At 64.2% G+C, this 55,150-nt stretch carries 57 protein-coding genes, 1 tRNA gene, 1 pseudogene and 1 riboswitch (1 of these 60 cut by a window edge); of the genes and pseudogenes, 23 read left to right on the top strand and 36 right to left on the bottom strand.

All coding sequences use genetic code 11. The features are described from left to right. A protein-coding gene (locus RY1_RS27185) for an MFS transporter (protein WP_072807155.1) crosses the window boundary here: on the top strand, window positions 1–737 show its 3' portion. Its footprint begins 595 nt before the window's first position; only the last 737 of its 1,332 coding nucleotides appear in the window; its start codon lies beyond the left edge, outside the window; it ends in the stop codon at window positions 735–737. Between the two features lie 51 nt (window positions 738–788). After that, window positions 789–1,637 carry a DUF72 domain-containing protein gene (locus RY1_RS27180; protein ID WP_072807154.1) on the top strand — a complete coding sequence of 283 codons (849 nt, stop codon included), beginning with the start codon at window positions 789–791 and terminating at the stop codon, window positions 1,635–1,637. An 18-nt stretch (window positions 1,638–1,655) separates the two neighbouring features. Here the strand turns inward: RY1_RS27180 and RY1_RS27175 are convergent, their stop codons facing one another. Beyond that, entirely contained in the window at window positions 1,656–2,432 is a 777-nt protein-coding gene (locus RY1_RS27175) for a GTP pyrophosphokinase (RefSeq protein WP_072807153.1), read from the bottom strand. A gap of 565 nt (window positions 2,433–2,997) precedes the next feature. Here RY1_RS27175 and RY1_RS27160 point away from each other — a divergent pair. From RY1_RS27160 to RY1_RS27150, 3 genes are all read left to right on the top strand, one after another. Beyond that, window positions 2,998–4,080, top strand: coding sequence for a serine hydrolase (locus RY1_RS27160; RefSeq protein ID WP_072807150.1), 1,083 nt, complete (start codon window positions 2,998–3,000; stop codon window positions 4,078–4,080). After that, window positions 4,077–4,544 carry an ArsR/SmtB family transcription factor gene (locus RY1_RS27155; protein WP_072807149.1) on the top strand — a complete coding sequence of 156 codons (468 nt, stop codon included), beginning with the start codon at window positions 4,077–4,079 and terminating at the stop codon, window positions 4,542–4,544. Before RY1_RS27160 ends, RY1_RS27155 begins: the two co-directional genes overlap by 4 nt. Window positions 4,545–4,632: 88 nt before the next feature. Then, entirely contained in the window at window positions 4,633–5,040 is a 408-nt protein-coding gene (locus tag RY1_RS27150; protein ID WP_072807148.1) for a DoxX family protein, read from the top strand. 16 nt (window positions 5,041–5,056) lie between these two features. On the opposite strand, the gene RY1_RS27145 is transcribed toward RY1_RS27150, so the two are convergent. From RY1_RS27145 to RY1_RS27130, 4 genes are all read right to left on the bottom strand, one after another. Further along, a complete protein-coding gene (locus RY1_RS27145; protein WP_072807147.1) occupies window positions 5,057–5,812 on the bottom strand; it encodes an SDR family NAD(P)-dependent oxidoreductase in 756 nt (251 codons plus the stop codon). Between the two features lie 648 nt (window positions 5,813–6,460). Then, window positions 6,461–8,464, bottom strand: a complete 2,004-nt coding sequence (locus tag RY1_RS27140) for a helicase-related protein (protein ID WP_084727922.1) — start codon at window positions 8,462–8,464, stop codon at window positions 6,461–6,463. Window positions 8,465–8,499: 35 nt separating this feature from the next. Continuing rightward, the gene (locus RY1_RS27135; RefSeq protein ID WP_072807174.1) at window positions 8,500–8,898 is read right to left on the bottom strand and encodes a VOC family protein; all 399 of its coding nucleotides are present in this window, start codon (window positions 8,896–8,898) and stop codon (window positions 8,500–8,502) included. 91 nt (window positions 8,899–8,989) lie between these two features. Then, window positions 8,990–9,598 carry a TetR/AcrR family transcriptional regulator gene (locus tag RY1_RS27130; protein WP_072807146.1) on the bottom strand — a complete coding sequence of 203 codons (609 nt, stop codon included), beginning with the start codon at window positions 9,596–9,598 and terminating at the stop codon, window positions 8,990–8,992. A 102-nt stretch (window positions 9,599–9,700) separates the two neighbouring features. Between RY1_RS27130 and RY1_RS27125 the strand changes: the two genes are divergently transcribed. The 4 genes from RY1_RS27125 (at window position 9,701) to RY1_RS27110 (ending at window position 13,690) form a co-directional block, all read left to right on the top strand. Beyond that, entirely contained in the window at window positions 9,701–10,441 is a 741-nt protein-coding gene (locus RY1_RS27125; RefSeq protein WP_072807145.1) for an SDR family oxidoreductase, read from the top strand. A gap of 76 nt (window positions 10,442–10,517) precedes the next feature. After that, on the top strand, window positions 10,518–11,207 hold the full coding sequence (locus RY1_RS27120; RefSeq protein ID WP_072807144.1) for a type 1 glutamine amidotransferase: 690 nt from the start codon (window positions 10,518–10,520) through the stop codon (window positions 11,205–11,207). Window positions 11,208–11,231: 24 nt separating this feature from the next. Continuing rightward, window positions 11,232–12,392, top strand: coding sequence for an alpha-hydroxy-acid oxidizing protein (locus RY1_RS27115; RefSeq protein ID WP_072807173.1), 1,161 nt, complete (start codon window positions 11,232–11,234; stop codon window positions 12,390–12,392). Then, complete coding sequence (locus RY1_RS27110) at window positions 12,389–13,690, top strand: alpha-amylase family glycosyl hydrolase (RefSeq protein WP_072807143.1); 1,302 nt, start codon at window positions 12,389–12,391, stop codon at window positions 13,688–13,690. The genes RY1_RS27115 and RY1_RS27110 overlap by 4 nt, the downstream gene beginning before the upstream one ends. 30 nt (window positions 13,691–13,720) lie before the next feature. Here the strand turns inward: RY1_RS27110 and RY1_RS27105 are convergent, their stop codons facing one another. Next, window positions 13,721–14,032, bottom strand: a complete 312-nt coding sequence (locus RY1_RS27105) for a hypothetical protein (protein WP_072807142.1) — start codon at window positions 14,030–14,032, stop codon at window positions 13,721–13,723. 68 nt (window positions 14,033–14,100) lie between these two features. Further along, window positions 14,101–14,194, top strand: a riboswitch (TPP riboswitch). Between the two features lie 58 nt (window positions 14,195–14,252). Between RY1_RS27105 and RY1_RS27100 the strand changes: the two genes are divergently transcribed. Further along, window positions 14,253–15,008: a 3-oxoacyl-ACP reductase gene (locus tag RY1_RS27100; protein ID WP_072807172.1), complete on the top strand. Its 756-nt coding sequence runs from the start codon at window positions 14,253–14,255 to the stop codon at window positions 15,006–15,008. A gap of 17 nt (window positions 15,009–15,025) precedes the next feature. Next, complete coding sequence (locus tag RY1_RS27095; protein ID WP_072807171.1) at window positions 15,026–16,297, top strand: LLM class flavin-dependent oxidoreductase; 1,272 nt, start codon at window positions 15,026–15,028, stop codon at window positions 16,295–16,297. 50 nt (window positions 16,298–16,347) lie between these two features. Here RY1_RS27095 and RY1_RS27090 read toward each other — a convergent pair whose 3' ends face one another. Beyond that, complete coding sequence (locus RY1_RS27090) at window positions 16,348–17,244, bottom strand: alpha/beta fold hydrolase (protein ID WP_072807170.1); 897 nt, start codon at window positions 17,242–17,244, stop codon at window positions 16,348–16,350. Window positions 17,245–17,329: 85 nt separating this feature from the next. On the opposite strand from RY1_RS27090, the gene RY1_RS27085 reads away from it, so the two are divergent. Beyond that, window positions 17,330–17,791, top strand: coding sequence for a hypothetical protein (locus RY1_RS27085; protein ID WP_072807169.1), 462 nt, complete (start codon window positions 17,330–17,332; stop codon window positions 17,789–17,791). A 77-nt stretch (window positions 17,792–17,868) separates the two neighbouring features. Here RY1_RS27085 and RY1_RS27080 read toward each other — a convergent pair whose 3' ends face one another. After that, on the bottom strand, window positions 17,869–18,357 hold the full coding sequence (locus tag RY1_RS27080; protein WP_072807141.1) for a 2-isopropylmalate synthase: 489 nt from the start codon (window positions 18,355–18,357) through the stop codon (window positions 17,869–17,871). A 294-nt stretch (window positions 18,358–18,651) separates the two neighbouring features. Between RY1_RS27080 and RY1_RS27075 the strand changes: the two genes are divergently transcribed. After that, a complete protein-coding gene (locus RY1_RS27075) occupies window positions 18,652–19,842 on the top strand; it encodes an ATP-binding protein (RefSeq protein WP_072807140.1) in 1,191 nt (396 codons plus the stop codon). Between the two features lie 6 nt (window positions 19,843–19,848). Here RY1_RS27075 and RY1_RS27070 read toward each other — a convergent pair whose 3' ends face one another. Next, complete coding sequence (locus RY1_RS27070; RefSeq protein ID WP_072807139.1) at window positions 19,849–20,964, bottom strand: alkane 1-monooxygenase; 1,116 nt, start codon at window positions 20,962–20,964, stop codon at window positions 19,849–19,851. A gap of 160 nt (window positions 20,965–21,124) precedes the next feature. Between RY1_RS27070 and RY1_RS27065 the strand changes: the two genes are divergently transcribed. Further along, on the top strand, window positions 21,125–21,961 hold the full coding sequence (locus RY1_RS27065; RefSeq protein ID WP_072807138.1) for an alpha/beta hydrolase: 837 nt from the start codon (window positions 21,125–21,127) through the stop codon (window positions 21,959–21,961). An 11-nt stretch (window positions 21,962–21,972) separates the two neighbouring features. On the opposite strand, the gene RY1_RS27060 is transcribed toward RY1_RS27065, so the two are convergent. Continuing rightward, window positions 21,973–22,923 carry an amidohydrolase family protein gene (locus tag RY1_RS27060; protein WP_084727917.1) on the bottom strand — a complete coding sequence of 317 codons (951 nt, stop codon included), beginning with the start codon at window positions 22,921–22,923 and terminating at the stop codon, window positions 21,973–21,975. Then, on the bottom strand, window positions 22,910–23,590 hold the full coding sequence (locus RY1_RS27055) for a dienelactone hydrolase family protein (protein WP_072807137.1): 681 nt from the start codon (window positions 23,588–23,590) through the stop codon (window positions 22,910–22,912). Before RY1_RS27055 ends, RY1_RS27060 begins: the two co-directional genes overlap by 14 nt. An 88-nt stretch (window positions 23,591–23,678) precedes the next feature. Between RY1_RS27055 and RY1_RS27050 the strand changes: the two genes are divergently transcribed. After that, window positions 23,679–24,671 carry an NADPH:quinone oxidoreductase family protein gene (locus RY1_RS27050; RefSeq protein WP_072807136.1) on the top strand — a complete coding sequence of 331 codons (993 nt, stop codon included), beginning with the start codon at window positions 23,679–23,681 and terminating at the stop codon, window positions 24,669–24,671. On the opposite strand, the gene RY1_RS27045 is transcribed toward RY1_RS27050, so the two are convergent. Then, window positions 24,660–25,997, bottom strand: coding sequence for an ABC1 kinase family protein (locus tag RY1_RS27045; protein ID WP_072807135.1), 1,338 nt, complete (start codon window positions 25,995–25,997; stop codon window positions 24,660–24,662). The genes RY1_RS27050 and RY1_RS27045 overlap by 12 nt on opposite strands. 242 nt (window positions 25,998–26,239) lie before the next feature. On the opposite strand from RY1_RS27045, the gene RY1_RS27040 reads away from it, so the two are divergent. Beyond that, window positions 26,240–26,809, top strand: coding sequence for a DUF998 domain-containing protein (locus RY1_RS27040; protein ID WP_072807134.1), 570 nt, complete (start codon window positions 26,240–26,242; stop codon window positions 26,807–26,809). Here RY1_RS27040 and RY1_RS27035 read toward each other — a convergent pair. Beyond that, window positions 26,757–27,557 carry an enoyl-CoA hydratase/isomerase family protein gene (locus RY1_RS27035; RefSeq protein WP_072807133.1) on the bottom strand — a complete coding sequence of 267 codons (801 nt, stop codon included), beginning with the start codon at window positions 27,555–27,557 and terminating at the stop codon, window positions 26,757–26,759. The two genes, RY1_RS27040 and RY1_RS27035, sit on opposite strands and share 53 nt — an antisense overlap. Before the next feature lie 117 nt (window positions 27,558–27,674). On the opposite strand from RY1_RS27035, the gene RY1_RS27030 reads away from it, so the two are divergent. Beyond that, window positions 27,675–28,037 (top strand): helix-turn-helix domain-containing protein, encoded by a 363-nt coding sequence (locus RY1_RS27030; RefSeq protein WP_072807132.1) that lies wholly within the window; start codon window positions 27,675–27,677, stop codon window positions 28,035–28,037. A gap of 9 nt (window positions 28,038–28,046) precedes the next feature. Here the strand turns inward: RY1_RS27030 and RY1_RS27025 are convergent, their stop codons facing one another. Further along, the gene (locus tag RY1_RS27025) at window positions 28,047–28,637 is read right to left on the bottom strand and encodes a ClpP family protease (RefSeq protein WP_072807131.1); all 591 of its coding nucleotides are present in this window, start codon (window positions 28,635–28,637) and stop codon (window positions 28,047–28,049) included. Continuing rightward, a complete protein-coding gene (locus RY1_RS27020; protein WP_072807130.1) occupies window positions 28,634–29,293 on the bottom strand; it encodes a ClpP family protease in 660 nt (219 codons plus the stop codon). The genes RY1_RS27025 and RY1_RS27020 overlap by 4 nt, the downstream gene beginning before the upstream one ends. Window positions 29,294–29,448: 155 nt before the next feature. Here RY1_RS27020 and RY1_RS27015 point away from each other — a divergent pair. After that, window positions 29,449–29,522: transfer RNA gene (locus tag RY1_RS27015), tRNA-Met, on the top strand. A gap of 110 nt (window positions 29,523–29,632) precedes the next feature. On the opposite strand, the gene RY1_RS27010 is transcribed toward RY1_RS27015, so the two are convergent. The 5 genes from RY1_RS27010 to RY1_RS26990 all read right to left on the bottom strand — a co-directional run bounded on the left by RY1_RS27010 (window position 29,633) and on the right by RY1_RS26990 (window position 36,566). Then, a complete protein-coding gene (locus RY1_RS27010) occupies window positions 29,633–30,265 on the bottom strand; it encodes an LON peptidase substrate-binding domain-containing protein (protein WP_072807129.1) in 633 nt (210 codons plus the stop codon). 2 nt (window positions 30,266–30,267) lie between these two features. After that, window positions 30,268–31,164 (bottom strand): alpha/beta fold hydrolase, encoded by an 897-nt coding sequence (locus RY1_RS27005; protein ID WP_072807167.1) that lies wholly within the window; start codon window positions 31,162–31,164, stop codon window positions 30,268–30,270. A gap of 143 nt (window positions 31,165–31,307) precedes the next feature. Next, on the bottom strand, window positions 31,308–33,116 hold the full coding sequence (locus RY1_RS27000) for an AMP-binding protein (protein ID WP_072807128.1): 1,809 nt from the start codon (window positions 33,114–33,116) through the stop codon (window positions 31,308–31,310). Window positions 33,117–33,280: 164 nt separating this feature from the next. Continuing rightward, entirely contained in the window at window positions 33,281–35,833 is a 2,553-nt protein-coding gene (locus tag RY1_RS26995; RefSeq protein WP_072807127.1) for an ABC transporter permease, read from the bottom strand. A gap of 1 nt (window position 35,834) precedes the next feature. Then, entirely contained in the window at window positions 35,835–36,566 is a 732-nt protein-coding gene (locus tag RY1_RS26990; RefSeq protein ID WP_072807126.1) for an ABC transporter ATP-binding protein, read from the bottom strand. 108 nt (window positions 36,567–36,674) lie between these two features. Here RY1_RS26990 and RY1_RS26985 point away from each other — a divergent pair, with 108 nt between their 5' ends. Beyond that, a complete protein-coding gene (locus tag RY1_RS26985; RefSeq protein WP_072807125.1) occupies window positions 36,675–37,439 on the top strand; it encodes a deoxyribonuclease IV in 765 nt (254 codons plus the stop codon). On the opposite strand, the gene RY1_RS26980 is transcribed toward RY1_RS26985, so the two are convergent. The 3 genes from RY1_RS26980 to RY1_RS26970 form a co-directional block, all read right to left on the bottom strand. Next, window positions 37,436–38,185: a hypothetical protein gene (locus RY1_RS26980; RefSeq protein ID WP_245819979.1), complete on the bottom strand. Its 750-nt coding sequence runs from the start codon at window positions 38,183–38,185 to the stop codon at window positions 37,436–37,438. The genes RY1_RS26985 and RY1_RS26980 overlap by 4 nt on opposite strands. A gap of 111 nt (window positions 38,186–38,296) precedes the next feature. Next, window positions 38,297–38,782: a DUF309 domain-containing protein gene (locus RY1_RS26975; protein WP_072807124.1), complete on the bottom strand. Its 486-nt coding sequence runs from the start codon at window positions 38,780–38,782 to the stop codon at window positions 38,297–38,299. 5 nt (window positions 38,783–38,787) lie between these two features. After that, window positions 38,788–40,074 (bottom strand): multidrug effflux MFS transporter, encoded by a 1,287-nt coding sequence (locus tag RY1_RS26970; RefSeq protein ID WP_072807165.1) that lies wholly within the window; start codon window positions 40,072–40,074, stop codon window positions 38,788–38,790. A gap of 106 nt (window positions 40,075–40,180) precedes the next feature. On the opposite strand from RY1_RS26970, the gene RY1_RS26965 reads away from it, so the two are divergent. Continuing rightward, window positions 40,181–40,588 carry a DUF8021 domain-containing protein gene (locus tag RY1_RS26965; RefSeq protein WP_072807123.1) on the top strand — a complete coding sequence of 136 codons (408 nt, stop codon included), beginning with the start codon at window positions 40,181–40,183 and terminating at the stop codon, window positions 40,586–40,588. On the opposite strand, the gene RY1_RS26960 is transcribed toward RY1_RS26965, so the two are convergent. The 6 genes from RY1_RS26960 to RY1_RS26935 form a co-directional block, all read right to left on the bottom strand. Then, a complete protein-coding gene (locus RY1_RS26960; protein ID WP_072807122.1) occupies window positions 40,569–41,513 on the bottom strand; it encodes an aldo/keto reductase in 945 nt (314 codons plus the stop codon). The genes RY1_RS26965 and RY1_RS26960 overlap by 20 nt on opposite strands. Before the next feature lie 74 nt (window positions 41,514–41,587). Next, the gene (locus RY1_RS26955; RefSeq protein ID WP_072807121.1) at window positions 41,588–42,106 is read right to left on the bottom strand and encodes a VOC family protein; all 519 of its coding nucleotides are present in this window, start codon (window positions 42,104–42,106) and stop codon (window positions 41,588–41,590) included. Window positions 42,107–42,151: 45 nt separating this feature from the next. Continuing rightward, window positions 42,152–44,431 carry a molybdopterin-dependent oxidoreductase gene (locus RY1_RS26950; protein ID WP_072807120.1) on the bottom strand — a complete coding sequence of 760 codons (2,280 nt, stop codon included), beginning with the start codon at window positions 44,429–44,431 and terminating at the stop codon, window positions 42,152–42,154. Further along, window positions 44,428–46,050, bottom strand: a complete 1,623-nt coding sequence (locus RY1_RS26945; protein WP_072807119.1) for an ABC transporter substrate-binding protein — start codon at window positions 46,048–46,050, stop codon at window positions 44,428–44,430. The genes RY1_RS26950 and RY1_RS26945 overlap by 4 nt, the downstream gene beginning before the upstream one ends. Window positions 46,051–46,200: 150 nt before the next feature. Next, window positions 46,201–47,172 (bottom strand): DNA-3-methyladenine glycosylase family protein, encoded by a 972-nt coding sequence (locus RY1_RS26940; protein WP_072807118.1) that lies wholly within the window; start codon window positions 47,170–47,172, stop codon window positions 46,201–46,203. 31 nt (window positions 47,173–47,203) lie between these two features. After that, complete coding sequence (locus RY1_RS26935) at window positions 47,204–48,241, bottom strand: acrylyl-CoA reductase family protein (protein ID WP_072807117.1); 1,038 nt, start codon at window positions 48,239–48,241, stop codon at window positions 47,204–47,206. A gap of 97 nt (window positions 48,242–48,338) precedes the next feature. Here RY1_RS26935 and RY1_RS26930 point away from each other — a divergent pair, with 97 nt between their 5' ends. Further along, window positions 48,339–48,944: a ribonuclease H family protein gene (locus RY1_RS26930; protein WP_072807116.1), complete on the top strand. Its 606-nt coding sequence runs from the start codon at window positions 48,339–48,341 to the stop codon at window positions 48,942–48,944. Window positions 48,945–49,111: 167 nt separating this feature from the next. On the opposite strand, the gene RY1_RS26925 is transcribed toward RY1_RS26930, so the two are convergent. The 5 genes from RY1_RS26925 to zapE all read right to left on the bottom strand — a co-directional run bounded on the left by RY1_RS26925 (window position 49,112) and on the right by zapE (window position 53,052). Then, window positions 49,112–49,972: a pirin family protein gene (locus RY1_RS26925; RefSeq protein ID WP_169914846.1), complete on the bottom strand. Its 861-nt coding sequence runs from the start codon at window positions 49,970–49,972 to the stop codon at window positions 49,112–49,114. 50 nt (window positions 49,973–50,022) lie between these two features. Then, window positions 50,023–50,406, bottom strand: a complete 384-nt coding sequence (locus RY1_RS26920; protein WP_174565484.1) for a MarR family winged helix-turn-helix transcriptional regulator — start codon at window positions 50,404–50,406, stop codon at window positions 50,023–50,025. Window positions 50,407–50,461: 55 nt separating this feature from the next. Beyond that, on the bottom strand, window positions 50,462–51,553 hold the full coding sequence (locus RY1_RS26915) for an LLM class flavin-dependent oxidoreductase (protein ID WP_072807113.1): 1,092 nt from the start codon (window positions 51,551–51,553) through the stop codon (window positions 50,462–50,464). Between the two features lie 131 nt (window positions 51,554–51,684). Then, entirely contained in the window at window positions 51,685–52,062 is a 378-nt protein-coding gene (locus RY1_RS26910; protein WP_072807112.1) for a hypothetical protein, read from the bottom strand. 132 nt (window positions 52,063–52,194) lie between these two features. After that, entirely contained in the window at window positions 52,195–53,052 is an 858-nt protein-coding gene (gene zapE / locus RY1_RS26905; protein ID WP_072807111.1) for a cell division protein ZapE, read from the bottom strand. Window positions 53,053–53,098: 46 nt separating this feature from the next. Here zapE and RY1_RS26900 point away from each other — a divergent pair, with 46 nt between their 5' ends. Beyond that, the gene (locus RY1_RS26900) at window positions 53,099–53,638 is read left to right on the top strand and encodes a TetR/AcrR family transcriptional regulator (protein WP_084727914.1); all 540 of its coding nucleotides are present in this window, start codon (window positions 53,099–53,101) and stop codon (window positions 53,636–53,638) included. On the opposite strand, the gene RY1_RS26895 is transcribed toward RY1_RS26900, so the two are convergent. Beyond that, the gene (locus RY1_RS26895) at window positions 53,623–54,573 is read right to left on the bottom strand and encodes an oxidoreductase (protein ID WP_245819977.1); all 951 of its coding nucleotides are present in this window, start codon (window positions 54,571–54,573) and stop codon (window positions 53,623–53,625) included. The two genes, RY1_RS26900 and RY1_RS26895, sit on opposite strands and share 16 nt — an antisense overlap. Before the next feature lie 36 nt (window positions 54,574–54,609). Here RY1_RS26895 and RY1_RS26890 point away from each other — a divergent pair, with 36 nt between their 5' ends. Beyond that, window positions 54,610–54,825 carry a helix-hairpin-helix domain-containing protein gene (locus RY1_RS26890; RefSeq protein WP_072807109.1) on the top strand — a complete coding sequence of 72 codons (216 nt, stop codon included), beginning with the start codon at window positions 54,610–54,612 and terminating at the stop codon, window positions 54,823–54,825. 16 nt (window positions 54,826–54,841) lie between these two features. Here RY1_RS26890 and RY1_RS30250 read toward each other — a convergent pair. Next, window positions 54,842–55,150: pseudogene (locus tag RY1_RS30250) on the bottom strand (hypothetical protein); the annotation flags it as partial.

The following is a 55,150-nucleotide window of genomic DNA, read 5'->3' as shown; positions in this document are numbered from 1 at the left end:
CGTGGGGATGGCGCATACCCTTCCTGTTGGCCCTGCCGCTGGCTGTGGTGTGTCTGCGCGTGCGGTTGAAGTTGGAGGACAGTCCGGAGTTCGAGGAGATGGCCGAGAAGAATCAAGTCGTCAAAAGTCCACTGTCGGACGTGGTGAAGAAGAACCCACTGTCGGTACTTCGAGTCATCGGAATCGCCATCGCGATGAACGGGTCGGGGTACATCGGTCTGACGTACTTCAGCGTCTATCTGATCAAGGATCTCGGATTCTCGAAGGACGCCGTCTACTGGACTTCGGCCGTCAGCATCGCATTGGCCTGTGCGACCTTCCCGTTGAGCGGGATGCTCACCGACAGATTCGGTCGGAAACCGATTCTTCTCGGCGGATACCTCGCCTACATCGTGATCGCGTTGCCGGCGTTCATGATTCTGGGCTCGACGGGGAGCATCGTCGTGGTCGGCGCCGTGTACTTCGTCTACATGGTGCTCAACGGAGTGGTCCAGGTGCCCGCGTTCCCGCTGTTCACCGAGCTGTTCCCGCGTTCGGTTCGGTATACGGGTGTATCTCTTGGCTTCAACATCGGCACCATCGCAGCAGGTGGCACGGCTCCCTATGTCGCCGCGCAACTCGTCGAGTCGACCGGCAACAGTATGTCGCCTGCCTACTGGGTGATGGGTGTCTGCGCGATCGGTGTCGCGACCGTTCTCACCATCCGCGAGACCGGCAAGACCTCCCTTCCGGTGTGATGCATGTGCGGAACGACCGGGCCGGGTGAAGTCTGCGCATAGGATCTCGTCATGGCAGTGCGCAGGCGAGCACCCGAGGTTCGGATAGGCATCTCCGGCTGGACGTATGCGCCGTGGCGTGGGGAGTTCTATCCGAAGGGTCTGCCGCATCGGCGGGAGTTGGAGTACGCGTCGGAACGGTTGTCCTCCATCGAGATCAACGGGACCTTCTACGCGATGCAGAAGCCGTCGAGCTTCGTGAAGTGGCGGAACGAGACTCCGGAGAACTTCGTTTTCTCGGTCAAGGGCGGCCGGTACATCACGCACCTGAAAAGGCTCGTGGGGGTGGAGACTGCGCTGGCGAATTTCTTCGCGGCGGGTGTGCTGGGTCTCGGGCCGAAACTCGGTCCGATTCTCTGGCAGTTGCCGCCGAACCTGCAATTCGACGCGGCCAAGCTCGCCGACTTCTTCGATCTGCTTCCGCGGTCGACGTCGGAAGCGGTCGAGTTGGCCGGTCGACGCGACGACAAGCTCGGTGACGATCGGGTCGCGCTCGACATCGACGAGGACACCCCGATTCGACACGCACTGGAGGCCCGTCATGCAAGCTTCGCGTGCGACGAAGCCGTCGAACTACTCCGAGCCCACGACGTGGCATTCGTCGTCGCGGATACGGCTGGTCGATATCCGTTCATCGACACGCCGACGTCGAATTTCATGTATGTCCGACTGCACGGCGACAAGGAGCTCTACGCGAGCGGCTACGACGACGAAGCCGTGGCGAAGTGGGCGCAACGCATCTCGGCGTGGACCGATGCGAAGCTCGACGTCTTCGCGTACTTCGACAACGACATGAAGGGCTACGCGCCGTTCGATGCACTGAGCTTGATCTCGAACGTAGGGCTTTCTACGAAGATCTAGCCTCAGCTCTAGAAACCGCTATAGAGGTCTAGCGATGTTGCCGGCCTCGAGGATCGACATCAGGAGCTCTCTCGGCAGCGCGAGCGGGGGCATCGAGTCGAGGTGGATGGATTCCGCCGAGGCGTCCCGACCGCTCTTGATTTCCGCGACCTCGTCGTGCAGGCGTTCCATCGTCACATCGAGGCGGTTGGCGCTGTCGGCTGCATCTTTGAGCTCGTCCAACAGCGGCGCTGGGATTGTGCCGCCGTACTTGTAGAAGATCTTGTGCTCGAGGCTGGCCCAGAAATCCATGGCGATCGTGCGTATCTGCAACTCGACGGGAACGGGCTGGACGCGATCGCTCATGAAGACCGGGATCTCGACGATCAGGTGAAGGCTCTTGTAGCCGTTGGGTTTCGGCTCGGCGATGTAGTCCTTGACTTCGAGTACCTTCACGTCGGTCTGACCCGAGAGCATGTCGGCGATGCGGTACGTGTCGGAGATGAAGCTGCAGGTGATGCGGATGCCTGCGATGTCGACGATGTTGGTGCGGATGTCGTCCAAGGTGAGCGGGCATTCTTTCCGCCGCGCCTTCGCGACGATGCTCTCCGGTGTCTTCAGCCGCGAACCCACATGCTCGATCGGGCTGTACCGGTGGATGTGCGTGAACTCTTCCTTCAAGATGTTGATCTTGGTCATGAGCTCGTCGATACCGAACTTGTAACTCATCATGAAGCGCGTGAAATCGTTCCGAAGCCGATCGAAGTCGGCGCCGGCATCGGCCGGGTCACGACTGACGGTGTGTCTGCTCTCCATGTGTCCGATTCTGTACCAGTGCGCACCGGTGCCGTCAGCGGCCCAGGTCAGAGGCTCGAGTCAGCGGCCCGAGTCAGCGGCCCGAGTCAGCGGCTCGAGTCGGAGCCCCGTGAATCGAAGCTCGCGTCGGAGCAGCGAGCGCCGAGCGGCGGAGTGAACGTGACGTCGCCGCACACCCTGCACTGATGCGTGCGGTGGTGACCACGTCCGCAGGAGCATGCCCTCGACCCGACCAGCACGGTTCGCGGGCCGAGGGCATGACTGCGAGCGCACCTCTTCGGCGCGCTCTCGGCCCATCGATCGCCCAATCGATGGAGCGTTGCGGAGGCATCGGCCCTGCGCGAATCATCCTCGCCAGGGTTTTCTTCGCCGGACGCCGCCATGCTCGATACCGCCTGTCGCGCAGACTGTTTCAGCAGTCGAACTATGTTTGGACCGTCCGCGAGTGGTCGCTCTCGGACGGCCGAATCAGACTAACATGAAATCGAACGTATGTTCCCATTGTGTCCGTGACCGACTTTTCTTACGATATTCCGTAATTACGGAATATCAGACAAGGAGAGAAATGCGACGTGTCATGACGATCTCGGCGGCGTGTGCGACGTTGTTCGTCGTACCCGGATGTACGACGACCGAAGCCGAAGAACCCGACAACTGCCTCCCTGTCACCTCGACCGACCTGGGGAGCGACGACGGGTGGCTCGGTCTGATCGACCAGCAGCCCGACACCGTGAGCCTGCTCGTCGACGACGGGAGAGGCGAAACCGTCGAACATCGCGCCGACGACGGGCAGGTGTTGGCGTCGGCAGTGAAGGTGGTGCATCTCGGGGCCTACGCGCGGGCGGTCGACGCTGGAGCTCTGGATCCCGACGAGCAGATCCCGCTGCTGGACTGGGAACGCTGGTACGTCCCCGGCACCGACGGCGGTGCGCACCCAGCTGCGTTGCAGCGCCTCGGGATTTCGAACGACGGCATCGGCGCCGCGGACCCGAGCGGCACCGTTCGACTCGACGACATGGTGACCGCGATGATGCAGGAAAGCGACAATTCCGTTCCGGACTACCTGCGGTTCCGCCTCGGTGACGACGCCCTCATCGACGCGGCCGCCGCGGGAGGGTGGGACGGATTCGATGCGCCGACGCTGGTCGGCGACGTGCTTGCCCTGTTCGATCCGCAACTCGGGATCGGCGATCGTTGGGCGACGGCGAATCGCTGGGCGTTCGATCAGCCCTTTCGCGAGAGTGTGAGCGCTTCCATACAGATACCGACGTACGACGAGCAGGTCGAGCGCGTCCAGAATGCCTTCACTCGGGGTTCGGCGGCTCAGCTGTCCACGCTCTATCGTTCCTTCGCCGACGGCAGCTACGGCCCTGGCACCGACGTCGTGCTGCGTCAGCTCGAATATCAGCCTGCGCCGACGGGTGCGCTCGGACTCGGCTTCAAGGGCGGGAATCTACCGGGTGTTGTTGCCCAGGCATTCGAACTGCGGCGCGACGACGGGACCGTCGCGACGGCGGTGTGGCTCACCGATCAGCTGCCGGCCGATCGGTACGAGGCGGCGCTGAACGGGATCGCCGCGCAGCAGGGCCTCATCGTCGACGCCCTGAACTCGTCGGAAGCCCTCGACCGGATAGCCTGCGTCGTGTGAGTGAGGACGTCGAGTCGCGGTTGGCCGAGCTGGAGGCTCGGGTGGCCGAGTTGGAGCGGCGAGATCAAGCCGACCCGACGACGCCCTCGTCGGGCGGAGAGATCGCCTACCGAGGCGCGGTGCATCTTCACGGCGACGTCGACTGGTCGATCGGATACTCCCCCGACGCGATTCTCGAGCTGACGGTCGGGCGGACGTCCGAGGTGTTGGCCGCTCTCGGGCATCCGGTTCGATTGCAGATCGTTCGAATCCTGTTGCGTGGACCTGCCCATGCGTCGGATCTGCAGGAGGCGGTCGGTCTCGGGTCGACCGGTCAGGTCTATCACCACCTGAAAGCGCTCGGTTCGGCGAACGTCGTCGAACAACATGCTCGGGGTGAGTATCGAATTGCGGCGAAGAAGGTCGTGCCGCTGCTGGTGTCGATGCTGGCAGCAGCGGACATTTCGGGCGAACTGGGGACCTGACAGGCGTCGGCCAACGGTGACCGATGAGATTTCGCATCGGCGAGTGTCGGTACAGGCAGCAAACCCACACCCGACATCGGAGACGACCATGACTGCACCGACTGTTCCGACAACCAACTCGCGTACCGGGTCTCGCATCGGCTGGGTGCTCACCGGCCTACTGGCGATCTTCCTGATCTTCGACGGCGTGACCAAACTGTTGAACGTCCAGCAAGTGAAGGACGCGACGGTCGACCTGGGCCTGCGCGAGGAGATGACACCGGTCATCGGCGTCGTTCTGCTCGTGTCCCTGGCTCTGTACCTGGTGCCGCGCACTGCTTTTCTCGGCGCGGTACTGCTGACCGGTTACCTCGGCGGCGCGGTTCTCACGAACTGGCGCGTGGACAAGCCGTTGTTCAGCACCGTTCTGTTCGCCGTGTACGTCGGCATCGTCGTGTGGGGCGCTCTGTACCTCCGCGATCCCAGGGTGCGGCAGGTCATGCCGTTCGTGCGCTGACCTGCCGAAGCCGCGATTACTGGGCGGCGTATCCGCCGTCGACGAGGTGGTAGCTGCCGGTGACGAAGCCGGCGGCGTCGCTGGCAAGGAAGGCGACGAGGGACGAGACTTCCTCGGAGGTTCCGAGCCGTCCGAGAGCGTGCTTGGCCTCCAGCGCCTTTCGGGTCTCCTCGTCCATGTTGGCGACGAGAAGCGGCGTGCGAATGAAGCCGGGTCCGACGGCGTTGACGCGGACTCCGGCGGTACCGTACTCGAGTGCGGCGCTCTTGGTGAGGCCGAGAAGTCCGTGCTTCGCGGCGACGTAGCTGGCCGAGTTGGCGATTCCGACGCTCCCGAGGACGGACGCCATGTTGACGATCGATCCGCCGCCCGCTGCTGCGATCGCGGGGATCTGGGCCTTCATGCCGTAGAACACGGCGCTGAGGTTGATGTCGATGACCTTGCGCCAGCTGTCGATCGAGACGTCGCCGACCGGCAGGGGCTCTCCGCTGATTCCCGCGTTGTTGACGGCGATACGCAGCGGTGCCAGGTCGCCTGCAGCGGCTACCATCGCCTCGACGTCGCCCAGGTCGGCGACGTTGCCGACGAATGCGGCTGCCGTGCCGCCCAATGCCAGAATCTCGTCGGTGACGGCTTTGGCGTGATCACCGTTCAGATCTGCTACCAGCACCGACGCGCCGTTCGCGGCGAGTTCCAGTGCGACGGCTCGACCTATTCCGGATCCGGCTCCGGTGACGATTGCCGATCGATCCGCTACGTCGTACGTGGCCATGACGACCCATCTCCCTTTGTTGAAGCTAAAACTATGTATCTATACAAGCACAATAGTTAGCAAGCCTCAGGTATTCCGTGTCATACATCACGAGCACGACCACCGGTGCGTCAAGCGCTGCTGAGTCCGGTGATGCGGGCGTCGACGGCATCACCGGTCAGCATCCTTGGGGCTCGATCGAAATCTCGGTGTAGGCCAAGCGTGGCCAGCTCTGTGTAAGCAGCGACAGTAGACCCATTGGGGATCGAATTGGCCGGTTTTGCCGCAGAGCACTGTTCAATCTGTCGATGAGAAGTAGCGAAATGCCATGCGCTGCAGCATATTCAGTGCTCCGAGAGCTTGGCGGGCTCGCTGCACACGGAGCGCCGTGTCGGAGAATGCGAAAGCCGTATTCTTTTGTTGTGGCACCGTCAGCGTGGAAGCAAGTTGTAGAACTGAAGTGCCGAGATGATCCCATTCCATATGTTTTGTAGCGTAAACATCTGTAAATAGTCTGCCAGCGGTAGCAACATGTGGCCTCCCCTAATGGTTTTCATCCATCGGACGGTATGTCGCTGTCGAGCTGAACGGCGTTACCCGGCATCAATGTCGTACGGTTGCGCCGAATAACGTGTACGAACGAACCGACACCAAATAGTAGGGGCCGCATCACCTTTCTGCCCGCGCCGCGAGGAAGGCCTCCGGATCTATGAGGTCTGCCTGTCCGACGATCGATCCGAGATCTGCGATGCGTTCGATGCCCGTCAGGACCATCTCTTCCTCGACGGTGCCTTCCGCATAGCCGTAATAGCAGGTCGATGTCGTGTGGTTGTGATCCTTGTCGATGCGGTTCGCGCGGCCTTCGATCTGTCGGATGTCGATCGGAGTCCACCGGGGATCGTGGATGAGCGTGACGCGTGGCGCGGCCGTCGACACCGTCTTCTCGGGGAGCAGAAGCTCTCCTGCATGCAGGTTGATCGCGCTCGTCGTCGTCGAGACGATGACTCGAGCGGCGCCCGTCTGGAAACTGCGAATAGCAACTTCCTGGTCGGCGCTGCTCATGCTGCCGTCGACGACCGCGACGTCCAGGCCTTCTTCCCGGAGCGTCTCGGCGAGTGCGGCCACGGACTCGCGGTAGAACATCGAGACGAAGACCTGGTTGCCGTCGCGAACCCATGATCGGACCTGATCGGCCGATGCGGGAATGCGGAGGTACGAGCACTTCTGACGAAAGCGAAGCGCAGCCGCTCGGGTGCTCGGGTTCTTCTGCAACACGCGCTTTCCGCCGACGGACTTCCAGTTCGGCAGCCCGACCTCCTTGCGATAGTCGACCCACGCAGCGTTGTACAGACGCTTCTGCGACGCCGTCAGCTCCTGGCCGAGCGGTTCCCGAGGAGTGGGTGGGGACGGCCGCGATATCGACCACGGAACCGCGCCACCGGAGAGCCAGCGATGAATGGTGCCGATGTCGCGTTCGCGTCGGGCCGCGTCCTCGGGTTCCCACCTCCAGGTCTTCAGGCCACCCGCCTTGCCCTCCTTGAGCGCGAATCCCGACTCCTCGAGGAACGTGGCCCACTTGGTGGTGAGGGCGTACCCGAGCGCATCGTCGTCGTCGCCGATGATCGGGCTGTTGCCGAGACTCTGCTCGATCGCCCGCGCCATGTATGCGAAGTGCATCGGCTGGTACCCCGGGGTCGCGGACATCCACACCACCGCACGCGCGGCTTCCTGGTACCGCCACAGGATCTGCGACTGCTGCGACTCGATGTTCATCAATGCGTGTGACTCGTCGGCGATGACGACGTCGATGTCGAACCGAAGCTCACCGAGCGCGATGGTGCGCTTGTTCTGAGTCTTCTTGCGCTTGCCGAGATCGATGTCCTCGGGGACGGTCAGCAGCTTCTTCGTGGACTGATACGTGACGAGCAACCACCGCTTGCGCTCTGCAGGGTCTAGATCGGCTTCCGTGTCGGCGATGGTGCGCCTCCAGCCAGGAAGCGCACCCTTGGGGGCGACGACGAGTACCGTCCCGATCTCCTGGTCCCTCATCTGCCGGACGGCCTCGCACACGGCCAGTGTCTTGCCCAGACCCGTCGAGTCCATCTGCGCGAAGTACGGAAAGCCGTCCTCGAGTGCGCCGAGGTGACGGCGAACGGACTCGAGCTGCGTCTCCCGCGGCGTCATCGAACGCTGCCCCAACACCTCCGGCCGCCACTCACCCTCTTTTCCTGGTCGTTCCGCAGGCTCCACTCCTGCCCCTGGTCGTTCCGCAGGCTCCACTCCTGCCCCGTTGGCGTCGTCCTCGATCCAACGCTGCAGGCTGTACGGCATCGACTCGAAGGACGACAGAGCCTCGGGGAGTTCGATCCCGTAGTACGCGAACACCCGCGGGCCGGGATGCCACCGTGCGCCCGACGCCGATGCCAGTGCGCGATCCTCGAACGGAACATCCAGTACCCACACGCGCTCACCGGGATCGGGCAGCCTGAGATCCGGTGCGACCGTCTTACGGACCGCTCGCTTCCTGGTCGGCGCGCGCTTGGTCGGGGCCCGCTTGGCCGGCGCCTTCTTGGTGGTACCGCCTGCGGATTCCTTGAACTTGCGCGCTGCCGCGCTCTTTCCTGCACCGACAGTGCGTGCCGTGGTGGTGGGTTTGCGTCTACGAGGTGGCACGCGAATACCGTAGAGCACCGCACCGACAGCTCCGGTCAGGCAGGCGGTGCGAAGAATTCGAGCGCGATGTTGTCGGGATCGCGGAAGGAGATGCCCGAGCCGTAGTGGGCGTTCTTGATGCCGCTGTGTGCGATGCCGAGCTCGTCGAGCCTGCCCACCCAGGTCTTCAGCTGCTCCTGGGTGCAACCGAACGCGACATGATCGAGCCCGATGCGGCGTTCGTCGAACGGCCCTCCGGCGCTCGAGCCGGTGTGGGTGTGCAGGCCGAAGAGCATGCCGCCGCCGATCGCGAACACCGTGTGGTGAAACTGTCCGGACTCCTCGTCCTCGTCGAGAACCGGATCCGAACCGAGCAGTGTCGTGTACCAGGCCGTGCTGGCGGCCAGGTCGGACACGGTGATCGCCACGTGTGCGAGGCCTGGGAATTCGGACATGATCGAACCTCCCGAATGAGCATCGTCGCTCGTCGAAACAGTGTGGTGCACAAGAGGTGCTGCAGAGAACAGTGTGCTGCACACCAGGTTATTACTCGGTGGGTGCCGTCCGGAGCGACTTCGCCGATGTACCGTCCGTTCGGGCAGGTGAGTGCGCTCCGGCGCGGAGTCCGTCGAGGATGATGTCGAGGACATGGTGGGCTCGGGTGTCCCATTCGGAGTCCTCTAATCGGGTCAGATACCCGATGAGCAGGATGATGTCGCGCGCGTCGACGTCGTGCCGAATCGATCCCTCGGTCTTGCCGGCGTCGAGAAGCGTCGTGACCGCGTCGCCGATCGGGCCGATGCTGTGGGTCGTCAGATCGCGCCCGACGCCGGACTCGACTGCGGCCAGTACGCCCTGTTTGACGCGGGCGTAGTCGGCAACCCGGGAGAACCACCGGGTCAGGGCGTCGAACGCGCTGCAAGTGGTCAGCAGGACGCCCGCGGTCGCGACCAGGTCGTCGACGTCGTCGCGGTACACCTCGGCCAAGAGATCCTCGCGCGTCGGAAAGTGCCTGTACAAAGTGCCTTGCCCGACGCCTGCTCGTTTGGCGACTGCGTTCAGTTTGAGCTCGCCTCCGTTCTTCACGTCCTCCCGGGCGATCCGAACGATTCGCGCACGATTCTCGGTCGCGTCGGCTCGTCGTGGGGTCGTCACGACGCCCCCTTCCTGCTAAGTGGACACGTGTCCGGTACTGTCGAGCTAAGCGGACAGATGTCCACTTTAGTGGAGTAGAAATTCAGAGGAGTGGGAAACAGTATGAACAGCTCTATCAACAAGGTGATTGCGATCACCGGCGCCAGCAGCGGTATCGGCGCGGCAACCGCAGAATTGCTGGCCGAGCGGGGAGCGTCGGTTGTCCTCGGTGCACGGCGAGGCGACCGGCTGGACGATCTTGCGCGAACCATTCGTGGCAGAGGCGGCCGTGCGGTCGTCTGCGAAACGGACGTCACTCGGCGCGAGGATCTGGAACGGCTCGTCGAGACGAGCGTCGAAGAGTTCGGCGCACTCGACGTGCTCGTTGCGAATGCGGGGATCAGCACGATCGGCCGGATGGATGCACTGGACGTCGACGGCTGGTCGTCGATGATCGATGTCAACCTGCGCGGAGTGTTGCACGGAGTCGCCGCCGCGCTGCCCGTCTTTCGCCGCCAGGGTACTGGGCACTTCGTCACCACGGTGTCGACCGCGGGACTGAAGATCGTTCCGACGATGGCCGTGTACGCAGCGACCAAGAACGCGGTGCGGACGTTGATGGAAGGTCTGCGGCAGGAGTCGACGGACGGCGTGCTCAGGACGACGTCGATTTCTCCCGGATTCGTCCGAACCGATCTCGCCGACTCGATCGAGGACGAGGAGTTGCGCGATCGGATCCGTACGAGAATGAGCGAGTTCGGAATATCTCCCGACGCGGTCGCCCGTGCAATCGCTTTCGCTGTCGAGCAACCGTCGGATGTGGAGATCGGAGACATCACCATTCGGCCGAGCGTCCAGGATTGAGCCGTCGTACTGTGTCGGCGAGGGTATCGAACCGATCGACGAAAGCGCCGAGCCGTATGAGCAAGAACCGAGCCGTATGAGCAAGAACCGAGCCGTCGTGCTCGTCCACGACCGTGACCCGGACCTGGGCTACCGGAACATCGGCACCCTCGTTCCCGAGCTGCAGAATCGCGGGTACGAGTTGGACGTCCACTCGTTCGATTACGGACACGCCGAGGCGCCGCCGGAGCTCGACGGTGCGGCGATGGTCGTCGTCATGGGATCTCCCGACGCTGCGTACGACGACGTGCCCTGGATCGGCCCCGAATCCGCGTACCTGCAGGACGCGATCGACCTCGATGTGCCGATCCTCGGGATCTGCTTCGGAGGGCAACTGCTCGCGCAGGTGCTGGGCGGGACCGTCGCGAAATCGAAGTTCCCGGAGTACGGCTTCACCGCGATAACGACGGACACGATCGGTCCTGGGCCGTGGATGGAGTTCCACGGCGACACCTTTCTCGCGCCGGACACCGCAACCGTGATCGCGCGAAACGACGCCGGTCAGCAGGCCTTCGTGCAGGGCAGGCATCTCGGTCTGCAGTTCCACCCCGAAATCGACGTCGACGTCTTCGAATCCTGGGCCGACGCATGGGTGCGTGACGGCATCGAACAGGACGCCGAACTCGTCGCCGTGATCCGAGCGGATCTGAAAGCGGGCGAGTCCGATGCACGGGCCCGCTGCAGTGACCTGCTCGACACGTGGATCGGTCGTACGAAACGCAACTGAGCGAACATGTCCTACGGTGGGAACATGAACTTCAGTGACCATCAGATCGGCATCTATGCACAGGGCATGTTCACCGATCGGACGCCGAAGATCACCACCGATCTCGCGAATCTCGAGGATCAGGCCGCCGCGACGCTGAGCCCCGAGGCCCTGGGATACATCGTCGCAAGCGCGGGAAGCGGTTCGACGGCCCGTGCCAATCGCGCAGCATTCGAGCAGTGGCGTATCGCGCCGCGGATGCTGCGTGGTTCGGCCGAACGTGACCACTCTTGCACCGTCCTCGGTACGACGATGCCTGCGCCGTTGTTGATCGCTCCCGTCGGGATCCAGACGCTCGCACATCCCGAGGGTGAACTCGCAACCGTGCGTGCGGCCGCCGCGCTCGGTGTGCCCTACATACATTCGACGCAGGCGTCGCACTCCTTCGAGCAGGTAGCCGAGGCGGGCGGTGATGCGCCTCGGTGGTATCAGTTGTATTGGCCTACTGACCAATCCGTGCTGCTCAGCTTCTTGCAGCGGGCGAAGAACACGGGATTCACGACGCTCGTGCTCACCCTCGATACCACGCTGCTCGGCTGGAGGCCCGCCGATCTGAATCGCGGATACCTTCCCTTTCTGGCCAACCTCGGCATCGAGAACTATCTGACCGATCCTGCATTTCTTGCCGGATTGGACGAATCCGTCGAGGCGAATCCGGTTGCGGCCGCGATGCACTGGGCGCAGATGTTCCCGAACCCTGGACTGAGTTGGTCGCAGCTCGCGTTTCTTCGTGAGAACTGGGACGGACCGATCGTGCTGAAGGGCATCTGCACCGTCGGTGATGCGAGGCTCGCCGCCGAACACGGTGTGGACGGAATCGTGGTCTCGAATCACGGAGGCCGTCAGATCGACGGTGCGCGTGCGTCATTGGATGCCCTTCCGGAGATCGTGGATGCCGTGGGTGATCAACTGACGGTACTGTTCGACTCGGGCGTCCGAACCGGAGCGGACATGGCAAAAGCCCTCGCGCTCGGCGCCGACGCCGTGCTGCTGGGAAGGCCCTTCCTCTACGGACTTGCGCTCGACGGGCAAGCGGGTGTTGATCATGTATTGCGCTGCATCCTTGCCGAATTCGATCTCGTGACGTCGCTGTCGGGGCACACGGGCGCGGCCGAGCTGAGCCGGGAGTCGGTGATCCGATCGTGAGCGATCGTTCGGGTTCGCCCGCATGGGTCGAGCACGCGATCTGGTGGCACGTCTATCCGCTCGGGTTCGTCGGTGCGCCGGTTCGTGACTGGGACGGAACGTCTCTGGCGCAGGAGCATCGACTGACGAGGGTGATCGACTGGCTGGACTACGCCGTCGAACTCGGTGCGTCGGGCATCGCTCTCGGCCCTGTGTTCGCCTCGGAGGGTCACGGTTACGAGACGGTCGATCATTTCCGGATCGACAGCAGGCTCGGTACCGAGGAGGATTTTCTCGCACTGGTCGACGCCGCGCACGACCGTGGCATGCGCGTCATGCTCGACGGCGTGTTCAACCATGTAGGACAGGGGTTCCCGCGCTTTCAACAGGAAATTCGCGACGGTTCCGGCTCGTGGTTTCACATCGACCGGTCCGGTGAGCGCCCGACGCACCGGAACTTCGAAGGCCACGACGAACTGGTCGCCTTGAACCACGACAACGCCGAAGTGCAGCAGTACGTCGTCGACGTCATGTCGTACTGGCTTGCCCGCGGCGCCGACGGATGGCGCCTCGACGCGGCGTACGCGGTGCCGCCCGCATTCTGGGCTGCGGTGATCCCACAGGTGCGTGCGGAATTCCCCGAGGCGTACTTTCTCGGTGAGGTCATCCACGGCGACTACTCGCAGTTCGTCCAACTCGGCACACTCGACTCGGTCACCCAGTACGAACTGTGGAAAGCGACGTGGAGCGCGATCACCGAGAAGAACTTCTTCGAGCTCTCGCACGCGCTGGGGCGGCACAACGAGTGGCTCGAGAAGTTCGTTCCCGCGACGTTCGTCGGCAACCACGACGTGAACCGGATAGCGAGCACGATCACCGACGAGCGACACTTGGCTCACGCGTTGGTCGTTCTGTTCACCATCGGTGGCACGCCGATGATCTACTACGGCGACGAACAGGGCTTCCGCGGAGTCAAGGAGGAGCGTGTCGGTGGTGACGACGAGGTCCGCCCCGAATTCCCGTCCAGCAAGGACGAACTCGCGCCGTACGGCTGGCCGACGTTCCACCTCCACCAGGAACTGATCGGTCTGAGGCGGCGCCATTCGTGGCTGCACGCCGCGCGCACGGAGACGGTCGAGCTGACCAATACCGCGCTCGCCTACCGGGTGTTCTCCGGCGAGGAACGGATCCACGTCGTGCTCAACCTCGGTGACGACTCGGTGGACTATCGGATCAGTGGCCCGGTGCTGGCCGGGGAGGCGAGCGTCGAGCGCGGGCGGGTGACCGTCCCGCCCCACGGTTGGGTGGTCCTCGGCTAGTTCGAGTTACCGGCCGACTCAGGCTATCGGCTAACTCCGGCCAGTTCGGGCGGCTTTGGCTCGATCGAAGAACGCGAGGACTTCGGGCACTTTGTCCTCGGGCACGTCGAGCACCGCCTGCGCTCCGATGTACGACATCGAGTCGTCGGGCAGGCGTGCGCCGATGGTGATTCGGAGTCCGTTCCTGCGGGGTTTCGCTTCGACGCCGATGTGATCGACGTGCCAGCGGGGACTGCCCGAGACGGATTTGTGTGTGGCGTCGAAGATCTCGACGACGCGGTGATCGAGAACCAGGATCACGTTCTCGTCGAGTCGGTATTCGGCGTACGCGCGCTCGGGCATCGTAGGAGCGTATATCGGTTTCTAGGTGACGGCATAGATACCTGTAGATGCTCCGATATGTACACTCGTCTCTCGACACGGGGTGCCGCCGCGGCGGCTGAGAACACACCCGTCGAACCTGATCTGGACAACACCAGCGTAGGGATGTCTGCATGCTCGTACTCGACGGGTTCTCGTGCATCCTCACCTCGTGTTGCCCGACCGAGCGAGAGGTATGTACATGAACTTCGATCGACAGACTGTGGTCGTCACCGGGGCAGGGCGAGGACTCGGCTGCGCGATCGCTCGCGCGTTCGCGGCCCAGGGCGCCCGCGTCGTGGTGAACTATCGGCGTAGTCGGGAATCCGCCGAGACGCTGGCGTCGGAGATCGGCGGCCTCGCAGTTCAGGCGGATATCACCGACGCCGCCCAGGTCGACGCGTTGTTCACCGCGGCGGAGCAGCATTTCGGCAGCACCGTCACCACGGTCGTCAACAATGCACTCGCGGACTTCTCGTTCAACGGTGACGGCCGGAGCAAGGCCGATTCGATCACCTGGGATCAGTTCGATGCGCAGTTCCAGGGGGCAGTACGCGGTGCGCTGACGACGACGCAACGGGCACTTCCCGGAATGCGCGCGGCCGGATTCGGACGCATCGTCAACGTCGGGACCAACCTGTTCCAGAATCCCGTCGTCCCGTATCACGACTACACGGCGTCGAAGGCTGCGCTTCTGTCGCTGACTCGCACTCTCGCAGCGGATCTCGGCGCCGACGGCATCACGGTCAACATGGTCTCGGGTGGACTGCTGCGGACCACCGACGCCAGTGCCGCGACCCCGGACGAGGTGTTCGATCTGATTGCGGCGTCGACGCCGCTGCAGCGCGTCGTGACGCCCGAGGAGTTCGCCGATGCACTGCTGTTCTTCGCGTCGCCGTGGTCGCGTTCGGTGACGGGACAGAATCTGGTCGTCGACGGCGGCCTCGTGAAGGACTGAGGGTGGCATCTCCGACAATGTTGCACCTGAACGCCTTTCTGTTCGGCTGCGGACATCACAGTGCGGCGTGGCGGCACCCGAATTCTCGCGTCGAGGACCTCGGCGACATTCGGTACTACGAGGAGCTCGCGCAGACCGCGGAACGTGGCAAGTTGGACGCGGTCTTCTTCGCCGACGGCCACTCGGTGCGCGACCCGGCCGGTGCGGGAACGTGGTTCCTCGAACCGATCACCGCGTTGACTGCCATGGCGCGGGCGACGTCGCACATCGGTCTCGTGACGACGGTGTCGACGACGTTCTACACGCCGTTCCATGCAGCCAGGATGCTGGCGTCACTCGACCACATCAGCGGCGGTAGAGCAGGCTGGAACGTGGTGACCTCGATGTTCGACGCCGAAGCGCGCAATCACGGATTCGGCGAGATCCCGCCTCGCGCAGAGCGTTACGCGCGCGCCGAGGAATTCGTCGAGGTCGCCCTCGCGCTGTGGGACAGCTGGGATCCGGGTGCACTCGTACTCGATCGCGCCGGAATGTACGCCGACCCGTCCAAGGTCCGCTCGATCGACCACGCGGGGACGCACTTTCGCGTCGACGGTCCGTTGACGGTGCCGCGGTCGCCGCAGGGTCGGCCGGTGCTGTTTCAGGCAGGCGCGTCGGGACAGGGTCGGGACCTGGCGGCGCGGTACGCGGAGGCGATCTATGCGGTGGCGTACGACGCCGAGGCCGGTGCGAGCTACTACACGGACGTGAAGGCACGCATCGCCGCCGCAGGCCGTGACGCGGCGTCGGTGGGCATCATGCCCGGTCTCGTCACGTACATCGGCTCCACCATGGCAGAGGCCCGAGCAAAGAAGGCCGAGTTGGACGCGTTGCTCCCCGTCGATCAGTCGTTGCGTCAGCTCGGGATGTTCGTCGAACAGGACTGCAGTGCTTGGGAGTTGGATGCACCGGTGCCGGAGCTCCCGCCGATCGAAGAGTTCACCGGGCCGCACGGGCGGTACGAGACGATTCTGCGCATCGTCGCCAAGGATCGTCCGACCGTCCGCGAGTTACTCGGCACGCTCGCTGCAGGCGGTGGGCACGCGACGATGATCGGCACACCGGAGTCGATCGCGGACGAGATCGAGGCTTGGTTTCGCGGCGGAGCTGCCGACGGGTTCAACCTGATGCCGCCGCTGTATCCGGACGGCCTGCACGAGTTCGTCGACCATGTAGTGCCGATCCTGCAGGCGCGCGGGCTGTTTCGCAGCGAGTACACCTCGGCGACCCTGCGCGGGCATCTGCGCTGACCTTCCCGTGCGCTGACCTTCCCGTGCGCTGACCTGCCCGCGCGCGGTACCTATGCGGGCACGGGTGGCGTCGCCACGCTGTCGATGTATGCCTCTGTCAGAGCGGCGATGTCGGTGGCGTGCGAGATCGGCGACCAGTGCCCGGCCGGTATGTCGTTGCGCGTGAGGTGCTCGACCCAGTTCGAGGTGTCGTCGTAGTGGAAGGGGCGTACGGCGACGTCCTCGGTATTGACGATGAGCTGGACGGGAATGGCGATGTGCCGGGCGCGCGGCGCGGTGAGGCGCGGCAGGATGTTGGCGCGGTAGCGGTTGACGCCGTTGGTGGCATCCGACCACAGTGTCGAATTCTGTGTCACGAGAGCAGGATCGACGTCGGAGAACTCCTGCAGGAATGCGGGCCACCCCTTGGCGAACTGTCGCTTGATGCGCAATCTCGACAATCCGGGAATGTGGAAAGTCACGGTGTACCAGGAAGCTCGGGTCTGGGCGAGTACCTGTTTCAGGCCTGCGAACGTCGGCTTCGACAGTTTCGAGCGTGACCACCGACCGAGGTGGTCGAGGTTGGGGCCGGAAATGGAGGTGTACGAACGAATGCGGTCCACTGCGCGCGGTTCACCTGCAGCTTCCCAGACCTCGACGGCGCCCCAGTCGTGCGCGAGTACGTGCACCGGTTCGCCCGGGCTGACCGCGTCGATCACCGCGTAGAAGTCCGACGCCAGATTGCTCAGTCGATACGCCGACCGCTCCCGCGGCACTGTGCTCTCCCCTGCGCCTCGGGTGTCGTAGCTGATGACGCGGAAGCGGTCCGACAGCAGCGGCACGATGTGACTCCACAGCTCGTGGGTGTCGGGCCAGCCGTGGACGAGGACGATCGTCTCACCGTCGGGATTGCCGGTCTCGAAAACGGCCAGAGAGATTCCCTCGTTCACGACGGTCGTTCGTTCGATACTCACAACAAGGGACTTTAATATGAACGACGGTTACATGTATATACCTGTCGGAATGGGATGAAAGAATTCTGGAGTGATTCCGATGCCCGAGTGGCCGCCGACAGTGCGTGCGATAGCAGTTGCAACCGACGAGGCGGTGATCGCGGCGCGCGCCCGTTCCGTCGAGGGCTTCGCCGACGCGGTCCTGACGCTGTCTTCCGAGGATGCGGCGCAGGTCGGCTCGATTCACGCGGAGATGGTCAGGTCGCTTCTCGAAGAACTGCATCCCGACGGCCTGACCGGTGAGGACGTGCAGGATGTGCTGTCACTGACCGTCCGCTCGGCGGCCGAATGGAATCCGAATCTCGATGTCCCCGGTTTCGTCGAAGTGTTGACGGGCGCGCTCGGGGTCGCGGACACGGAGGAGGTGCGTCCGCGCCCGCGTCCCGAGCATGCGGTGCTGATCATCGTGAATCTGCTGGCCAGACGGAAGGGCTCCGCCGAGGTGTACATCCGGCGTGCGGTCGCCGAGATCCAGCGGGCGCAGACGATGGAGATGCCGTGACACGCTCTATCGAGCTGTCTGAGTCAATCTAGGATCGAGCAAAGATAGCGATAGAAACCCCCATATCCCCGCAGCTGTCACCCGTGCAGCATGTTCGCTGCGCCGATGATTGCCTTGATCGAGGATTCTGCGCTGGTGGACCCGCTGGCCATGGCCCATTCGCGCGTTCCGTCGAACTCGGCGAGCACGAAGGTGGTCGTGCCGACGGCGGGCATCTGCTGCTGGTGGAACGAGGTGATCTCGATATGGAAGCCGGCGTCGTAGAGCATCGAGGTCAGTGCGTCGATCGGGCCGTAGGTGGTGGCCGTCGCAGAGTGGATGGACGTGCCGATTCCGAAGGTGGCGTCGAAGGTGGTTCGGCCGGCCCGGGCGGCGGAGAAATCCCAGCTTCCGAGGCGGATCGGGCCGGATGCGGCGCCGAATCGGCGGGTGAAGGCCGTCCAGCTCATTCCGAGGGCCTGACTCCGCAGTTCGCGCGGCAGCAGATCGGCAAAGGAGTCTTCGAGAGCGGTGAAGTCTTCGAGGGCAGTGGAATTCTTGAAAGAAGTGGACGTGAGAGCGTTCATGGGAGTGGTCTTTTCCGAATGTGAAGGAAGGACCGAGAGAGCACGACGACCCGCAGCGGGGGTCGGTCCGAGTCAGACCCCGCTACGGCGGCGTACTACGAGAATGCGCTTCACGAACGCCAATGTAGACCCGGTTTCGGACGTCGGCAACTGTGTATGAATATCTACCTGTATCTAGCGAAAAGGTAAGAGTAAGCAATAATGAGCCAGAGACTCGATAGGTCTCGATAAGGCTCTCTAGGACACGGCCTAGATGTCCGCATAAACAGCTATCGCAGTTGTTACTTTGGCCCCATGGACCCCGTGCGTAACCCCTACGCTCCCGGCGCAGGTCAGCGCCCACCCGAGCTCGCAGGTCGTACCAAGCAGCTCGACGCCTTCGACGTCGTGCTCGAGCGCATCACTCGCGGCCGACCGGAACGCAGCGTCGTACTGACCGGGCTGCGGGGCGTCGGCAAGACGGTGCTGCTCAACCACCTGCGGTCGGCGGCCGTCGCGCGCGGATGGGGCACCGGGAAGATCGAGGCTCGGCCGGATCAGGAGCTGCGGCGACCGCTGTCCTCGGCCCTGCACATGGCCGTCCGAGGAATTGCGGCATCGCACCGGGATCCGGAACGCGTCGATGAATTCCTCGGCGTGCTCAAGGCATTCGCGTTACGGGCCTCCGCCGACAAGGGCATGCGTGAGCGGTGGCAACCCGGCATCGACGTGCCCGCGAAAAGCGGGCGTGCCGACTCGGGTGACATCGAGATCGATCTCGTCGAACTGCTGCTCGACGCGTCCGCCCTGGCCGGCGATGTGGGGGTGGGCATCGCGATCTTCATCGACGAGATGCAAGACCTGGGGCCCGCCGACATCTCGGCGCTGTGCGCCGCCTGCCACGAGCTGAGCCAGGACACGGCGCCGCTCATCATCGTCGGCGCCGGGTTGCCGCACCTACCTGCGGTGCTGTCCGCGTCGAAGAGCTACTCGGAGCGTCTGTTCAGTTATCACCGCATCGGGCGGCTCGAGCGCACCGCGGCCGACCTCGCTCTGATTGCTCCCGCGGACCGTGAGGACGTCGAGTTCACGACCGAAGCACTCGATGCGTTGTACGAGGCGGCAGACGGTTACCCGTACTTCGTGCAGGCATACGGAAAGGCAACGTGGGATCTGGCGGCGGAGTCGCCGATCACCGTCGAGGACGTCCGTGTTGCAGCGCCGACGGCCGAGGAGGAACTTGCCGTCGGATTCTTCGGTTCGCGGTACGAGCGCGCGACGCCGGCCGAGCGAGAGTACATGCGGGCCATGGCAGATCTGTCGAACGACGACACCTCGGTGCCGACCTCCGCGGTCGCGACGGAACTGAAGCGCAAGCCCGCGTCGTTGTCCCCCGCGCGGGACGGTCTGATCAAGAAGGGGCTCATCTACTCCGCCGAACGCGGAACCATCGCGTTCACGGTCCCGCACTTCGGACGGTATCTACGTGCGCAGACGGACGAGTAGCTGCTCTCACCGATTGATGCGCGACATGTCTCCGTCGTAGTAGTCGATCAACCGCTGGTCCATAACCTTTCGCCACAGCGGAGGGATCAGAGCGCAGAAGATCATCACCGCGTATCCGGCCGGCAGCTGAGGAGACTCGTCGACGCTGCGGAGCGACTGGTATCGCCGAACCGGATTGGCGTGGTGGTCACTGTGTCGCTGCAGGTGGTAGAGAAACAGGTTGCTCCACAGGTGGTCGCTGTTCCAGCTGTGCGTGTGGTTGGTGCGTTCGTACCGGCCGCGCGGGGTCTTGCGTCGTAGTAGCCCGTAGTGCTCGAGGTAGTTGGCGGCCTCGAACAAGATCACCGCGATGACGGCCTGCAGCACCAGATACGGCGCGACGTTCCAGCCGAACACCGCGATGAGCACCGCGAACAGGACGATGGACATCGCCGCCGCGTTGAACAGGTGGTTGTGGGCCGTCCACTTCGTGGAGCCGACTCGGTGCAGACGCCGTTGCTCGAGTTCCCATGCCGACTTGATTCCGCCGATCATGCTGCGCGGCAGGAACGTCCAGAAACTTTCACCGTATCGGGCCGACGCCGGGTCCTCCGGTGTCGCGACGCGCACGTGGTGCCCGTGATTGTGCTCGACGTAGAAATGCCCGTAGAACGCCTGCGCGAGTGTGACCTTCGACAGCCACCGCTCGACGTTCTCGCGCTTGTGTCCGAGCTCGTGTGCCGCGTTGATGCCGACGCCGCCGACGATGCCGATCGTCACCGCGAGCCCGATCCGCTCCGGCACACCCAATGGCCCGTGGGCCCAGAGATAGCATGCGGCGATCAAACCCGCGTACTGAAGCGGGACAAGTAGATACAGGCACCAGCGGTAGTACTTGTCGTTCTCGAGCGCTTCTGCGGCCTCGAGCGGAGGGTTGGTTCGGTCGACACCCGCGAACGCGTCGACGAGCGGAATGGCGATCCCGATGATGACCAGGCCGAGGGCCCAGAATGCACCGGGGCCGAGCCACGTCACGAGTCCCCACGCCATGAACGGGCTCAGTGGTATGACAAGTCCGAGTGGCCACAGGTACCGCTTGGGGTCACGCCACCCGTGAGTGTGCGCTCCTGAAGATGCGCTCATGGAGGGTACATACCCCCTCTCGGCAAATTAACCACAACTAATTACCTTTACGAAAGTATTGGCGGGATGTTCGGCTCCTGGCCCGCGTTCGTTCGTATGTACTTCGACGCGAGCACATGATCGGATTGCGGTACCACCGCCGATGTGAGGGGAACAACAGATGAAACGCACGGACGCGTCGTTCACCGGAGTACACGGGACCAAGATCGTCTACGACGTCTGGACGCCTGACGGTGAGGTCACCGGATTGCTGGTTCTGTCCCACGGCCTGGGTGAACATGCGGGTCGGTACGTCGAGGTGATCTCGCGGCTGGGCGAGCTGGGGCTGGTCGTATACGCCCTCGATCACCGCGGTCACGGCAGGTCGGGTGGTAAACGTCTGGAGTTGAAGAGCTGGACGGATTTTCTGGTCGATCTGCACGAGCTGTTTCGCATCGCGCGCGCTGCGCACCCGGACACGAAGAGTTTCCTGCTCGGCCACAGCATGGGCGGTGCGATCGCGCTGTCCTACGCTCTCGACTACCAGGCGGAACTGGACGGATTGATGCTGTCGGGACCCGCAGTGGTCCTCAGCGATGACACTCCGAAGATCTTGATTCCGATCGGCAAGATCCTCGGAAGAATCGCTCCCGGCGTGCCTGTCCAATCGCTCGACTCGGCGACGATCTCGCGAGATCCTGCCGTCGTCGCAGCGTACGACGCCGATCCTCTCGTCCATCACGGCAAGATTCCTGCCGGCCTTGCCAGTGGCCTCGTCGGCGCGATGGAGAGCTTCCCGGTGCGGTTGTCCACCCTGACGCTGCCGGTCCTGCTTCAGCACGGAACCGAGGACAAGCTGGCCGACGTCTCGGGAAGCCACATGATCGCCGAGAAGGCAGGCTCGACGGATCTCACCATCGAGATCTACGACGGCCTCTACCACGAGATCTTCAACGAACCCGAGCGTGGTCGTGTGCTCGACGACCTGATCGCCTGGTTGCGGCCGCGTCTGACCTGAGGACAGGTCGATCAGCGAGCGAACAGCCGAGTCCCGTTGTGATAACACACGTCTCGCACCCAATCGTCACCCAGATCCAGCCGTTGCACGGCGGTGAGCGCGTCGAGGTACGAGTACGGGATGTTGGGGAAGTCGCTGCCGAACAGAATGCGGTCCTGCAGATCCAGTAGTCGAGGCTTCTCGGCAGGCGGGAACGGCCACGAAGCCTCGGCGAAGTCGGTGAACGCCATCGTGGTGTCGAGTCGGACGTCGGGGTAGCGCTCCGCGAGTTCCAGAAATGCCTGGTACTCCGGCATTCCCATGTGGGCGATGATCAGCGGCAACCGAGGGAACCGTGCCAGCAGCTCGGCGATGGGTCCTGGCCCGGTGTGGGTGCCGGGGCTCGGACCTGAACCGCAGTGGATGACGACGGGTACCGACGCGTCCTCGATGATGCCCCAGACCGGATCGAGCAGTGGATCGTTCGGCGAATAGTTGCCGACCTGGATGTGCGACTTGAAGATCCGTGCGCCCTCCGCGAGAGCCGCGGGCACGTAGGTGGCCGCGGACTCCTCGGGGTAGAACGTCGCGGTGTGCACGCAGTCCGGGGTGCGCTGCGCGAACTGCGTCCCCCACGAATCGAGCCACGCCGCCATGTCCGGCTTGTGCGGATAGATCATCGACGTGAATCCGCGAACACCGAACTGGCGCAACGTGTTCAGTCGCACGTCCTCGTCGTGCCGGTAGGTGATCGGCCACGCCATGCCGGTGAGAGGGCCTGCGCCGTCGAAGTAGGCCCACACCTTGTCCATGACGTTCTTCGGCATGAAATGGGTGTGGACATCGAAGAGCCCCTGGAGTCGGAGGTCCTGCCAGAACGCTCGAACTGCCGCAATCTCGGTCGACCCGGAGAAGTCGGATGGTCCCGGGACGTCTGTTGGTTCCGGGACGTCGGTTGGTTCCGAGACGTCAGCGGGCGACATGAGCGTCGAACCACTCCAGGGTCTTGTTCCACGCGTCGGCGGCAGCGTCGGCGTTGTAGACCGCGGGGCGGTCGTTGCAGTGGAAGCCGTGCTCGCCCGCGGCGTACCGGGTGATGTCGGTCGAGACGGGCGACGACGTCGCGGTGGTTCTGAGCTGTTCGACCTCCTCGACCGGAATTCCCTTGTCCAGGTCGCCGAAGAATCCGTGCCACGGGGTCTGCAGTGCATCTGCCACCGAGAGCATCGCCGGGTAACCGAAGCGGCCCTTCGTGATACCGCCGCCGTAGAACGTGGCTGCCGCACCGACCTGGCGTCGTACCGCGGTGTGGAAGGTCACCGAACCGCCCATGCAGAAACCGACGATCGCCGATTGTGTCGGCTCGAATCCGCGTTCGGCCAACTCGCTGAAGGCCGCGTCCACGTCGGCGTCCACTTCGTCTGCAGCCAGAGCGCCGATCGACGCCATCGCCGAGTCCATGTCGGTGTAGTCGTGGATCTGCTTGTCCTGACGGTGGAACAGGTGGGGCGCCGTGGCTACCCATCCGGCGTCGGCAAAGCGCCTGCAGACGTCGACGATGTGATCGGTCACGCCGAATGCTTCCTGGATGACGACGACTCCGCCGCGCGCAGTTCCGGACGGGGCAAGTGTGGTGAGAGGGGTGCTCATAGTTCGATTGGAGCACAGGCCACTTTCGGCGCTGGTAGGGGGTTGTACCGTGGGTCACAGGCACTTCCCTTTCAGGAGAGGACAGTACATGCGCGCGGTACACATCGAGAGTCTCGACGGACCGGATTCGGTGCAGATCGTCGACATCGACGAGCCGGCCGGACGGGACGACGCGGTGGTCATCGACGTTCACGCCGCAGGGGTCGCGTTTCCCGACGCCCTGTTGAGCCGCGGGCTGTATCAGTACAAGCCGGATCTCCCGTTCGTTCCCGGTAGCGAGATCGCGGGAATCGTACGTTCTGCGCCCGATGGCTCGGGTTTTGCCGCAGGCGATCGGGTCGCGGCACTGACGGGCATGTCCGACGGTATGGCCGAGGTCGCGGTCGTCGCACCCGACGCGGTCTTCTCACTTCCCGACGCCGTCTCGCTGACCGCGGGTGCTGGTCTGCTCTTCAACGATCTGACGGTGCACTTCGCACTGCGTGAGCGCGGTCGCCTCGCCGAGGGCGAGACCGTGCTGGTGCACGGCGCTGCGGGCGGCATCGGAACCTCCGCACTGCGGATGGCGCCGGTTCTCGGCGCTTCGCGTGTCATCGCGGTCGTGAGCTCGGAGGCCAAGGTCGAGATCGCGCGTGCAGCCGGTGCCACCGACGTCGTGCTGGTCGTCGACGAGAACGGCCGCGGTTGGAAAGACGCGGTCAAGGAGCTGACCGGTGGCCGAGGTGTCGACGTCGTCGTCGATCCTGTCGGCGGCGACCGCTTCACCGACAGCATTCGCAGCCTTGCGCCGTCGGGACGAGTTCTGGTGCTGGGATTCACCGGCGGCGAGATCCCGACGGTCAAGGTCAACCGGTTGCTACTGAACAACGTCGATGTCGTCGGAGTCGGGTGGGGCGCATGGTGGATGACGCGTCCCGGTTACCTCGCAACTCAGTGGGCCGAACTCGAACCTCTGCTCGCCTCGGGCGAACTCACGGCCCCGGAGCCGTCGGTGTTTCCGTTGGAGAAGGCAGGCGAGGCGATCGCATCCCTCGAAAACCGCACGGCGGCAGGCAAAGTTGTTCTGGAGCTAGTCCGGTAGCACCACGCCACGGGCCTGTGACAGTGCGGCCACCTCTGCTGGAAAGACGTTCTTGAAGACGAACGGATCGGTCCCGAGCGCCCAGTTCGGGGCCAATTCGATCGCGTACCGCTCGAAGTAGCCCAGCTGTTTTCCTACCAGAATCAGCTCTTCCGGGCTCGAGGTGCGGTACTGCTTTCCCATGCCGACGAGCGCCTTGATGAAGTCGGTCAAACTGAAGTGCGCCAACGTATCCGACAGCATCGGTGCGAACACGGCCTGCAGAATCATGCCCACTTCGGCGTCGGTTCCCACGTCGTCGGACACGATTCCGAGGCGTTTGACACTGCTGGCGAGCCGCGTGAAGTCGCCGTCGATCACCGTCGCGTGAAACAGATCCTGCAGCAGTGATCGCCACTGTTCGTCGAGTTCGCCCATGACTCCGAAGTCCAGGAACGACACGCGGCCGTCGTCGAGGACCCAGACGTTGCCGGCATGGACGTCGCCGTGGAAGAGGCCGTGCAGGACAAGCGCTTCCATCCATACCTTCGCGGCGCGGCGGACGATCAGCTCGGACTGCGCGCCGGGCGTGCACTGATCGAGCGGCGACCCGTGCATCCGCTCCATGCAGATCACCCGGGCCCCGCAGTACTCTGCGATCACCTCGGGTGCGGTCACGAACTCGTTGTCGCCGAATGCCGAGATCGCCTGCCGGAAAGCCGATTGACGACGCGCCTCGACGGCACTGTCGAGTTCGGCGAACGTCGCGGCATGCAGGTCGACGATGATGGCCGACGCGTTGGCCGTGGAGAAGAATGCGATGTACTTCTCCAGCGCACGCGCGAACACGAAAGCGATGCGGAGGTCGATTTTCATGCGGTGGTAGATGCCGCGGCGCTGGACCTTCATGACCGCTTCGCGGCCGTCGTGCAGCACACACAGGTGAACCTGCGCCACCGACGCAGAGGACAAGGGTTCGTCGTCGAACCGCTGGAAGAGTTCGGCGGTGCTGCGGCCGAGATCGGCCTCGATTATCGAACGCGCCTGCGCGCCGGGGAACGGAGGTACCTCGTCGAGGCACCGAAGGCAGGTGTCGGCAAGCACTTTCGGGAACAACCCGGGCGAGCTCCCCATCAGTTGCCCGACCTTGACGAACGTCGGACCGAGAGCGAAGAACGCGTCGACGACGCCGTCGGAGGCGTGGCTCGCCCAGCCGCGTCGCGGTCGACGTACCCACCTGCCGACGGCGATGACCTGGTAGTACACCAGAACGGCGCCGATGACGATCAGCCGCAGGAACTCGCGAGCACCGAACTCGCGCAACGCGGGAGCTGGTGCTGTGCTCATGGCGCGAACTCCGGAGCCTGGCAGTCAGCTGCACGGGACTGTCTTGTACCTGTCACCGCTGTACCTGTCACCGCTGTACCTGTCACAGCTCTTCGTGTCACAGTTGCTCCTCGATCCGGTGTTCTGCGCGACGCTGCGCCGAGAACGGATCCGACTGTACCCACCGGTACGACGTCGCAGTCGCCCGCCCGAAGGAGCCCACGATCCGAGTCGTCGCCGCCGCCCTGTTCGCATTCGCCGCAGTGCAGTATCTGCTGGTGGAGGCGTGGGTCGCGCGGATGTCCGACGGCTACGATTACGCGCGCGACACCGTCAGCGAACTGGGGGTGCCGGGGACGAACGACTGGTACGTCGCGATGAACGTCGCGTTCTGGTTGTCCGCGGTATCGGTACTGATCGCGGGCATCTGCTCGGCCACTCTCGTTCGGCGACGCTGGGCGTATCTGGGGTTGATCTGTGCGTACTCGGCGGGAAGCGTCCTCGTTGCTTCGGTGCACGCCGGGGAGGGCAGTGCGCACGTTCTCGGTGCGATCCTGGCCATCGGTGCGGGAAACGCCATAGCCGTCCTCGTCGGGTCGACGTCTCCGCGATGCCCGCGGTGGTACACGGCGAGCAGCGTCGGGTTGGGCGTCGTGGGGTTCGCGGCGTCAGGATTGCTGATCGCCGGACCGGACCTGCTCGAAGCGGACCTTGTCGGAGTGGACATGGTCGGGGTGGTGGAGCGGACCGCGATCTACACGTTCGTCGGGTGGGAGATCATCACCGCGGTCGTCCTTCGAAGTCGGGCGTCTCTTTCGCCAGGAACGCCCTGACCCCCTCGCTGCCGTCGGCCGATTCGAAGGACTCTTCGAACAGCGGAACCGACTGTTGTGCCGGAAGATTCGGCTCGGCTCCGAACGCGCGCGCCAAGGCCTGCTTGTTCAGTCGAAGAGCGCTGCCGGACTTGGCTGCGAGTGTCTCGGCCAGGCCCAGCGCCGCCTGCAGTGCCGTCCCGCGGGGAGCCAGCCGATTCACCAGACCCCACGCGAGTGCTGTCTGCGCAGTGATCGGCTCGCCGAGCAGGACCAGCTCGGCCGCCCGGGTCAGCCCGAGTCGGCGGATGGCGCGCATCGGTCCGCCGCTGCTGGGGATCAGACCCAGATCGACCTCGGGCAACCCGAGCAGACCTCCCTCCTCGGCGACCAGGAAGTCGCAACACATCGCCAGTTCGAGGCCTCCGCCGAGGCAGACACCGTTGATCGCGGCGATCGTCGGAAGCGGTAGATCTGCCAGGTAGTCCATTGCCGCGTTCTCGAAGGCGGTCTTGCGGGCGACGACGGACCTCTCGCGCTGCATCTGCGGCATCTCGCTGATGTCGGATCCGGCGCAGAACGCCCGGTTGCCTGCTCCGGTGATGACGACGACTCGAACGTCGTCGCGAGCGACACAGTCGCGCAGCTGCGCGTTCAGCTCCCGGGTCGCCGCCTGCGTCATCGCGTTGACCGGTGGATTGTCGAGGGTCAGGACAGCGATGCCGTGCGAGATGGTTCGGGTCACAGGCGCCGTGTCGGATTTCCTCATACTGCGGAAATCTACCTGCCCGGCCGATTCTGCTGGCAGCAGAAATCATGCCGGTCACCCGCCGCGGGCAGGGTCGAACTCCTAGCCTGGTGCCAGAGTCGTCACGAGAGGAAACCCATGGCCGAGCAACGCACCGACGCCACCGTATTGCCGCTGCGTCCCCGCGGGGACGCTCGTGTTCGTCCGGCACCCGAGCCACTGCTGCGCGACGGGATGGGCCGGGTCCTGCGCCGAATCAGGCAGGAGCAGGGCCGGACCTTGGAGAACGTCGCGTCCGAAGCGCGGGTGTCCATGCCGTACCTGTCGGAGATCGAACGCGGCCGCAAGGAAGCGTCCTCGGAAGTGCTCTCGGCCCTGTGCGGCGCGCTCGAGATCGCGCCGTCGCGGCTCCTGATCCTGACGGGCCGCGAACTCGCCGGAGCAACTGCACTCCGACGAGTCACGCGTGGTCCCGCGCCGGTGACGATGATGGCGGCGTGAGAAGCGCTGTCAGTTCCGGCTGGTCGCGATGAGATCGGCGAGGCCGTAGTCGACGGCCTCGGAGGCAGAGAAGATCTTGTCGCGATCGGTGTCGCGGCGCAATGTCTCCGGCCTCTGCCCGGTGTGGTGGGCCAGTATCGACTCCATTTCCGAACGAATGCGGACGATCTCGTCACGTTGCAGTTGCAGGTCCGAGATCGTGCCCTCGCCGCCGCCGGAGGGCTGGTGCAGTAGAACTCTGGCGTGCGCCAACATGATTCGCTTGCCGGGCGCTCCCGACGCCATCAGCACACCCGCCGCCGACGACGCCTGCCCGACACAGAAGGTGGAGATGTCCGGACGGATGTATTCCATGGTGTCGTAGATGGCGGTCATCGCGGTGAACGATCCGCCCGGTGAGTTGATGTACAAGCTGATATCGGCGTCGGGGTTGTCCGATTCGAGGTGGAACAGCTGCGCGATGACGACATTCGCGACGCCGTCGTCGATTTCGGTGCCGAGGAAGATCACTCGTTCCGAGAGCAACCGACTGTAGATGTCGTAGGCGCGCTCTCCGCTGTGTGTGCGTTCGACGACGGTGGGAATGGTGTACTGGCTCATGATGTCTGTGTCCCCGCTGTCTGTGTCCCGACTGTCTGTAGGCCGACTGTGTGTTTGGCGCCGACGGGGCGGATGTCGTCGAGGGTGGTGACGATGGTGTCGACGAGTCCGTAGGCGCGGGCCTGTTCGGCGGTGAACCACCGATCACGCTCGCTGTCGGCGGTGACGGTGTCGATGTCGTGCCCCGAATGTTCGGCATTGAGCTTGTGCATCAACGCCTTCGTGTATTCGAGGTTCTGTGCCTGGATCTCGATATCCACTGCAGTTCCGCGGATGCCCGCCGACGGCTGATGCATCATGATCCGGGCGTGGGGCAGGCAGTACCGCTTGCCTTTCGTTCCCGCGGACAGCAGGAACTGCCCCATGCTCGCGGCGAATCCCATTGCGAGGGTGGATACGTCGTTCGGAATGAGACGCATCGTATCGAGAATCGCGAGGCCGGCGCTGACGGATCCGCCCGGTGAGTTGATGTACAGGCTGATGTCGCGTCGAGAGTCGGAGGCGGACAGCAACAGCAGCTGCGCGCAGATCCGATTGGCGATCGCGTCGTCGACCGCGGTACCGAGCACCACGATCCGTTGATCGAGCAATCTGGACGACAGCTGGTCGTCGAATGGTGAGGGCACGGCCTCGCCGTCGGTCATCCTGGCACTCATGTGGGTTCCCTTCGTTCGGTTCTCACCCACACTGAGCCGCGACGTCCAGCGAAGGAAGGATTCTCTGCCGAGGGCAGAGATCGCCCTGGGCGGAACCGGCTGACCAGGCGATTGGGACTCGGAGCCGGATGCATGTACCGTTGAGGAACACCCGACGCGGGGTGGAGCAGCTCGGTAGCTCGCTGGGCTCATAACCCAGAGGTCGCAGGTTCAAATCCTGTCCCCGCTACTACGAAGTGTAAGAAGTCCCGGAAACCCTCGAGGTCTCCGGGACTTCTGCGTTGCTGGGACTTCTGCGTTGCTGGGACTACTGCTGTGTCGAACTACTGCTGTGTCGAACTACTGCAGCCGGAAGCGCACGATGTCGGTGACGCCGTCGAGTGCGTCGGCGATGGCGCCCAGTCTCTGCGAGGGTCCGCTCGCTTCGAGGACTTCCTGGCGGTCGGATTGTCCCATCGGGATCTGAGTGGCCAGGGTGAACAGGCGCTCACCTGCGGCGGCGGGCAGTGCGGAGAAGGCGGGTTCGGGCGGCGGAGTCGAGCCCTCGGCAACGGCGAGTTCGCCGATCAGTCGGTACAGTTCGCGGATCTTCTTCTCGAGAGTGCCGAACTGGGGCTCGTCGATCGATGCGCTCTCGTCGTCGGGCCAGATGCGGGCGTCGGCTCGGGGGTACGGGTCGTCCTCCAGCCAGGCGTCGACTCTGATTCGTTCGCCGCCGACGCATTCCACGAGGTGTCGTCCGTCGCCGATGTCGGTGTGCGCGACGATGTGTGCGAGTGTAGCGACGTCGTGACGGACGTCGCCGCCGCCGGATTCCTTTCCGCGCGCGATCAATACGACGCCGAAGCTCGGATCTTCCTTCTCCATGCAGTCTTTCAGCATGAGCTGGTACCGAGGCTCGAAGATGTGCAGGGGTAGCCGCTCACCCGGCAGCAGCACGCTGCCGAGTGGAAACATCGGGGTGAGAGCCACACTCAGTCCGATGCAACTGCCCGAGCAGGGGGCGCCACGGTCGAGTTGGCGGCAAGAAACTCGTCGAGTATGCGGAAGAAGAGGTCGGGTTCGTCGAGCTGCGGGAAATGGCCTGCACTGCTGAATATCTCGACGCGCGAGTTGGGGATCTCGCGTCGGATGCTGTCCGCGTGCGACGCCGGGATCATGCGGTCCTTCCCGCCCCATATCAGGAGCGACGGGATGGAGTCGAACTTCTCGAAATGTTGTTTGGCGCTGACGGTCTGGCCGCGCGGGCCGACGACGGCTCGCGTCGATGCGAGAAACGCCTCGCGTGAACCCTTGTCCGCCACAGTCTTGAACGACCGCCACGTTTCCGACATGCTGGCGCCGGGGCGTACGCGAATCCCCCACCGGTTCAGCTGCCCGACGAAGCTCTCGGTGTTCCTGCGCACCCAGTCCGATGCGAGCACCGGCAGCACCAGCTCACTTCCGGGGAGGGTGGCTGCCTTCAGTAGCAGGCTGACCTCGGTGCCGAGTCCTCCGCTGCTGACCAGAGCGAGGCGATCGACGCGTTCGGGGAAGAGATAGGTGGCCTGCATGACGATGCCACCGCCGAGCGAGTGGCCCACCATCGGCGCCGACTCGATGCCCAGGTGATCGAGCAGGTCGCGGATCGTCGCTGCGTGTGAAGACAGTGAGTAGTCGCCGGAGGGTTTGTCGGAGGCGCCGTGGCCGAACAGGTCGGGAGCGATGACGCGGTACTTCTCCGACAGGCGCTCGATCTGACCGGACCACGACTCGTGTGACCCCAGCAATCCGTGCACGAGGACCACCGGTGGCCCGTCGCCTGCGTCGACGTATCGCAGCACGTCCTTGTGCAATTCGACAGAGTTGAGTTGATACGTGTGTTCATCCATGGATCGAGAGCCTCCCTGCTGCCCGTCGACAGCGTCCTCGCCCAACGTACGCGTGTCGGCCGGTGCTGGACAGTCCGTGGACACGAGACCGCGGTGTGCTGCGATGGCTGCCGTCAGTGACAGGGAGCGGTCCCGGGTGATCGTCACAGCACTCGATCCCTTCTGGCGGCCACCTGTGTGACGTCGAGCTCACCGGTGGTGATGGCTGCCCAGGAATCGGTGTTCGGTGTGTTGCCGTCGGTGACGAGGACAGTGACCGGGCCGTCCCACGCTGTCGGGCGGTGTCGTGTCAGCAGAGGATGCCGTGCCAGCAGAGGATGCAGCGTCGTAAAGGATTGCAGCGTCACAAGCGAGCGCACGCGCGCGAGACCGGGCACTCGGTCCAGGAGCCGGCGATGCACCGGCGGGTCCAGCAGGATCACCCGTTCGACGACATCACCTTCCGCACGGAGGATGTGCGCCATCTCGAGTGCGATCGATGCGCCGTGCGCGTGGCCTGCCACGACGTACGGGCCGTGTGGTCGGCGGCGTCGAAGTTCCCGTACGCACATCCGCGCAGTTCCACTGGTCTGGAGGACGTACACGGGATGGTCGGTGAGGAGGTTCGCCAGCGCCGCGAGCCCGGCCTCGGAAAACCCACCACCGGAAAACCCACCGTCCGCGGCGACGAAGACAGGGGTTCTCGACTCCTCGCTCTGCTCGGTGCTTCCGGCGTACTCGCGGATTCGATCGTCCACTCGGCCGACGAGCTGGAGAAGTCCGTGATCGTCGATGCGGCCGAGGTCGCCGGTCAAGAAGCGGTGTCGGCCCGAATCCGTCGTGAATCGCTCGTCGGTTCGGCCCGGGAGATCGAGGTACCCGTCGGCGAAGCAGTCGGCGGTGACCCGAATCTGGCCGATGTCGCCGGGGCGGGCGAGAGTGCCGTCCGCACGGATGATGTCGACTAATTTACCTGCCGGGCACGTTCCTGCTGCGAGCAATCCTGTGGGCACCGCGTCCTCCGCGCCGTACTTGTGCCGGGCGACGGCCCCGGTCTCGGTGGTCGCGTACCAGTTGACGAACGTAGCGCCGCATCCGGTTCCGGAGCGAAACGAGGTGACGTCCCGGCCGTACAGGGCTTCGCCGTACGTGACGACGTACTGCAGGGACGGAATTCGGTTGTCGGGAACCGCATGTACGACTCCCGGGGGCGCGGCGCCGCACATCGCACGAACCAACAATGGCGAGCCGTGCAGCGTCGTCAATTCGTAGCGGGTGATCCACTGGGTCAGCGACTCGCCGCGCGCCGAGCGAGGGTCCCTGCAGTGCACCTCTGCGCCGCTGAGAATCCCAGCGAGCACGGTGTCGAGACCCGCGCCGAAGCTGACCGGCAGAGCGTTTCCGACGCGGTGCCGTGTGGACAGCCCGAGCGTCGAGCTCACCTCGTACGCCTTGGTGAGGCACATCCGGTTGCTGAGCATCACTCCCTTCGGCCTTCCGGTCGATCCGGAGGTGAACGCGATCACCGCGATGTGCTCACCCGTCACGGCAGGCAGGGGAACCGACGAGTACTCGGCGGTTTCGATGGCGCCTGCATCGAGACGCCATGCTTGGGCGTGCTCGACGATGCTCGCGCGGCGTGTCTCCGGCAGAGCGGGATCCAACGGGACGAGTGCTCGGCCCGACGCGATGACCGCCAGCATCAGGGTCACCGCGTCGACGGTGCTCGAGCCGTCCACTGCGATCGGCCGTCCGGTACCGGGAGCCACGGCGGTGATTCTGCGGGCGAGTGCGTAGATGCGGTGAAGTAGCTGGTCGTAGGTGACGGACTGGTCGTCGGCGGTCAGTGCCGTCGCGGTGGGAACTGCGTGGGCGACCTCGCACAGTCGCCCGAGCACGGTGTCTCTGAGGTCGGGTTTGCACAACGGTGCAAGTGCTGGATGCGAGCGCGTCGCAACATCGTGAACCGACATGGCGCCCCCTCGCGTCCTGTACAGCGTGCTGGGATTCTCGCGTGAAAACCGTCGCACAGTATGTTTTGCACGTCCAAGGTAACCCTGAGGTCCTTTTGCGCGCAACTGTTACCGGACAAAAAGGTATGCCCGGCCAGGACGTTCCTGGCCGGGCATCAGCGTGATCAGGCTTCCGTGATCGCCTCCAACGGGCGTGTACGCGCTGCTCGGATCGCCGGAAGAAGTGCGGCCCCGATGCCGACCAGTGCCGAGCCGATCAACATCGAGACCATCTGTCCCCACGGGATCGTCAGGATGTCCAGGCCTTCGTCGCGCAGGGTTCGTACGAATCCCCACCCGAACACGACCCCGAGGATCAGTCCGACGATGGCGCCGAACAATGCGATGAGCAGCGATTCGAGATAGATCGTTCGCCGCACCTGTGGGCGTTGCATTCCGACGGCTCGCAGCATGCCGATCTCACGACGTCGTTCCACCACCGACAGTGCCAACGTGTTGACGATACCGAGGATCGCGATGACCACTGCGAGCGCGAGCAGTCCGTACAGAACGGCGAGAAGCGTGTCGATCTGCTGACTCTGGCTGCCCTTGAACTCCTCGCGGTCTTGAACCTGCACGACGACGAACGGTTTCGTGGCCGTCTCGAGGTCGGAGCGAAGTCGGTCCAGGTTCGTACCCGGCTCGGCGCCGACGAGCACTGCGATGTCCGAGCGCACGATACTGGGCGTGACGGCCTGGTAGACGTCCTCCGGCACCAGCCAGTCGCCGACGAGTGCATTGTCGGCGTAGACGGTCGTCACGGTCACCGGTACCCGGTTACCGTCCAGTGAGTCCAGCTCGACGGTCGAGCCGAGTGTCCAGCCCTTCTCCGCGGACGCGGATTCCGAGACTGCGATGCTGCCGGGTGTGGACTCGGTATCGCCTGCGACGACGTCCTGATCGAACAACCCCTCCGGGCTGCCGTCCAGTGCAACGCCGTACGCAGGTTCACCGCCGATGTTCACCGACACCGGATGCAGAATTGCCACCGTCCCGACTCCGTTCACCGAGCGCGCCGCCTCGCCTGCCCCGGCAGGCACCCCGATGGCGGGTGGACCGCTGAGGATGTAGTCGGCCTCGATCCCGTTGTCGACGAGGGCGTCGACGCTTGCCTTCGCCGTCGCACCGAGAACCCCGATGACGGACACGAGCATGAGCCCGAGCATCAACGCGAAGGCGGTGGCAGCGGTCCGTCGCGGATTGCGTACCGAGTTGGTGCGCGCGAGCCGCCCGATGGCGCCGAACGGTCGCGTCAGGACCGCGCCGAGCGCCCCGACGATCGGCCTGGACAGCGACGGCGCGGCGAGCGCGACGGCGATGATGACTGCAACCGCACCGACTCCGACGGTCCCCGCCGCACCGCCTCCGGTGGACTGCGCGCCGACGACGATGGCGAGTGCTCCGAGAACGCCGAGGACGGAACCGATGATGGTGCGCACTCGCAGACTGTCTCCGGCGGAAGCGAACTCCTCGCGCATCGCGGCGACCGGCGGAATCTTCGCGGCCCTCCGTGCAGGCGCGTATGCGCTGAGTACGGTGACGACGATTCCGACGACGAAGGCGACGACGACGGTGCGCGGTTCGAGAGCCAGAGCGCCGGAGGGAAGTCCGAGGTCGAAAGCGTTGAGTAGCGCTCGCAGTCCGTAGGCGAGACCGACACCGCCAGCGAATCCCAGTGCACTGCCGACGATTCCGACGATGAATGCCTCCAGGACGACCGAGCGACTGACCTGGCCGCGGCTCGCCCCGATCGCTCGGAGCAGGGCCAACTCGCGTACCCGCTGTGCGACGATCATCGAGAACGTGTTGTAGATGATGAAAGTCCCGACGAGCAGGGCGATTCCACCGAACGCCAGCAGGAAGTAGTTCACGAACGACAGCGCGGAATCGATTTCGGCCTGTGCTTCTTCGCGGACGTCGTCGGCGGTCTGTACCTTTGCGTCCGGCAGGGCCGCGGCGATCTCGTCGCGTAGATCTGCCTGCGTGAGAGCTTGCGCTGCAGTGTCTTTCCCGGCAACGTCGTAGTACTGCACGTGGCTGCCGTCGGAAAACAGCTCCGCGGCCTGCGGTTCGTAGAACTGCAGGCCTATGTATCCGCCGGACTCGACGGCGGTGTCGTAGATCCCGGTCACCGTCACCTCGACGGTGCCCTTGGACGGCACGAGCACCTGGGTCGTGTCGCCGACCGCGAGGTCGGAGCGTCTGGCGCCGCCTTCGTTGATCACGACCTCACCGGGCGCGGTCGGCGCCGTTCCGGCGACGAAGACGGTGTCGTCGCCGAGCCTGCGGTCGGCGGGCACGAATGCCTCGCCGATCGTGGGTGCACCGCCGGTCTGCACCGCAGACCCGGATGTGTCGAGGAGAACGACCTGGCCGCCGACGTACGGGACGACTGCGCGCACGTTCGGCAGGGCCGAGATGATCGCCGCATCCGACGTCGGCACGCCGCTCGATCCGGCTTCCTCGGCGCTGACGCGGACGTCCGCACCCTGTGCGGTGTCGGAGAAGATGGAGGAGAACGTGCGTTGCAGGGTGTCGGTGAACACGAACGAGCCTGCGACGAACGCCGTTCCGAGAACCACGGACAGTACTGTGAGTGCGAGTCGAACCTTGTGTGCGGCAAGGTTTCTCAGTGAAACTTTGCGCATCGGATTCGAAGCCCCCGGCGTGCGTGCCATGTCAGACCGTCTCGAGTTGCTTCATGCGGTCGAGCACCGCGTCGGCCGTGGGGTTGGCGAGGTGATCGATCACTTCTCCGTCGGCGAGAAACACGACACGATCGGCGTAGCTGGCCGCGCGTGGATCGTGCGTCACGATGACGACGGTCTGATCGAACTCGTCGGCGGCTGCGCGGAGAATGCCGAGTACCTCGCCGGACGACCGTGAATCGAGGTTGCCGGTCGGTTCGTCACCGAAGACGATGTCGGGGCGGCCCGCGAGTGCACGTGCGCACGCGACGCGTTGCTGTTGTCCACCGGACAACTCGCTCGGGCGGTGATCGAGTCGGTCGGTGAGGCCGAGCTTGGTGACCACGGTGTCGAGCCACTCCCGATCGGGTTTACGCCCGGCGATGTCGAGGGGAAGGGTGATGTTCTCCAGTGCCGTCAACGTCGGGACCAGATTGAACGACTGGAACACGAAACCGATTCGGTCTCTGCGTAATCCGGTCATCTGCTTGTCGCTGAGATCGGTCAGTTCGGTGTCGCCGATGGTGACGATCCCGGAGGACGCGGTGTCCAGTCCGGCAAGGCAGTGCATGAGCGTCGACTTTCCCGAACCGGACGGTCCCATGATGGCGGTGAACTCGCCGCGCGCGAATTGAACGCTCACGTCGCGAAGCGCGTGAACCTGGGTGTCTCCTGTGCCGTACGTCTTGGACAGCGCGACCGCGCTGGCGGCGATTTCAGTCATGGACGACAGTGTTACAGCGTTCGCGCCCGCGCACTATCGGGGTAGACCCTGATATCCGGGCAGTCTGTAGTTCCGGGCAACTGCTGACACAACTCCTACTATGTGGGTATGCGCATTGGAGCACACGTTCGCGACAGCACCGACCCGCTCGGCTCCGCAGAGAGCCTCGGCGTCGACCTGGTTCAGCTTTTCCTCACCGACCCGCAGAAGTGGAACAAGCTGACACCGCACCCACAGGGTGAGCAATTGCGCGAGAGCGATGTCGACGTCGTCGTGCACAGTTCCTACGTGCTCAACGTCGCGAGTCTCAACAACCGAATCCGAATACCGTCACGCAAAGCGGTGATCGAACAGGCTGCGGCCGCCGCGGAGATCGGTGCGATCGGTCTGGTGGTGCACGGCGGTCATGTTCGGGACGGCGAGGACACCGCGAAGGGATTCGAGAACTGGCGCAAGCTGTTCGAACGGCAGCACGGCGACGGCGGTTTCGGCGTACCGATCTTCATCGAGAACACCGCGGGTGGCGATTTCGCGATGGCACGACATTTCGACGATATCGCGCGGCTGTGGGATGCGGTCGGTGAGTTCGGTGCCGGATTCTGCCTCGATACGTGTCACGCGTGGGCGGGAGGGGAGGAACTGGTCGGCGTCGTCGACCGCATCAAGGCGATCACCGGGCGTATCGATCTGGTGCATCTGAACAACTCACGGGATGAGTTCGACTCGGCTCGTGACCGGCATGCCAATCTCGAGGACGGAACTATCGATGCGTCTGTTCTGACGGCGGTCGCCGAAGCTGCCGGAGCGCCGGTGATCCTGGAGACACCCGCCGAAGGCATCGCCGACGACGTGCGGTACCTGAAGAGTCTCTAACAGAACGTCGGGATGGTCTTCTCCCAGAAGCGCTCGAAGTCGTCGACGTCGGAGCGGGTGAAGATGCGACAGTTCCAGCGGAATTCGGTGTCGACCATCATGACTCCGTCGACCTCGACTACCTCGCACGTGACGGACAGACTGTGATTCAGGGGCCGGCTCTCGTCGGGCACGCCGTGTTCTGATTCCGGGTGTTCCAGAGCAGGGTGTTCCAGAACAGGGTGGTCCAGAACAGGGTGTTCGGGCCGGTAGTCGAAGGAGATCTGGGCGCCCGATCTGCGGGCCAGCGCGGGAGCGTTCAGGGTGTACTTCGCGGTCCGGAAATCGCGGCCACCGGCGGGAGTGGCTTCGACACGGCGGCGTACTTCCCTGGTGAGGAACTCGGCGGGCCCGGTGGAAGGCAAACGGACCGGATAGAACCCCCAGTTGCCCTCGCTCGCGCTGTCACTCTCGCTGGAAATGTCCACCAGGACGCCGGAGGTGCAGGTGCGACAGCGATCGGTCTGCCACGCGCCCGCAGTCGCGGCGAGAACAGCGAGCAGGGTGGTGGCGGATGGACGCTCCGTACCGGCCCACTGTGTACGCGTCGTGGTCACCACCGAGGAATCGACTGTGTCGATGAACGGATCGGTGCGGCGGGTTCCGAAGGGCCGTTCCTCGGGCGTCAGGACTGCAACCCAGTAGGGAACCTGCTGTGCCAGAGCGTGTGATGGGACCGCTCTCGATGTGACTTCTACTGCGTGCACCGTTACCGCCCGTCTCGCTCCGGATGACTCGCCAGCGACTATGTCGCAAGCATTGCCTAACCTACTTTCACTGTAACCGGGGCGGGTGCGAATGGCGAAAAGTGGGGCAAGTCAGGCGAGCAGCCGGGGAACCTCGGGGCTCGGTATGGTGCCCTCGGGTCCCGAGCTGATTGATTCGACGGTGTCGAGCAGCCGCTCCGACCAGTTGAGCAGGCCGGTGATGTCGAGGCCGTACGGTGGGTCGGCCTCGTATCCGCGGATTCGGTCGTGTCCTTGCTCCAGCAGTGAACGAGCCCCGACGCGATTGCCGCGCAACAGGTGGGTGAGGCCCACTGCCAGCTGAGCCAACCCCTGCCACAGCAGCCGTTCCTGCTCCGGTGAGTCCTTCCACGTTCCCTCGAACACTTCGTGCGCGTGGAAGGGCATCCCGGTGTCGAGCAGGTCCTGAGCTGTGGCGATCGACTCGGCAGGCGGCAGCCGAAGATCGTCGGGGATTCGTTCGATACCGGCGGACCCCCGGGGAAGCGGCCGGCCGAGGCCGTCCCTCGGGCGTCCGTTCAGCGGTTTGCCGGCTGCGTCGCGTTCACGTTCCGGCATGGGCGTCAGGCTCCTGCTGTTCTGGATTCTGCTGTTCTGGATTCTGCTGTTCTTGCGGCTGCTGATCTGGTGACTGTCATCAGTGCGATGAGCGCGATGGCCGAGACACCCACCATCGTCACCGATACTGCCACTCCGTCGTTGCCGAGGACACCGACGACGGGAGCGACGATCGCGCCTGCACCGAACTGTGCCGCGCCGAGCAGCGCAGCAGCCGTGCCTGCGGCTTCACCGTGTCGCGACAGTGCCAGAGCGGGAGCGTTGGGCATCACGAACCCGACGGCGCCGAGGACGAACCACAGCGGCACGAGGAACCCGAACATCCCGCCGACGTCGGCCACTGCGAGAACCGCCATGACCAGGGCCGCTGCCACAGAGACCGAAAGGGCTGTGACGACGATGCGTACCGGTGTGAAGTGCCCGAGCAGGACGACGTTTGCCTGCGAGGCGCCGATCAATGCGATTGCGCCGAGCGCGAAGACGATCGCGAACTGTTGCTCGTTGAGGCCGAACTCGTCCTGCAGCACGAACGACGATCCTGCGATGTACGCGAACATTGCGGACATGGCGAGCGCGGCGACGAGCACGAGGACGACGAACTGCCCGTCGCGAAGCAACGATCGGTACGTGCGGATCACCGGCATGACCCCGCGGCTGCGACGACGCTCCGGCGGCAGGCTCTCACGCAGCGCCACGACGGCCACCACCAGCAGCGCGACGCCGAGAAGGGCGAGCACGCCGAAGACCCAGCGCCAGGATCCGGCGAGGAGGACCGCGCCACCGATCGAGGGTGCGAGCACCGGTGCGACGCCCATGACGAGCATGAGTCGTGAGAGCACTGTTGCGGCTGCGCGTCCGGTGAAGAGGTCGCGTACGACGGCCATCGCGACGACGGCTGCGGCAGCGGCGCCGAGGCCTTGAAGACCGCGGAAGACGCCGAGTACGGCGACGTTGGGTGCAACGACGCACAGCAGCGACGCGACGATGTGGACTGCGGTGCCGGCGATGAGTGGAATGCGTCGGCCGACGATGTCCGACAGTGGACCGATGACGAGTTGACCGAGCGCAAGGCCGATCAACGTGCCGGTCAACGTCAGCTGCACTGCGGCTGCGGACGAGTTCAGATCGTCCACGATGGACGGCAGAGCCGGAAGGTACATGTCGATGGTCAGTGGGCCGAGAGCAATGAGTGCGCCCAGTACCAGAATGACCCGCAATCGTTCGGCGGCGGCGGTCGGTTCGGATGGGTTCTCGACGCTCGGAGCGACTTCGTGCTCGGTCGCGAGGTCGATTGCGTGTTCGGTTGCATGTGACACCCATGCTTCAGCAACCGGCTCACGAGATCTGTTCCCGGTGTGACGTAGTCGAACCTGTTGACGGGAACTAGAGTCCGAAGTTGTGAGTACATCCGCCGATACTCCGAAACAAGCGATCGCCCGTCAGTACATCGATGCGCTCTTGTCGCACGATTCGAGTGCGGTGAAATTCGCACCGGGCGCACGCAGGGTCGAGAACGGCATCACCACTGGGTTCTCCGGCCCACGACTGTCCAAGGCGCTGAACAATGCCTTCTATTACCGCGTGATCCTGGCGATTCGGAACATCGAGCTCACGGAGTCCGGCGACATCGTGCATGCAACATTCTCGATCGACGCCGGACTTCGAGGGCGGAGGCTGGTGACGGTCGGGGTGCAAGAGCGCTTCCTGATCCCCGACGCCACCATCCACCACATCCGAGCTCGGTTGAGACTGCGCCGAGGCCCTACTGCCGGCCCTACTGCAGGTCCTACTGCACCGCTGCGCTGATGTCGGTGAGTCGCTGAACCTCGTCGGTCGACAGGCTCAGTGCAGGTGCCGCGAGCAGTGCGGGCAGCTGCGAGATCTTGCTCGCGCTCGCGATGGGCGCTGTGACGCTGGGTTGGCTCAACAGCCAGGCAAGGGCGACCGAGGAAATCTCGGCGTTGTGCTGCTCGGCGATCTCACCGAGCGCGGTGACGACGTCGAGTCCCTTGTCGGTGAAGTAACCGGACGCCAATCTCTGCCGGGCCTGGCCTTCCAGGTCCTGACGCGTCCTGTACTTGCCGGTCAGAAAGCCTGCTGCGAGCGCGAAGTACGGGAACACACCGAGGTTGTTGTCGGTGGCCAGTGCGGCGAGCTCGGATTCGTAGTCGTGGCGAGCGACGAGGTTGTAGTGCGGTTGCAGAGCGATCGGCTTCGCGAAGGAGTTCTCGTCGGCGAGCGAGACCCATTCGCGAATACGGTCCGGCGAGTAGTTGGAGATGGCGACGTAGCGGACCTTGCCGTCCTTGACCAACGCGTCGAACGCAGCGAGCGTCTCGACGAGCGGGGTCTTCTCGTCGTCGTAATGTGCGTAGTAGACGTCGATGTGATCGCTCTGCAGACGCTTCAACGACGCCTCGGCTGCAGCTGTCACATTCGCCGGGGCCAGCCCCTTGAACTCGGGATGTTGGCTGACCTTCGTGGCGATGACGACGTCGGAGCGGTTGCCGCGAGCAGCCGTCCAGTTGCCGATGATGGTTTCCGACTCGCCGCCCGAATTGCCTTCGGCGAACGCCGAGTACGAATCTGCAGTGTCGATGAAGTTGCCGCCACCCGCGGTGAACGCGTCGAGGATCTCGAACGAGCTGCTCTCGTCGCTCGTCCACCCGAACGTGTTTCCGCCGAGCGCAAGGGGAAAGATATCGAGATTCGAATTACCGATGGCAACCACTGATCACTCCTCATCACTAAGAACAGTCCCCCGACGTCAACGCTGCGACGGGGAAGGATTGTTCCTGCGACGCGTCAGGCGTGTGCGGGGCTGGAGACGCCGATACCGCTGGCCGTGTCGATACCGTAGCGATCGATTTCGGCCTGCAGGTCCAGTGGGCCGATCGACGAGCTCGCTTCGATGGCGGTGGCGTCGAGCAGATCGAGTGGTACCAGCCAGACGATCTCGAACTCCAGGCCGTCGGGATCCTTGCCGTAGAGGCTCTTGGTGGAGCCGTGATCGGATGCGCCGACCAGAGCTCCCGCGGATGTGAGTGCGGCGGCGACGTCGGCGAGATCACCCAGGGTCTGTACTTCCCATGCGAGGTGGTACATGCCGACCGTCGTACGGCCCGCGTCGCTCGGGCTCGCTGCGTCTCCCAGTTGGAACAGACCGAGGTCGTGATCGTTGGTACTGGCGCTGGCCTGGAGGAATGCAGCGGCGGTACCCATCTGCATGACCGTCCGGAAGCCGAGTACGTCGGTGTAGAACGCGACCGACTTCTCGACGTTCCTGACGTAGAGGACTGCATGGTTGAGACGTTGGATGGGCATGGGCACCTCGCTGCTTAGGTTGAACCTTCAACGAAGAGGTTACACCTACAACGGTTCGAATGCTGTGATCGGAGGAACAGCGTCGGAGAATCGCTCCACCTGCACCAGGGCACTGTGCGCCGACGGCCCCTGTGCCAGCCGCGACGTCCCGTGGTCGGGCGTCAGGACGTTCGGGTTTCCGTGCGCGTCGAGCCCGCCGGGTACGACGGGGTCGAACCACGCGCCGGTCGACAAGCGCACGACGCCGGGTCGGATGTCCTCACCGACCACGGCACCTGCGAGGCACTGCCCACGATCGTTGAACACCCGGACGATGTCGCCGTCGGCGATCGATCGGGACGCGGCGTCGAATGCGTTGAGCAGGATGGGTTCGCGGCCTTCGATCTTTCCTGCCCGCGAATGATCGCCGTTGTCGAACTGCGAGTGCAGTCTCCGCTCCGGTTGGCCGGACACGAGGTGGAGCGGAAAACGCGCAGCGATGTCCGCGTGCAACCATTCGGTCGGCGGCAACCATGTCGGGTGTCCAGGGCAGTCGTCGTAGTCGAAGCTCGCCACGGTCGGTGAGTAGATCTCGAACAGCCCGGACGGCGTGGCCAGCGGATGTGCCGCGGGGTCCGCGCGCAGTGCCCGGTACGGGGCGACGCCGGTCTCGATCACGGGTGCCGGCACGACACCCCCTGCCTCGAGCAACCCCGCCCACGTGGGTAGCTCGGGTGCGCGTTCTCGTGTGCGCCTGTACAACTCGGCAACCCACTCGTCGGCGGTTCGGTTCTCGGTGAACTCCTCGCCGAACCCGAGGCGATCGGAGAGTGCCGAGAAGATCTCGTAATCGGTCCTGACGTCGCCGGGAGGTTCCGCGGCCTTGACGATCGCGGAGACGTGACCGTCGGCACCGGCCGCGAAATCGTTGCGCTCCAACCAGGTGGCGGCAGGAAGGACGATATCGGCGTGCCGAGCGAGGGCATTGGCGAAATGCTCGTGCACGACAACGGTGTCCGGCTTCTGCCACGCCGCGACGAGTTTGTTCAGGTCCTGATGGTGATGGAACGGATTGCCGCCTGCCCAGTACACCATACGGATGTCCGGGTAGCGGTAGCGTGACCCGTCGTAGTCGAATTCCCCTCCAGGAGTGGAGAGCATGTCCGCGATGCGCGCGACGGGAATGAAGTCGTCGATCGGCCGTGCGCTCTGATCGAATGCCGCCGGGCGAAAACCGTTGGTGGGCATGCCGAGTTGATGCAGTGCGCCGAGTGCGCATCCGAATCCGCCGCCCGGCAGGCCGAGGTCACCGGTGATCGCGGCCAGCGTCAAGGCCATCCACGGCGGTTGCTCACCGTGATCGGCACGCTGCAGCGAATACGACGTCGCGAAGACGGTCCGTCGGCCGAATGTTCGACGCGCCAGGTCGCGGATCGCTCCGGCGTCGATTCCAGCGATCGCCGAGGCCCATTCGGCGGATTTCGGGGTTCCGTCGGTCCGACCGAACAGATATTGCTCGAACCGATCCCAGCCGACGGTGCAGCGGGCCAGGAACTCCCGGTCGTGCCGACCTGCTTCGACGATGGTGTGCGCGATGGCGAGCATGACGGCCACGTCGGTTCCGGGAACGATGGGCAGCCACTGCGCGTCGAGTGATGTGTCCGAATCCGATCGCTGCGGCGAGAGCACGACGAACTCCGCACCGGCCGCACGGGCCCTCCGCTGTTCGATGACGTTGGTGTGCGCGCCGATACCGCCGCCGTTCACCTGTGAATTCCTGGCCGCGAGACCGCCGAAAGCGATGACGAGCGACCGGTGTTCGCCGATCTCGCTCCACGTGGGGTTCGATTCGAGTGCGGCGCCGTATCCGCCGGCGACTCGTCGCAGAATGACCTGCATCGCTGCCGAAGAATAGGATTCGACCGAGGCCGTATACCCGCCTGCCAGGTTGAGGAACCGGTGGATCTGCGATTGTGGATGGTGGAATCGACCTGCGGACCCCCAACCGTACGAACCGCCGTAGATAGCCGAGTTGCCGTAGTTCGTTCGGACACGGTCGATCTCACGGGCGACGAGCGTGAGGGCCGTCTGCCACGAGACGGGCACGTAGGAGTCGTCGCCTCTGATCCCTGTGCCCGGTCCGCCCTCGAGGTATCCGCGACGAACCATCGGCTCGGTCAGTCGCGACCGAGCGCGGAGTGTCGACGGCACGCCGGTTCCGATCGGCGACGGGTCGTCGTCGATGGGATTCGGTGTCAGCGAGCGGACGACGGTGCCGTCGGTCTCGGCGAGGTACGTCCCGAAGTGTCCCGCAGTGGGGACGAGGCGAAACCGAGTTCGGCTCACTCCTCGATCCACGCGTCGACGAACGACGGCCACCACGGAGCTTGGAAGCTCAAGCCGTGCACGGTCGTAGGCGCAGCCTGTGTCTGGCTTCCCTCGGTGATGGGGAAGGCGTATCCGCGGTCGATGATGATCTCCTGGATGCGATCTGCGAGTTCGCCGCGCGCGGTGTCGTCGAGTTCCGAGGCCTGGGCGTCGAGCAGTCCTTCGAGTTCGGGATCGTAGGACGACTTGAAGTAATTGCTGTACGTCGGATCGAATGCCGAGACAAGGACATCGGCATCCGGGCGAGTCAAGTTGCCGTACTGCAGTTGCCACTGGCCCGAGTTGCGGTTGGCCAGAGCCTCGGCCGCGGTGACCTGCTGTAACTGGAAGTCGATACCGACCGCGCGGAGCTGCTGCTGCGCCAATTCGTGGATCGGCTTGTCGCCGTTGGCGCTGAACTGGATTGCGACACTGAGCTTGCGGCCGTCCTTCTCGCGGATGCCGTCGCTGCCCTCGGCCCAGCCTGCGGCGTCCAGGATCGAGCGCGCCTGGTCCTGATCGCGTGCGAGACTGTCGGACAGATCCGTGTAGTTCGGGTGCGTCGTCGACAGAATGCTGGAGGGGACCGTCTGGAACTCGGTGAAGACCGTGTCGTGAATCTCTTGGCGGTCGAGACTGAGTTGCAATGCTTTTCGCACCGATTCGTCGGCCAGTACAGGATCTTTCACGTTGGGGTAGTAGGTGTAGACGACACCGGCGGAGGAGCGCGAGACGATGTCGAAGCCTTGTCCGCGGATGGAATCGACGTCATTGCTCGGAATGGTCGTCGACACCTGGATCTGCCCGCTGAGCAGGGCGCCCGTGCGAACCAGGTCCTCGGGGAGGATCTGGAACGTGACACCGTCCAGGTAGGCAGGGCCGGAGTGTGCGTTCTTCGGCGACGACCACTGATAGTCGTCGCGGCGGCTGACGACGATCTTCTGGTCGGGGACGACCTCGTCGATGACGAAAGGCCCGCTACCGATCACGCCGAAGGCCAATCGGTCCTCGGGGGTCTTGGTGGTGATCGTCTCCGGCGCAATGATGCCGAGCGGCTTCTCCGAAAGCGCCTGTAGAAAGCCAGCTTTGGCGGTGTCGAACTCGACCTTCACTGTCAGCGGATCGACGATGACGGACTCGCGGTATCCCTGCAGATATGCCGAGGACTGGAACGCTCGACCCTGCTTGCCCAGTTCGATGATGTTGTCGAAATTGAGTTTGACCGCTGCGGCGTCGAGCTTCTCGCCATTGCTGAACGTCACACCGTCCTTCAGCTGGAAGGTGTAGGACTTGCCGTCGTCGCCGACGTCCCACGACTCCGCGAGCCACGGCACGATCTCACCGGTATCGGGAAGCTGCTCGGTCAGGTTGTCCACGATTTCCACGTTGGCGAAGTTGCAGCCCGAGGTCTGTGCCTTGTCGAGGCCGCAGGCAGGAATGATGCCGACCGTGATGGATCCACCCGATCGCGGCGTCAGGGCCTCGTCGCCGCCCGCCGATTCGGCGTTCGTTCCGCAGCCGGCCAGAAGCGCGACACTGGCGGCAAGAGCGGCGGTGGCGAGTGCGGTGGTGCCGCGGAGACGAAACCCGAAGTTCATGTTCGGGAAGTTAGCAGGTCTTCAGGAACGGACAAAACTCGCGAGAAACGCCAGGTCAGCGCGCTGCGATCTTAAAAATCACGCTGCTTGCAATGATTGTGGGACAAGGAGTTTCGGTGCTAGTGATGGCGCTGACAGTGTCTGCGGACGTCAGTGCCAGGTGTGATCGACGAGTGGCGTTCGCGGCCCGAACTTCGGTTTGATCGCCTTCCCGCTGACGGCCAGCAGGCGAACTGCCCTGTATCGGTGTGGAGCAAGGGGTTTCATGTACTCGATCATCTCGGCGTCGTCGATGGGGCGGCCGAGAAGAGACCATCCGACCACAGCGGCGAGATGGTAGTCGCCGACCGACAACGCGTCGGGATCGCCGAAGGCGCGCTGGGCCACTTCGGCCGCGGTCCAGACGCCGATACCGGGAACAGCGCGAAGCCGTTTCGTTGCGGTCTCGGCGGTCATCGACGATGTCTCTTCGAGGCGGCCTGCGACCTGAGCGCTGCGGACGATGGTCTTCGATCGCGCCGGATCCACGCCTGCGAGGTGGTACTCCCACGACGGGATGCGCCGCCACACATCGGCGGGTGGGGAGACGAACATCGGCTTCGGGGTCGGCCCGGGCGCACGGTCGCCGAACTTGGTGACGAGTGTGCGCCACGAACCGAACGCGGACAGGCCGTGGACCCTCTGTTCGAGGATCGCAGGCACGAGCGCTTCCATGACGCGCCCGGTCCGACCGAGCCTCAGGTGTGGGAACTGGCGGTGTGCCTCACGGAGGGTCGGGTGCTCGGGTGCGAAGCCCGACGCGTCGTCGTCGGTGCCGAGCAAGGCGGGCAGCGTCGTCAGGAATTCCGGGGCGCCGCGACCCCAGGCGGCGCACTGCACCGTCGTCCTCGACGTCTGGGTCAGTCGATAGGTGACCGGCCCCGATTCCAAACGTGATGTTCGCCACACCGATCCTGCGGAGTCGACGGCGTAGGTGGGGTCGCCTCTACCCCGGCGCAACGGCGACAGCGACATGTTCAGGTCGACGGGCCGGTCCGAGGTGAACGCGGCGTCGACCGAGTCCGTGACGGAATCGTCAGGACCGGAATCGTCCGGGGTGGGGCCTTGGCCTGGCAACAGCATGGTGCCTCCAGGGTATCGACCCGAGTCCGGGTCAGAACCCGCCCGCGACGGCGACGACTGTCCGGCCGGTGATCTCGCCCTTCGTGATGCGCCCCAACGACGGCTCGACGTCGGAGATCGCGACCTCTGTGGTGAGTCGTTCGAGACGGTGTGGACGAAGGTCCGATTCGAGTTGCTGCCAGATTGCCCGCCGCCGGGAGATGGGCAGCTGGACCGAGTCGATGCCGAGGAGCGCGACTCCGCGGAGGATGAACGGCAGAACCGTCGTGGGTAGCGCCGCGCCGCCCGTCAGCCCGCTCGCAGCGACGGCTCCTCCGTAGCGCGTCGTCGACAGAACGTGAGCGAGGGTTGCGCCGCCCACGCAATCGACGGCGCCCGCCCACTCCGCCCGGCCGAGAGGCCGCGGTTTCGCGTCGGGGTCCTCGGGGAGCCTGCCGATGACGGTGGACGCACCGAGGCTGGTCAGCAGCGGTGCGGCGTCCTTCTTGCCGCTCGATGCGTGCACCTCGAAGCCGGCCGCCGACAGAAGATCCACACTGACCGAGCCCACGCCACCGCTCGCGCCGGTGACGAGAATCGGGCCGTCCGACGGCGTGAGGCCACGGGCCAGCAGAGCCTCGACGCTCATCGCTGCGGTGAAACCGGCGGTGCCGATCGCGGCCGCTTCGCGCGTGGTGAGGGTCGTCAGTGGCACCACCCAGGCCGCGGGAACGCGCGCGAACTCGGCGTAGCCACCATGTTGCGCGGTCCCGATGTCGTAGCCGTGTGCGACGACTTTCTGCCCGACGGCGATGTCGGCGGTGTCGGATTCGACGACGGTGCCTGCGATGTCGATACCGGGCACGATCGGGTACTGGCGGACCACCCCGCCCTTCGGCGTGACCGCGAGAGCGTCCTTGTAATTGACGCTCGAGTAGTCGACGGCGATGGTCACTGCTGGGTCGTCGAATCGGGGAAGAAACGAACTTTCCACCGTCTCGGGCGAGAGTGTGATGCCGTCGGATTCGCGGGCGACGAGAGCGGTGAACGACGACGGCGCGCTGTGTCGCGGAGACTGAGTCTTGGTCACGATCGGGTGTCCTTTCGATCCTCGGATGCTTTCCCACAGTATCTATTCGAGCGCGGCGTCTGTTTTTTGTCGGTGCTCCGAAGTAGTGTCCTGATTTGTGATCATTGTGAGTACTGACGGCTCGTGTCTGCGCAATCCGGGTGGCGCCATCGGGTGGGCCTGGGTCAATCACACTGGGCCGAGCAACTCCGGCGGCGAGCCTTCGGGCACCAACCAGATCGCCGAATTGCGCGCGCTCCTCGAAGCGGTGCTTGCGCATCCAGGAGACGAGCCGATGCTCATCGAGTCGGATTCTCAGTACGCCATCAAGTGTGCGTCCGAGTGGCTTCCCGGATGGAAGCGCAAGGGATGGAAGACGGCAGGCGGTACTCCGGTGCGGAACCTGGAGCTCGTGCAGAGCATCGATCATGCGATCACCGAACGCACGGGCCCCGTCCGATTCCGGTGGGTCCGAGGGCACGTGGGCAACCACTTCAACGAAGCTGCCGACGCACTGGCCGGCGAAGCAGCCCGCGCCGTTGCCGCTGCTGGTTCTACAAAAGCTGCTGGTTCTACAAACGCTGCTGCGCCCACCAAGACTGCTGTGCCCACAGACGCTGGAGTCACGGGCGCTGGACTCACGAATGCTGGACGCGCGGATGCAGGACGCGCGGATGCAGGGCCGACAGCCAAAGCCTCCGACGAGGTCGCGACCCTTTTCTGAGCTGTGCCCAGCTCTTCTCGCAACCTGCTCTTACAACACAGCTGCTCTTACAACACAGCCACCCGTTTACAACGGCAGCATCCGTTGTAAACGAGCGAGAGTTGTGTAGGCCGGGAGTTGTGTAGGACCGGAGTTGTGCGGGCCAGGTGTGTGAGCCGACCGCGCGCTCAGTCCCGGGGCGACAGTCGGGCGTTGGGGAGTTCAGGAGCTGGGAGTCGGAATTCGGTGCCCTGTTTCGTGAGATACCCGTCGACTGTGCCGAATTGACTGTCTCCTGCTTGCCATGCGGAGCGGTAGGCCTCGATGTCCTCGTGGGTGCGGCCCATGAAGTTCCACCACATGACTACCTGCTCGCCGAAGGGTGGTCCGCCGAGCAGCAGCACTCTGGCGGAGGAAGTTCCGGTGTTGCGCAGGGTGATGGTGGTGAGGCCGGGTGCGAGGTAACCGAGTTCGGCGCGCGCGAGTGCGGTTCCGTCCAGTTCTACGTTTCCGTCGTCGACGATGACTCCGTGCTCGTATGCACTGTCGGTCGCCAACTCGATGGTTCCTCCGGCGTCGAGAACGATTTCGGCGCCGAGCAGCGGGGTGAACGTGTCGACGGGCGAGGTGTCGCCGGCGAGGGATCCGAGGAAGAGGCGGAGAACGCCGCCGTCGATGGTCACCGGTTCGGGAACGTAGTGCTCGAAGTTCGGCGCTGTGAATCTGGCTCTGCCGGGGAGGGCGACCCACAGTTGCATGCCGTGCAGGGCGGGGCTGTTCGGCGTGGAGACCTCGGAGTGCGAGATGCCTCGTCCTGCCGTCATCAGGTTGAGTTCGCCGGGGCGCACGATCGCGTGCGAGCCGATGCTGTCGCGGTGCTCGATCTCTCCGGAGAACAACCAGCTGACGGTCTGCAGCCCGGTGTGCGGATGCGGCGGAACGTCCATGCCGCCGGACTGTGCGACGTCGTCGGGACCGTAGTGGTCGGCGAAGCACCAGGCTCCGATGAGGGTTCGTCCTTTGGTCGGCAACGTGCGCCGCACGGTCATGGCCCGTGGGCCGCCGAGTGGGACCTCGCGAGGTTCGATGATGTCGACTGTCACGATATCTCCGATTGTTTGAGCCGTAGCTTCGTGCACAACGCGTCCAGCGTCGTGAGTTCGTCGTCGGACAGTGCGTCGCCGACATAGCGTCGAATTCTGGCTGCATGCTTGCGGCCGATTTCGCGTTGGACGGCAAGTCCGTCGTCGGTGAGTGCGATGACGGTTCCGCGCTTGTCTGTCGGATCCGGCTCGCGTGCAACGTATCCGAGCTTCTCCAGCCTCTCGCACAGTCTGCTGAGCGAGGGCTGGCTGAGAAGGATCTCGTTGTTGAGATCGTGCAACCGGAGCCGGTGAGAGGGGCAGTTGCCGAGCGTGAACAGCACATCGTATTCACGGAGACTGATCGGGCCCCAGATGTCGTCGGCGGTGAACCGGCGCATCAACGACACCTGGGAGCGAAAAAGCGACTCCCAGGCGTCGACCGCCAACCGAGTACTAGACGGCAACTGTCTCTTCCTTCTTCGCCAACAGGCTCGCGTGGGTCGGTGGGTTCTCGGGCACACCCTCGGGTCGTCGGGCAGCAAACTCCTTGCGCAGCACGGGGACTACTTCTTCGCCGAGCAGGTCGAGCTGTTCGAGCACGGTTTTGAGTGGTAGGCCTGCATGGTCCATCAGGAACAGCTGACGCTGGTAGTCGCCGAAGTAGTCGGCGAATGCGAGAGTCTTCTCGATGACTTGCTGTGGCGAGCCGACCGTCAACGGAGTCTGTTCGGTGAACTCTTCCATCGTCGGGCCGTGGCCGTAGACCGGCGCGTTGTCGAAGTAGGGGCGGAACTCGTTGACAGCGTCCTGGCTGTTCTTGCGCATGAACACCTGGCCACCGAGGCCGACGATGGCCTGATCTGCGCGGCCGTGCCCGTAGTGCTCGTAGCGTTCGCGGTAGAGGTTGATGAGCTGAATGTAGTGCTCTTTCGGCCAGAAGATGTTGTTCGCGAAGAATCCGTCACCGTGGTAGGCGGCGATCTCCGCGATTTCGGGACTGCGGATGGAACCGTGCCACACGAACGGCGGGATGTCGTCGAGGGGTCGTGGGGTCGAGGTGAAGTTGTCGAGCGGTGTGCGGAAGTTGCCCTTCCATGTGACGACGTCCTCCGTCCAGAGGCGTCGCAGAAGTTGGTAGTTCTCGAGCGCCAGCGGGATGCCCTGACGGATGTCCTGGCCGAACCACGGATATACCGGAGCGGTGTTTCCGCGGCCCATGATCAGGTCGACGCGGCCGTCGGACAGGTGCTGCAGCATTGCATAGTCTTCGGCGATCTTCACCGGATCGTTGGTGGTGATCAGTGTCGTGGAGGTGGACAGGATCAGCTTCTCGGTCTGCGCAGCGATGTAACCGAGCAGAGTCGTCGGTGACGACGGAACGAACGGCCGATTGTGATGCTCGCCGGTGGCGAAGACGTCGAGACCGACCTCTTCGGCGTGCCGTGCGATGGTCACCATCGCCTTGATGCGCTCGTGTTCGGTGGGTGCGACGTCTGTGGTCGGGTCGACGGTGACGTCACCGACGCTGAAGAGTCCGAACTGCATGTCTACTCCCTGCTTGGATCCTGCTACTCAAAGTTCATGCGTTTGCATTGACTTTTATCGTAACTGCACGAGGCAGGAAACTATTCCGGGTCCGACCGGCCGTAGATTCAACTGATGATTCAGCTGGTCAACTAGCTGTTGACCAGGGAAGCGGTGCCCGTCAGTGTGCGCACGTCGTACGACTCCAGTGCGCCGTGTACATAGCGATCGCCTGCCACATTTCCTCTGGAGGTGAACAGGACTGCATACGCGCCGAAGTCGACAGGGGTGTTCTCGATGTTCACCCGGGGAAGGACGAGAAGTAGGTGGGTGGAGTTGCCGTCGTGTGCCTGCTCGACTATCGCTCGGACCTCGTATCCCAGATCCGACCTGGTCACAGCCGTCGATTCCAGCGTGGCGCCGCTGAGATCGATCTGCGCCGCGAGGACTCCGGCGACGGTGGCGGAGTCCAGGGTGCCGGAAATGCCGTCGCCCTCGAAGGTCCAGTGATTTGCTGCTGTGAATGGCATGTGGCAAGGCTAGGGCTCAATCGTAAAAAATTCTTCGAACCGGACCCATCCACCCCGTCACCTGCGGCGAATGCTTGATGAGACGCCCGCCGCTGCTGTCGCCCCCGACCGCCGTCAGCTGTGGGCGTCTCCCTATTTCTGCAGTGCGCTCAGCCGGCTGAGGATTCGCTCGATGTCGAGACCGCTGCAACCGTCACCGAACTCTGCAAGGGGAACGTCGGCGTGAAAGTGCGTACGGATGTCGCGGTCGTACAGGACGTCGACGAGGTTGGAGAAGCGTTGCGCCGCGTCGTCGGAGGCGTCACCGAGCGGCGGGATGGCGGTGATCGTGAGTGACTGGGCACCGTCGAGCATGGCCAGGTAGTCGCCCGTAGACTTCGGCGTCTCGCAGAGGGCCGCGAACGACAACCCTGCATCCGTATGTGCGAGCGACCAGGTGCCCATCGAGAACCGTGAGTCGGATGCGGAATGAATTCGATAGTCGGTCGGTCCGTCGACGGGCACCACCTGCAGGTGCGATGTCAGCAGGTCGATCGTCGGGACGAACGCGTCGTGGAACAGCGGGTTCGGCATGAGTCCGCCCGGTGGGTAGTTGGACGTGAGCACCAGAGTGATGTCTCGTGCGAACAGGCCGTCGAGCATCCGGGCGATGAGCCTGCCGTCGCCGATGTCGTGGACATGGAATTCGTCGAAGCACACCAGCTCGACGGCGCTGAGTAGTTCCGATATTGCGCCGTCGATCGAGAAGCCGTGCCGAAAGTACGACGCGTGCAGATCTCGGAAGAATTCGTGGAAGTGCACACGCTTCTTGGCGGTGGTGGCGACGTTGTCGAAGTAGCGGTCCAGTAGCCACGTCTTGCCGCGACCCACCGGGCCCCAGAGGTAGATGCCCATGGCTCCCGGCGTCGAGAAGATCTCCGCGGCGGCGGCTTGTGCAGCGTCGAGAACGAAATCGCAGTCGAACACCGAACATGAGACTGTAGGTCGCATGGCAGTGACTCTACATATGTAGAGTCACACATGTAGAGTCGCTGCCATGGACCGTCGAATTGTGATTGCGGACGCAGCGATTTCGCTCATCGCCGAGGCAGGCATTCGGGCACTGACGCATCGTGCGATCGATGGGGCAGCGGGTATGCCCGCGGGTTCGACGTCGTACTACTTCAGGACGAAGCGAGGCCTTGTGACGGCGGTTGTAGCGCGTATCACCGAGTCCTCGCGGGCGAAGTTCGAAGCGGGACCGGCGCAGTCTGCCGACCCCGTCGACGTCACGGTCGAGTATGTGGCGCACTTGCTGTCCGAGCGCATGGATCACCTCAAGGCGCGCCACGCTCTCCTGATCGATCCGAGTGTCGACGCCGAGGCGCGCGCGGCACTCGGGCGGAGTCTGTTCTCCGTCGAGCGCGCGGTTGGGCTGTTCGGCGACCGCCCGACAGCCGAAGGGTACGTCGCATTGTGCGAGGGTCTGGTGCTCACCGCGCTGGCAGGTGGATATACGGCCGCATCATTGAGAGTCCCACTTGCGCGGTACTTTCGAGGCACCAACCTGCCTGGCCGGGGTCAGCCGAAGTCGTAGACCACCCCGGTGAGGCTTTCGCTTGCGTTCCAGAGCTTTTCGGCGAGAGCGGGATCCTTCGCCGTCTTCGAGACTTTCGCGGGCCCTGGGGCTCCACGGGATTCGAAGAGTGATTTCGGACCGGTGTACGAACCTTTTTCGCCGCTCTCCAGCGCATAGAGCGTGGGGAGTGCACCGCTCTGCGCTGACTGCGAAATGAACTTGAGGCCGATCGATGCGCCGAGTGACAGGATCTTCGAACTCCCCAAGCCGTCGGGGCTCGTGTACAGGGCGGTTTCGGAGATGCCGGGGTGCGCAGCGTTGCTGGTGATCGGGATGCCGGCCTTGTCCAGTCGGCGTTGAAGCTCCAGTGCGAAAAGCAGATTCGCGAGTTTCGAGTTTGCGTACATCCGCTGGGGTTGGTACCCGCTTGTAGCTTGCAGGTCGTCGAAGTCGAGCTTGGGCCCTTGCTTGTGCGCGACGGACGACACGGTGACGACGGTGGCGTTGTGTGCGCTGCGGAGGTTCGGCAGCAGGTGCCCGGTCAGAGCGAAATGACCGAGATGGTTGGTGCCGAACTGGAGCTCGAACCCGTCTTTGGTCTCGGTCCGCTTCGAGGGCATCATGACACCGGCGTTGTTGATCAACACATCGATTGTGGCGGGGGCCGACTCGGCGAAACTCCGAACGGATCCCAGATCCGACAGGTCGAGGTGGGCGGTATCGACCGTGCCCTCGGGTGCTTGCCTGGAAATCTTCTCCGCCGCAGCGCCTGCTTTGTCGAGGTTGCGGCACGCGAGGGTCACGTGGTCGCCCTGCTTCACCAGCTCGAGCGCGGTGAAGTATCCGATTCCGGTATTACCGCCGGTGAGGATTACACGTCGCTGCTTGTTCTCGGACCCTGCGTTGCTTTCGGACACTGCGTTGCTTTCGGACCCTGCGCTGTTTTCGGACACTGCGCCGAGGGTACCGGTGCGTCCTACGATGTCGCCATGACAGAACCTGTCGAGCACTCTGTTGTCGAGCACTTTCCCAAGAGAACAGGTCGCCCGGCGTCGGGCGCATTCTTTGCCGCGGGTTTTCGCTCGCTCGAGGATTTGGCGGGTGTATCCGAGGCGGAGTTGAAGAAGCTACATGGTGTGGGACCCAAGGCTCTTGGCGTCGTCAAAGCAGCCCTCGAAGAACGAGGGCTTGGCTTGACGCCGTGACACCGGGTGAGACCGATCAGAAGGGTGGTGGTCGGCGTTTTTCGCGTTCGGCGGCGATGTGTCGGTGTTGGAGGTATTTGGTGCGGAGGTAGGTGGCGTCGGCGCGGGCTTGTTGGTCGGTGAGGCGTGCGAGGTCGCCGAGGGTGGGTGCGTTGGGGTCCCAGGTGGTGTTGGTGTGGGTGTCGGTGATGTGGGTTTCCCACCAGGTTGGTTCGTAGAGTTCTTCGGGTGGGGCGGTGTGAAGGGCTCCGGCGGGGGTGGGTGTGTGGGGGTCGGGTGTGTCGGGGTCGATCGTGTAGTGCTCGCTTGCTGTGGTGTTGGTGAT

It is taken from the genome of Rhodococcus yunnanensis NBRC 103083 (genome assembly GCF_001895005.1).
GTDB classification, from domain to species: domain Bacteria; phylum Actinomycetota; class Actinomycetes; order Mycobacteriales; family Mycobacteriaceae; genus Rhodococcoides; species Rhodococcoides yunnanense.
Note: the sequence above shows the minus strand (reverse complement) of the source record. Positions and strands in the feature narration are given on the sequence as shown.

What these genes read in the sequence shown, in the direction of transcription:
- RY1_RS27180 (WP_072807154.1), top strand. Translation starts at nt 789, where the DNA reads ATGGCAGTGCGCAGGCGAGCACCCGAGGTTCGGATAGGCATCTCCGGC.
- RY1_RS27175 (WP_072807153.1), bottom strand. Translation starts at nt 2,432, where the DNA reads ATGGAGAGCAGACACACCGTCAGTCGTGACCCGGCCGATGCCGGCGCC.
- RY1_RS27160 (WP_072807150.1), top strand. Translation starts at nt 2,998, where the DNA reads ATGCGACGTGTCATGACGATCTCGGCGGCGTGTGCGACGTTGTTCGTC.
- RY1_RS27150 (WP_072807148.1), top strand. Translation starts at nt 4,633, where the DNA reads ATGACTGCACCGACTGTTCCGACAACCAACTCGCGTACCGGGTCTCGC.
- RY1_RS27145 (WP_072807147.1), bottom strand. Translation starts at nt 5,812, where the DNA reads ATGGCCACGTACGACGTAGCGGATCGATCGGCAATCGTCACCGGAGCC.
- RY1_RS27135 (WP_072807174.1), bottom strand. Translation starts at nt 8,898, where the DNA reads ATGTCCGAATTCCCAGGCCTCGCACACGTGGCGATCACCGTGTCCGAC.
- RY1_RS27125 (WP_072807145.1), top strand. Translation starts at nt 9,701, where the DNA reads ATGAACAGCTCTATCAACAAGGTGATTGCGATCACCGGCGCCAGCAGC.
- RY1_RS27120 (WP_072807144.1), top strand. Translation starts at nt 10,518, where the DNA reads ATGAGCAAGAACCGAGCCGTCGTGCTCGTCCACGACCGTGACCCGGAC.
- RY1_RS27115 (WP_072807173.1), top strand. Translation starts at nt 11,232, where the DNA reads ATGAACTTCAGTGACCATCAGATCGGCATCTATGCACAGGGCATGTTC.
- RY1_RS27105 (WP_072807142.1), bottom strand. Translation starts at nt 14,032, where the DNA reads ATGCCCGAGCGCGCGTACGCCGAATACCGACTCGACGAGAACGTGATC.
- RY1_RS27100 (WP_072807172.1), top strand. Translation starts at nt 14,253, where the DNA reads ATGAACTTCGATCGACAGACTGTGGTCGTCACCGGGGCAGGGCGAGGA.
- RY1_RS27095 (WP_072807171.1), top strand. Translation starts at nt 15,026, where the DNA reads ATGTTGCACCTGAACGCCTTTCTGTTCGGCTGCGGACATCACAGTGCG.
- RY1_RS27085 (WP_072807169.1), top strand. Translation starts at nt 17,330, where the DNA reads ATGCCCGAGTGGCCGCCGACAGTGCGTGCGATAGCAGTTGCAACCGAC.
- RY1_RS27080 (WP_072807141.1), bottom strand. Translation starts at nt 18,357, where the DNA reads ATGAACGCTCTCACGTCCACTTCTTTCAAGAATTCCACTGCCCTCGAA.
- RY1_RS27075 (WP_072807140.1), top strand. Translation starts at nt 18,652, where the DNA reads ATGGACCCCGTGCGTAACCCCTACGCTCCCGGCGCAGGTCAGCGCCCA.
- RY1_RS27070 (WP_072807139.1), bottom strand. Translation starts at nt 20,964, where the DNA reads ATGAGCGCATCTTCAGGAGCGCACACTCACGGGTGGCGTGACCCCAAG.
- RY1_RS27065 (WP_072807138.1), top strand. Translation starts at nt 21,125, where the DNA reads ATGAAACGCACGGACGCGTCGTTCACCGGAGTACACGGGACCAAGATC.
- RY1_RS27060 (WP_084727917.1), bottom strand. Translation starts at nt 22,923, where the DNA reads ATGTCGCCCGCTGACGTCTCGGAACCAACCGACGTCCCGGAACCAACA.
- RY1_RS27055 (WP_072807137.1), bottom strand. Translation starts at nt 23,590, where the DNA reads ATGAGCACCCCTCTCACCACACTTGCCCCGTCCGGAACTGCGCGCGGC.
- RY1_RS27050 (WP_072807136.1), top strand. Translation starts at nt 23,679, where the DNA reads ATGCGCGCGGTACACATCGAGAGTCTCGACGGACCGGATTCGGTGCAG.
- RY1_RS27045 (WP_072807135.1), bottom strand. Translation starts at nt 25,997, where the DNA reads ATGAGCACAGCACCAGCTCCCGCGTTGCGCGAGTTCGGTGCTCGCGAG.
- RY1_RS27035 (WP_072807133.1), bottom strand. Translation starts at nt 27,557, where the DNA reads ATGAGGAAATCCGACACGGCGCCTGTGACCCGAACCATCTCGCACGGC.
- RY1_RS27030 (WP_072807132.1), top strand. Translation starts at nt 27,675, where the DNA reads ATGGCCGAGCAACGCACCGACGCCACCGTATTGCCGCTGCGTCCCCGC.
- RY1_RS27025 (WP_072807131.1), bottom strand. Translation starts at nt 28,637, where the DNA reads ATGAGCCAGTACACCATTCCCACCGTCGTCGAACGCACACACAGCGGA.
- RY1_RS27020 (WP_072807130.1), bottom strand. Translation starts at nt 29,293, where the DNA reads ATGAGTGCCAGGATGACCGACGGCGAGGCCGTGCCCTCACCATTCGAC.
- RY1_RS27005 (WP_072807167.1), bottom strand. Translation starts at nt 31,164, where the DNA reads ATGGATGAACACACGTATCAACTCAACTCTGTCGAATTGCACAAGGAC.
- RY1_RS27000 (WP_072807128.1), bottom strand. Translation starts at nt 33,116, where the DNA reads ATGTCGGTTCACGATGTTGCGACGCGCTCGCATCCAGCACTTGCACCG.
- RY1_RS26995 (WP_072807127.1), bottom strand. Translation starts at nt 35,833, where the DNA reads ATGGCACGCACGCCGGGGGCTTCGAATCCGATGCGCAAAGTTTCACTG.
- RY1_RS26990 (WP_072807126.1), bottom strand. Translation starts at nt 36,566, where the DNA reads ATGACTGAAATCGCCGCCAGCGCGGTCGCGCTGTCCAAGACGTACGGC.
- RY1_RS26985 (WP_072807125.1), top strand. Translation starts at nt 36,675, where the DNA reads ATGCGCATTGGAGCACACGTTCGCGACAGCACCGACCCGCTCGGCTCC.
- RY1_RS26975 (WP_072807124.1), bottom strand. Translation starts at nt 38,782, where the DNA reads ATGCCGGAACGTGAACGCGACGCAGCCGGCAAACCGCTGAACGGACGC.
- RY1_RS26955 (WP_072807121.1), bottom strand. Translation starts at nt 42,106, where the DNA reads ATGCCCATCCAACGTCTCAACCATGCAGTCCTCTACGTCAGGAACGTC.
- RY1_RS26945 (WP_072807119.1), bottom strand. Translation starts at nt 46,050, where the DNA reads ATGAACTTCGGGTTTCGTCTCCGCGGCACCACCGCACTCGCCACCGCC.
- RY1_RS26940 (WP_072807118.1), bottom strand. Translation starts at nt 47,172, where the DNA reads ATGCTGTTGCCAGGCCAAGGCCCCACCCCGGACGATTCCGGTCCTGAC.
- RY1_RS26925 (WP_169914846.1), bottom strand. Translation starts at nt 49,972, where the DNA reads ATGACCGTGCGGCGCACGTTGCCGACCAAAGGACGAACCCTCATCGGA.
- RY1_RS26920 (WP_174565484.1), bottom strand. Translation starts at nt 50,406, where the DNA reads ATGCGCCGGTTCACCGCCGACGACATCTGGGGCCCGATCAGTCTCCGT.
- RY1_RS26915 (WP_072807113.1), bottom strand. Translation starts at nt 51,553, where the DNA reads ATGCAGTTCGGACTCTTCAGCGTCGGTGACGTCACCGTCGACCCGACC.
- RY1_RS26910 (WP_072807112.1), bottom strand. Translation starts at nt 52,062, where the DNA reads ATGCCATTCACAGCAGCAAATCACTGGACCTTCGAGGGCGACGGCATT.
- zapE (WP_072807111.1), bottom strand. Translation starts at nt 53,052, where the DNA reads ATGCGACCTACAGTCTCATGTTCGGTGTTCGACTGCGATTTCGTTCTC.
- RY1_RS26900 (WP_084727914.1), top strand. Translation starts at nt 53,099, where the DNA reads ATGGACCGTCGAATTGTGATTGCGGACGCAGCGATTTCGCTCATCGCC.
- RY1_RS26890 (WP_072807109.1), top strand. Translation starts at nt 54,610, where the DNA reads ATGACAGAACCTGTCGAGCACTCTGTTGTCGAGCACTTTCCCAAGAGA.